Origin of the sequence: Lysinibacillus irui, from assembly GCF_028877475.1 — a bacterium.
GTDB lineage: Bacteria > Bacillota > Bacilli > Bacillales_A > Planococcaceae > Lysinibacillus > Lysinibacillus irui.
On sequence record NZ_CP113527.1, the window covers coordinates 2,308,019 to 2,365,689 of the forward strand.

Consider the following 57,671-nt stretch of genomic DNA (forward strand, 5'->3'; position numbering starts at 1 on the left):
TAATTTAGAAGAGGTGTAATCATGGTTTTTGATGTCGATGTACATATTATCATTCTATTAATATCATTTGGATTTCTGGCAGCTTTTGTCGACTCGGTAGTTGGAGGAGGCGGATTAATTTCATTGCCGGCTCTACTGTTTGTTGGTCTTAACCCAGCGGCTGCTGTTGCCACTAATAAACTAGCAGGGGCAATGGGCTCACTAACATCCTCTATTTCCTTCTACCGTTCTGGTCAGCTGGAAATTCGCTCTGTCCTTAAATATTTTCCTCTAGCATTTATCGGATCATTATGTGGTGCATGGACTGTCCATCTCATCAACCCAGCATTACTAAAGCCACTAATGTTAGTCATGCTGGCAGCAGTGGGAATTTATACAATCTTTAAAAAGGATTGGGGTGCTGTCTCTACTGTAAAAAATTTATCTAAAACTCATTTATTTTTATTTATGCTGCTGTTATTTGCTATTGGTTTTTATGATGGCTTTCTTGGTCCTGGAACAGGCTCCTTTTTAATCTTTAGCTTCCTGCTGATAGGCTTTGATTTTTTAAAGGCAGCAGGCAATGCGAAATTTTTAAATTTAGCGAGTAATGTAGCTGGTGTGTGTATGTTTGCTTACTTAGGGCAAATTCATTATGTATATGGTTTAGTCATGGGGATCGCTCAAATTGGTGGAGCAATGCTCGGCTCAAAAATGGCGATTCAAAAAGGAAGCGGCTTTGTTCGTACGCTTTTTATCGTGGTGACGATGACATTATTAGCGAAAAACGCCTATGATTTTATGATGCATTAAATTAAAACACGCCACAGAATTGTAATCTGTGGCGTGTTTACTTTAAATCATTAATTGTTCATTTTTAAATTTATGACTAGTGGCAAGACTCACCATAACAAAAATAATGAAGGATGCCACAATTGGCAGCGTGACTGTATGCATACCAAAGATGGAAGGATAGAAGCGATCAATGACAATGTACAGGGACATGCCTGTAATCATCGAAGCAATTGCACCATATTTGTTCGCCTTCTTCCAATACAATCCTAGGACCACGGTCCAAATAAAGACTGCCTCCAGCCCACCAAAGGCAAATAAATTCAACCATACTAATAAGTCTGGTGGATTTAGGGCAAAGATAATGACCGCTAATCCAATGACCGTTGTGACAATAAAGCTTGCACGCTTAATTTCTGCATCACTTGCTTTTGGCTTCATGTAATTTAAATAGATGTCTTTCACAACTGTGGAGCTAACAAGCATGAGCAGTGCATTAACAGTAGACATCGTAGCGGCCATCGGTGCAGCTAATACAATCCCTGCTAAAAATGGCGGTAATACCTTCAACGTTAGAAGTGGCATCACTTTATCCCCAATATCAATACCAGGTAGGACAGGTCGAGCTAATACACCAATTAAATGCATACCAAACATGATTGTCCCAATCGCAATCGTACCTATAATGATGGCTAAATGCATACTTTTTGAATCTTTATAGCTCATCGCACGAACTGCTATTTGTGGGAGTCCTACGACACCCACACCGATTAAAATCCAAAATGTCGAGACATAAAGTGGTGTTAAATCTCCCTGTGCGCCAAAGGGTGATACAAAATCCGGATTTTCAGCGACTAGTGAGGTCATAATATTATCGATACCACCACCTGCAATAATTGTGCCAATTAATAAAATAACTGTACCAATAACCATAATCGTGCCCTGGACTGTATCCGTTAAAGCTACTGCTCGGAAACCTCCAATAATAACATACACTAACACCGAAATAGCAAAAATAAACAGTGCCGTTGTGTAGCTTAAGCCTGTCAAAGATTCAATTAAACGTGCGCCCCCGACCCATTGTGCCATCATCGCAGAAAATAAAAAGACAATAATACTGATGGCGGATAAAATCACTATGACATGGCTTTTGTAGCGCTCTCGTAAAAAGTCAATTAATGTGATGGCCTGGTAACGACGAGCTATGATAGCGAATTTTTTACCTAAAATCATGAGGACAAAATAACCCGCCGGAAGCTGTGCCATCGCGAGTAATACCCAGCCAAGGCCTTTTGTATAGGCTACACCTGGCCCACCGATAAAACTACTTGCACTACCATATGTAGCAATCATCGTCATCGCTAGAATGAAGCCACCCATTTCACGACCACCAAGGAAATACTCCTGAAGGAACGAATTAGAGGAACGGATATGCTTATTAGCCCAAATACCAATCCCAAAAATAATAATTAGAAATAATAGCAAAGGAAATACAACTTGCCAATGCATTAATGATCCCCCTCCTCATCATCAAATGGTACCTCTTTGAAAAAGAGTTTCATGACAATCCAGATGAGCAGGATCATAAAGCCTGTCCCTGCGATACAGCTATAGAAAAACCAGGCAGGAAAACCGAATACATACGAATAATTAGCTGGATCTCCTCCGCCTAATCCATAGGCAAAGCCAAACCAAATCGCAAAGTTGACAATGACTAGTCCAATCCCAATAAGCGCCTCTCGATGCGCTATTTTAAAGCGTTGATCTTTCACATGACAATCCCCCTAACCTACTCTATTTTACTGATATGTTGGTCTGATGGGAAGTGTAAGAAACGTTTTTTATCCTATGTAGTCTCGAAGCTATCAATACTTTTGGATTTTTCAATAGGGTTCCAGCAAACACCCAATCGTCAATAACGAAATTCAACCGCTCTAAAAAATAAAAACCCTCGTCTATCGAATGAGACGAAGGTTTTTAGGAATGGTATTTGCTTATGACGGACGTTTTTCCCAAGGCTCCATCGTTCCCACAGTATGGAGTAACCGATCATGCTGAATGGAATCAATGACACCTTGTGATATTTCCTCATTTGTAAGCCACCTTGAATGACTATCTTCAATTTTAAAGCCAAGTTGAACTTGATGGTATTGTAGGGCATCAAGTTTATCGATTTGCCCTTTAGCTTCAATAAGATTTGCACGACTCCCCAAGACATGAAACAGTTTCCATGATCCGCCTTGCCATTGTGAAATTTCACTTGCTATGCGCTCTAATGTACTATCAGCATATGAATGAATCCAAGCAATTACTAATTCAATAGGTCCATTTTGCTTCATCGTTTCTCGTATTTTCTTTAATAACAAGGATTCATCCCGATAATCTACTAACAAAGGGGTTATCATGGATGAGTTAGTAGCCTTGTTTAGCAAACGTTCCATCCGATGGGCATTCCGTCCAATGACTGAAACATGATAACCATTATTCACTAACCATAGGGATGTGTTAGCTAACATCCCTGTTCCACCAATAACTAATGCATGTGTCATCCATTTATCCCTCACTTCATTAAGATTTAAAGAAATGTGAGAGTCGCTAAGCTACTTATTTACTTACAGTTCGGTGTATCGACAAGTAGTTGCAATGCCTTTTTATCAATTTTGCCAACACTTGTTTTAGGTAATTCATCTAGGAAAATGATTTGTTTTGGAATTTTATAGCGTCCTAATTGCTGGTGACATAGCTCATTGAGTTCATCTAAAACAGCAGTAGTTTGGTTTTGACAGACAATAAAAGCTGTTACAATCTCACCCCAATAGTCATCCTCTACTCCAATCACGGCAACCTCCTGTACATGCGGATGCTGTAATAGGCATTGCTCCACTTCCTGCGGATAAATATTTTCGCCGCCCGAAATGATCATTTCCTTTCTACGTCCCACGATATAGAAGTCACCATCTTCATCCATCATGGCTAAATCGCCTGTTTTTAACCAGCCATCTTGCAGGATATTGGCAGTTTCCTGCTTGTTATTCCAGTAAAATCGAAACATATGCTTTCCTTTTACGAAGAGCTCTCCGACTTCACGAGGTGCACAGCTTTGCCCTGCGGGGTTGATGATTTTAGCCTCGTTAAATTGCATGCTCTTTCCGACAGCCCCTTTTTTCGCGTAAGCATGCTCTCTAGCTATATAAAAATTATTAGGTCCTGCTTCGGTTAAACCGTAGCCTTCTTTAAAAAATAGCCCCTTCTTGTAAAAGGCATCATAAATAGGATGAGGACATGGTGCACCGCCTGATAAAAATACTTTCATCGAAGGAAATTGATTTTCCTGAAAGTACTTCGTAGCAATCATCGCTTGATACATCGTTGGCACAAAAAGGGAAATGGTCGTTTTGTATTGATTCGTTGCTTGCAGCGCTGTTTCTGCTTCAAATTTATCGCCAATGATGACCGTCCCACCAGCCATGAGTAATGGTATACATAATGCATTTAAACCACCTGTATGAAACATCGGCATATAATTTAATGTACGGTCTTGAGCATGTAAACCCCAGCTAATAATTGTATTCATGGCGTTCCAATTCACCGATTGAAAGGAAAGCACAACCCCTTTTGGTCGCCCTGTAGTACCTCCCGTATAAATCATTAACCATGGATCGTCCATGTCCACTGCTTGCCTTCTTGGTACCGTATCCTTCTCTTGCTCGATGCTCTGAAGAGGAAACATCTTTTCTAGTGTCAAGGGACAAGAACCTTCCTCATCATACAACAGAATAGAAGGGGTAGCATCCTGCAAAATTTGTGTTAATTCCTCTTTACTCAAACGCCAATTTAACGGCACATAGATAAGTCCACGTAGCCCACAAGCAAATAAAACAGCAAACAATTGTATGTGATTTTTTGCAAAAACAGCGACTCTACTTCCTTTTTGTAGCTGCTGACGCTCAAAAAAATGACTCCATTTACCAATTTCCTCAGATAATTGCTGATAGGTCCACTGCTCTTCTGTTGCTAAATTAATTAACGCGATGTGATGAGGCGTTAAGGCGGCACGTTTTAAAATCCAAGCTTGCTCGACAAACATCTTAACACCCCCGATCACATCATGATGGCTCCATCCACATGAAGCGTATGACCGTGGACGTAGGAAGCCTCATCAGATGCTAAAAACAAGTAGGCATTGGCAATATCCCGTGGTGTCCCTAATCGTTGTAAGGGAACGATTGAGCGCATTTGAGCCACAATATTTTCAGGCATCTTTTTGACCATATCCGTTTCTGTAAACCCAGGTGCCACTGCATTGACGTTGATTCCCTTACGCCCTAATTCCTTTGCCCACGTTTTCGTCATTCCTACAATGGCTGCTTTTGTAGCTGCGTAATTCGTTTGACCAACATTACCGTAAACCCCACTTACCGATGATGTATTAATTATTTTGCCACCACCAGCTGCCACCATATGGGGGATAACCTCCTGAGTACAATGAAAGACCCCAGTCAGATTAACATCGATAACCTGCTGAAATTGGTCCTCTGTCATCTTCGTCAGCATTGCATCTCTTGTAATCCCTGCATTATTCACTAGGATATCAACGCGACCTTTCTGTTCGATTACCGCTGCTACTAGTTGTTGAACGCTCTCTCTACTTGCTACATCTACTTGTATAAAGGCCACGTTGTCCCCTAGTTGTTCGGCAGCGTGAATCCCTGCCTGTTCATCATAATCGGCGATAAACACAAATGCTCCTTCTTCAATAAAACGTTCGGTAGCCGCATAACCAATCCCATTTGCGGCGCCAGTGATAATCGCAACCTTATTGTTTAATCGCATGATTTCTCCCCCCAATTTCTAAAAAAGCCTCGATTTCGGCTGTTAGCTGTGCTAAATCATCGATCAGTGGGGAATGCCCACAATTTTTTAAACTAACGAACTGTGTCTCCTTGCCTAAATCATGTAGCAATTCTGCATTCATTTCCTCTGTAATGACCAAATCCCGATCCCCTCGCAATACTAAAATCGGAATATGGAGTAGGAGGGCTTCTTGAGAGCCTTTTGCAATCTCATTGTCAATAGCACTCATATTAAACGTATTGAGTGCATGGTACACTTCTGCTAAATTCCGTTGTGTCAGCATATCCTCTATATATTCTTGATATTTTTCTGCGTTCGGCTGTCGATGGGTATAAATTAATGCATTCCATATAGACTGTAAGCCTTCACCATTTTTTGTATCATAGAAGCCTTGAACAAGCTTTGTTTTGGATGTATCAATCAACACTTCTTCATAGCTATAGGCTCTTTTAAAGGATGCTGGATTGCCTGTTCCTAAATCCGTGTAGAATGGATAACCACGTGTTGAAGCGGAAGCTAGTAAAATCAGTCGTTGACAATGCCCTGGATAATTAGCGGCAAACTGCATACAGACGGCTCCTCCTGTTGACCAGCCAATCATATCAAAGGTCTGCAATTGCATAGCATCGATAAATAGCTTGACATCATCGCTAAAATCTTTAATGGCAGAGATAGGCTTATGATACGATGATCCGCCAAAGCCGCGTAAATCGATTGCATAAATTGTATATTTGTCATCTAAAGCATCCATCAGAATATCCCAATGTTTAGAAGATGTCATATTACCATGAACTAATAGTAAAAGTTGAGCTCCCCCTGAGCGCTTACGATAAGCCATCGTTTCACCATTTGCGAGCTGAATTGTTTTTAACATTCCATTTCCCCCTTATCCCCAACGTATTGTGATAGCCCCCCACACATAGCCAATGCCTGCACTAACCAATGTAACAATATCACCGTCTTGAATACGCTTTTGCTCCAATGCTAGCTGTAACGACAATAGTTGATCAATCTGCCCGATATGCCCATATTCTTGCAAATAAATCGATTGCTCCTGCTGTAAACCAAGCTCCGCTAAAATATAATCATGAGCAGACCTCTTCATATGCAGCATCGCTAAATAGTCTAGCTGTGCTTCACTGTATCCACTTTTCGCTAAAGAGCTGCGAATGACCTTCAAAAAATTCCGTAAAGATTTCTGTTCTAAGCGCTCTTTCATACCAATAGGGTCTAAAACGTCAAGCTGATATAAATTTTCAGTTAAATGGGATGGGGTTAACGGTGTTTTCGTTCCCCCAACCGGAACGACGACATCCTCCGAGAAAGAACCATCTGTCATAATATCAGCCTCTAATAGCTGGTTTTTATCCTCATTTTTTCGTAATACTATGGCCCCTCCACCAGCCGCCAAATTGTACATAAAACGTGTTCTAGGGTTGCTATAATCGATAAAATCCACATTCCGATATCCGCCCGCTAGAAGAATAGTTTGAATACTTTCATCTGCGGCCATTAAGCTTTTTGCTACCTTCAATGCCATAATCGTTGTGCCACAGCGCAATTGCACATCAAAGGCCCATGCATTGACCGCACCAAGCTCCTCCTGCATTTTGATGGAAGCTGTCCAGAGAGGATATTCCTTATGCTCCTCCCCCATATAAATAACAACATCAATATCTTTAGGATCTATATTTGCCTTTTGAATTGCTTCCTGTGCCGCCCATATCCCCATTTGCACCGTATGATCATGTGCGCCAGGAATTGGCTTTTCATAAATGCCCATTTTTTGACGAATAATATCCTCAGGAATATTCGAAAGAGCAGCTATTTCTTGCGCTGTCATTTTATTTTGAGGTAGATAAATACCTGTACTAACAATACCGATTGTCATTCAAATCGCTCCTTTTCCTGTGGCAGGGCAACCGTCGCTTCCTTTTGTTTTAGCTTTCTTCGCCATTTCCAAAACAGTAGTTTTAGTGAGCCAATAATGCCCTTTGGGAAAAAGATGACAGCTAAAATATAAAGAATGCCAAAGAAGATAATCCAGCGTTCAAAAATTGGATAATCTCGTGCCAAGCCGGATAGAGCGTGCTGAGCATATTCAATGACAGCCGCTCCTAATAATGGTCCGACTAACGTGCCGACCCCACCAATTATCGTCATTAAGAGGGCATCGAGTGTAATATCCATTGCCATCACACTTGTATTGACGAAACGCAATGACACTGCATATAAGGAGCCTGCAAAGCTTGCCACTATGCCCGCAACAACGGAGGCTATAACTTTATAGTGCAACGTATTAAAGCCTAATGATTTCGTCCGTTGTTCATTTTCTCGTACAGCAATTAAAATGCGACCTGTCGGCGAGTTCACAAAACGATAAAGTGCTAAGAAGATGAGCACTAGGCTTGCTAGCACAAAGAAATAAAATGTCATCCGATCTCTAAACATATCGGGTGCTCGAAAAGTAAAGCCATCATTGCCATACGTGACAGAGCGCCACTTTTCAGCTAATACTAAAAATAATCCTGAAAAAGCAAGCGTAAGCATCGCAAAGAAATGACTTTTCAGACGCAAGGTCAATAACCCTACTAAAAAACTAATGAACCCTGCCAGAACCATGCCCGTCACTATGGACAGCACAAAGATTAACAGTGTATTATCGATTTGCTTGAGCATGACTGCGGTCGTATAGGCACCGATGCCAAAAAACATAGCGTGCCCAAATGAGACAATTCCTGTATAGCCTAGTAAAATATCATAGCTCATTGCTAATATCCCAAAAATAAAGATTTGCGTTAGTAAAATGAGCAAAGTTCTCGAATCATTGACAAAAGGAAGAACAATAAAAATTGCTAGTAAAAGGAAAAAGGCTATATAACGCAAGGATATTTTATTGTTCATGATGTTCGCTCCCTTCGCATCGCGAACAGCCCCTGTGGACGGAAAATTAACACGATGGCCATGAGAATCATATTGACTGCTAGTGACAAGACAGGCACATAATAAGCCATAAAGCTACCCGCAAGCCCTACTAAAATAGCTGCAAGCAAAGAGCCCGAAAAACTACCCATACCGCCAATGACCACTACAATAAAGCCTAAAATGGCATACTCCATGCCCATTTCTGCGTAAATAACTCCAGAATAGGGCGCCATCAACATCCCACTAAGTGCCGCCAACGCTGCGCCCACCATAAAAACATATAAAAATACACGCTTAATATGAATACCAAGGGCCTGTGCCATTTCCTTATCCTGTACACCTGCACGAACGATTAATCCAATCTTTGTACGCTTCAGCATGTATTGGAAAATACCAAAAATAACGAAACCTATCACAATGATAAATAAACGATATTTAATAATAATAACATCACCAATTTCCCAGCTACCCGCTAAATAACTAGGTGTTTTTACCGCAACACCATTTGGGCCAAAGACCACTTTAATGAGTTCCTGTAGCACAAGCATTAGCCCCAGGGTAATTAAAATTTGCTGAATATGATTGCCATAAACGGGCGTAATAATAATTTTCTCTGTGATTAATCCAAGTAACGCACCCGTCACAATCGCCCCAAGAATTCCAATAAGGAAACTTTCCGTAAACATATAAATAAAAATTCCCGCATAGGCGCCCCAAACAAATAACCCACCATGCGCAAAGTTCAACACATCCATTAAGCCAAAAATTAACGTCAAGCCTGCTGCTAGTAAAAAAATCAGCATCCCCGTTGCCAAGCCATTAATGATTAAATTGACGAAAAGCTCCAAAGATGGTCACCCCCTTCATCCAATTCCAAGATATTTCCGCTTTAGTTCTTCATTATGAATGAGATCCTTCATATGGCCCGAATGCACGGTCCTGCCATCATCTATTAAGGTGTAGGTATCACCAATCCGACTAGCCATGATAAAGTTTTGCTCCACGAGGACAATGGACGTTTTCTTTTTCATTTCCACAATGGCTTCCATTACCTTCTCCACTACAATGGGCGCAAGTCCCTTAGACGGCTCATCAATCAAAATTAATTGACTATCATTGATAAAGGCTCTTGCCATGGACAGCATTTGCTTTTGACCACCAGACAAATGCCCTCCTGCCTTTTTCCAAAACTTCTTTAAGTCCGGAAATAGCTCAAGCACATACTGCTGCCGCTCTAATGTCGCAGGATCCTCCTTACGCATTGCTACTTTCATATTTTCCTCAACTGTTAAATCCGCAAAGATCCCTTGATTTTCTGGCACATAGCCAATCCCTAATTTGGCTACTTTATAGGTTGGGCTTTTTTTAATTGAATGAGAGCGAAAAGCAATGTCTCCCTTTGTCGCCGGCGTTAACCCCATTATCGTTTTCAGCGTGGTCGTTTTACCTGCCCCATTGCGTCCCAGCAGTACGGTAACCTGCCCCTCCTTCGCTTCAAAATTAACGCCCTGCAAAATATGATATTGACCGATATGTGTATGAACCTCATTTAATGTCAGTAAGGTGGTCATTGTACAGCCCTCCTAAATATGCATGTTGCACGGTATCATTATTCATGATTTCCTCTGGTGAACCGTCTGCTAGTAGCTGGCCATTAAACAACACCATAATGGAATCGGATACATCTAAAATCATATCCATTTTGTGTTCAATGAGCAGAATCGTTTTATCCCCTTGTTGTTTTATTGTCCGAATGACTTCTAAAATCGTAGGTACTTCCTCTAATGACATACCTGCTGTAGGTTCATCTAGCAGTAAAATTTCCGTATCTAACGCCAATAGCATGGCAATTTCAAGCTTTCTTTTTTCCCCGTGCGATAACATCGTTGTGAGGGCATTACGTTTATTGTCGAGTAAAACGAGAGACAATAATTCCTCTGCTTTAGCAGTAATCGCCTTATAGCTTTTGTAATGTCGGAATAGCTGATAACGAATTTTCTCCTTGGATTGGACGGCTAAACGTACATTTTCGAGGACCGATAAGTTTGGAAATACATTCGTAATTTGAAAGGAACGACCCAACCCCATACGAGTTCTTTCAATGGCTGACTTATTGGCCAGCGATTGTCCTTTAAAATAAACATCGCCTGTTGTTGGCTTTAGCTCTCCGCTTATCAAATTAAAAAAGGTGGTTTTACCAGCTCCATTCGGCCCAATGATCGATTTCAAATGCTTTTCTGGCATTTGAAAATTGACGCGGTCTACAGCGGTGTGTCCGCCAAAACGAATCGTTAAATTTTCGGTGTAAAGTATCGGCTCCATCTTCTACTCCCTTCATCTCTAGTGATTATGTAGAGAGACAGCGTGACGCCGCCTCTCAAATGTCTAATTCATAACGGGAGGTGCTGTTTCCTCAGGACTTAATTCACGAATAAGTACTGGTACAGGATAATCCACACCATCTTGCTGCTCTAAGCGAATTGAATACATTGACTGAAGTGCCTGATGGTCCTCTTCGCGGAACGTCATCGTGCCTTTTGGTGTCTCAAATGACATCCCTTCCATAATGTCAATCAGCTTGTTAGCATCCGCATCCCCATCCGATTGTTTCAATGCCTCCACAATGGCAATCGCTGCAGACATACCACCAGGTGTAAATAAATCTGGTACTTCATTGAAGCGTTTTTGATGCTCATCAACTAACCATTTATTGACATCATTTTGTGGAAGCGTATGGTAATACACCGAGAAGCCTTCCATGCCAATCAACGGATTCATAAATTGCAGTGCAATAATATCAGGCGCCCCAGTTGAAATTTTTATGCCCTTTTCTTGAATTTTAAGATCTGCAATTTGATTCCAAGGTGAATTAGCCCCCGCCCAAACCACAAATAAATAATCAGGCTTCGCATCAATTACCTTTTGTAAATTGGACGTAAAATCAGTTGCTGCTGGATCGGCATATTCCTCTAAGACAATCTCAGCCCCCAATTTCTCCGCTGCTGTTTTAAAGGCATTTACACCATCCCAGCCAAACGAATAATCCGGTGCAAACGTAGCAATCTTCACACCCTCTCCAGCAATGGCCGCTGCTGCTGCATAGGCATCCTGTGAGGAATTCCGACCCGTACGGAAAATATACTCATTAAATTCTGAACCCGTAATACTATCAGCCACCGCAGGCTCTACCACCATAATTTTTTCATACTCCTCAGCAAGTGGTAGGACAGCCAGCGTATCACCAGAGCTGGAAGAACCTACTAAAAAATCAACCTGATCATCTTCTAATAGCTTTGTAGCCTTCTGCACAGCCACCTCAGGCTTCGTTTCGGTATCTTCATAAACAACCTCTATTTTCTTCCCATTGACCTCCATCGTACCGCCGGTTGCATATTCAATCCCTAAATCAAATCCCCGCTGTGTTTGCTTCCCATAAGACTCAAGCGCCCCAGTTAACGAAGCAAGCACCCCAATCTTGATCGTGCCCCCTTCTGCCGTCACCGCCTTCGTCTCACCATCAGAAGTATCCGCACCCGCTCCTTCATCCTTTGCCTCTTCCCCATTACATGCCACCAACAATACAGCTACTATCACAAAAAGAAACCAATGCCAATGCCTCTTCATCCCAAATCCCCCTTTAAGATAAGCTCAATAGAAAGCGCTTTCTTGCTATGACAACAATATATAAAAGTCCAGTTACAAATTAGTTACAAGCTAGATGGCTCATATTTGGGCCATCTAGCTCTGTCCCGAAAGTGCAGCGAAGCGCAACGGCAGGGACAAAATGTTCTCTTAAATCTTCCGAAATGGCAGATTTGTTTTCTGTCCCGAAAGTGCAGCGAAGCGCAGCGGCAGGGACAAGTCTAGCTCTGTCCCGAAAGTGGAGTGCAACATAACGGCAGGGACAAAAAGCTCTTTTATGATCTGCCGAAATGGCAGATTTGTTTTCTATCCCGAAAGTGCAGCGAAGCGCAACGGCAGGGACAAAATGTTCTCTTAAATCTGCCGAAATGGCAGATTTGTTTTCTGTCCCGAAAGTGCAGTGCAACGCTACGGCAGGAACAATGGCTCTTTTATTATGTGCCCACTAAGACAATCACTTGCCTGTGACAACCATTTTCAAATGGGTATTTATGGTAATATAGTTTTACGAATTAATAAAAGAAGAATGAATAGTGCAGGTTTTTTTATTTAGTAACACGAATTATCTATACTAAACACCATATAAAAAAGAGAGGGAAATTTAATGAGTAATTACTATTCCAGTCATTTTAATCTTGAAAAAGTAAGTGAAGGCATTTATGCTGCTATTGCGAAAGATGGTGGTGGCGCGTTTGGCAATGCTGGTTTCATTGATTTAGGCGATAAAACGATTATTTTTGATACATTTAACACTCAGCAAGCCGCTGAAGATCTAAGGAATCTAGCTGAAAGTATTACGAGCAAACCCGTCTCTTGGGTAATTAATAGTCATTTACATAGCGATCATACGAGAGGAAACCAAGTATTTAAAGATTGTCATATATTATCTAGTCAAACAACACTTCAACAAATGAAGGAAAACCATCCAGCAAAAATAGCCGAACAGAAAGCCGATTTGAAAGGGTTAAAAAAGTACATTGCCTCACTTGAACAAAATGCTCATCCAACTGATACACAGAAATTGAATGAAATAAGTTTTTTAAAGGAGATGGAAATCTCAATCCCTCGCCTGGAATTAGTTTTGCCGCAATATACTTTTACGCACGAGTTTACTATTTTTGGAACCAAACGTACTGCAAGAATAATGACACTGGGAGTTGGTCATTCTCCCTGTGATTCGTTTCTTTATATTCCTGAAGATGAAATCATTTTTATGGCTGATCTTCTATTTGTCGGTATGCATCCATCATTCTTCCCATATTCCAATCCAACACAATGGGAAAATATTTTAGAAAAAGTAAATAACTTAGCCATTCAAAAGGCCATCCCTGGTCACGGATCCATAGGGACTAAAAAAGATATCATCAAGCTAAAAAACTATATTAATGAAATGAAATTGTTATCGAAAAAGGTAAGTAACATGGAAGACGTTTCAATTCCCCCCGCATATCAAGATTGGACAACGATCAATATTGATGTGATGGAGTTGTTTATTAAAAATTTAAACATACTAAAAGAATTGTAAACAGCTAAAAAGAAAGACAAAAACGTTGAATGAGCAACATTTTTGTCTTTTATAGTATTAAACTATTCATTCGGTATTCCTGATTGCATTTTGTAATTTCTCATGAGCATTCCATTGGATCTGATCATCCCAAATTTTTCATATAGAGGAATTAAATCATCGTCACAACATAAATCAATCATATAAATATTACTCAGCTCATCCAGCATTCGCTTGATTAATTCCTTGCCAATGCCTCTATTTTTATATGCTGGAAGTACTTCAAGGAATGGAATATAAGCCGATAAAACTCCATCACTAATTGCTGTTATAAATCCTACTACCTGCTTAGACTGTTCATCAACCGCAATGACGACGTTACTGCTATTTTCCAATAGTTTTAAGTGTGTTTGCGGGCTAGGTGGATTGGGCCAATCTACAAAAAAGCCTCTCAACATATCCGATGAAATGTCATCTAGATTGTATTTATACTGCACTAACAATCAACTCCTTTCAATGAAATAGTAATCTACGTAATACCTCGCCAAACTGTTTCATTGGCAAGTATCATTTTATCCCATCTCTCCCTCTACTCGGTCCAACCACTCACTCATTAGATTTTTAAATAAATCAGCTTGTTCAATTTGTAAATTATGACCAGCAATATCTAAAATTGCAAAGGTTGCTCTTGGATACATCTCTAGAATCGAAAACGCGTCCTTATAGCCAACTACTGAATCTTGTTTTCCCAGTAAGAAGAGGCTAGGCATGCCAAAGGACTGTTGATCAACGGCAAAGGAAAAATGATAGTTTTGCTGAATTTTTTCTAAAAAATCTTGATCTGCTCTATTACATCCTGCTAGTACCTCTGTCGTGTAGCGTTGCCAGTTATAGGCATCCAGTACAACTTGATGCGCCTTAAAATCGTCTTTCTCCTGCTGGCTTAATGTTGATAAAAATATAGGATCTTCTCTCATCACAAGATGCTCTGGCACTGTTCGATGTTGTTTCTCAGGAATAATTAGAGGACAGATAAAGGCTGCCCCCAATAGTTGTTCCATAGAGTTTCTCATAATGCCACGCGCTAAATAGCCACCATACGATTCCCCCACCAACAAGTAGGGTTCATTAGGGATAATTTCGTCTATAAATTCAATGACCGCATCTAGCATTTCATCTGAATTCTCAATAGTTAAATAATCTGTCGTTCTGCCCATTCCAGGAAGATCTAAATAAATACGTTTCCACCCCTCACGCCCATCAAAAATAGGCTCCATGCATCCTTTCATCAATCGATGATCAGGAGAAAATCCATGTAGCATGATAATCGGTGTTCCTGTTCCAATTACTTCATAATAAATAGTCGCTTTCTTAATCTGACAAAATGGCATTGTTGTTCCCCCGGATACATTACTTTTTATATTATTTTAGAAATGGATTATGTTTGGCTCCCTTGTTTGAGCGGTTTGACTCACGTTACGAGCGGCTCACACTATTTACGAGCGGCTTTTGCCTTGTTATGAGCGCTTTCTCACTTTTTTGGAGCGGCTTCACACTATTTAAGAGCAACTTCTACCTACTTTGGAGCGCTTCCACCCTATTTATGAGCGACTTCTACCTACTTTGGAGCGGTTTCACCCTATTTACGAGCGACTTCTCCTTATTTTCGAGCGGTTCCACCCTATTTATGAGCGACTTCTCCTTACTTTCGAGCGGCTTCACACTATTTAGGAGCGACTTCTACCTACTTTCGAGCGGTTTCACCCTATTTATGAGCGACTTCTCCTTACTTTCGAGCGGTTCCACCCTATTTATGAGCGACTTCTCCTTACTTTGGAGCGGCTCACACTATTTACGAGCGACTTTTCCTTACTTTCGAGCGGTTTTGCTTATTTTTGGCTCTCTTTGCTCCTACCATTTAGAGATAGTGTAGGATTGCTCCCGTCTTCGACCATCTGGCTACCCCATAATCAAATCATAGACAGCCATGGTGGATTCCATCGGCGTTGTGTTTAATTCTTGCTGCAATTGATGGACACATTTTTCATACCATTTTAATGCAAGGGAACGATTTTGCAGTTGATAGTGACTGTACATGAGCAAGCGATACCCTTCCTCCCAAAGGGCATCCTCTCGTAGAATCTTCTCTGCGTAGTTGATAGCTTTTTTAAATTGCTGTTGTCGCGTTGCATTTTGTGCTAACCGTTCAAGCACTTCAATATATAAAAATTGTAGCTTTTCGCGATCCTGGGCAAGCCAGTCAATTTGCTTTTTTTCAGCGTACAAGGTATCCGTATAACTCGCTTCTGCTAATTGTAGCCATTCATTGGACAGCTCTGGATCAAATTCCTCCATACCTAACTGGTAATAATAGAGGAACCGCTCCACATCAATGTGGAGAAAAGAGATATGCTGTAGCTGATACATACTATTTTTTCGCTGAATAAAAAAACTATCCTGTCTTGCATTCCGCTGTGGTTCCAACACTTTTAATAATGTATTTAACACTACCTTAAAATCTCGGTCTAAGGACTCGATACTGCGTTCAGGCCATAATGCCTGGGCAATTTCCTCCTTTGGTGTAAAGCGATGACGGTGACAATACAGATAGACAAATAATTCCTTTGATTTATCGCGTTGCCATTCTTTATCTTCCAGCTTTCGTTGCCCTCTAATTAAACTTAAACTCCCAAAAAGTTTGATTTGAACTTCATCATGCGGATAACTGATGCTACCCTCCACTTGAAAATAATGTCGTAATGCTTGAATGGCTGGATGTTCCTCCTCACCATTTTGACTAAATTGCAATAGTTCGTAGAAAATCATGCGATTACTTGGACCAAGAATCATCTTCTTTTGCAAAAAATATTCATAGCTATTTGCCAAACATAATTGCGCAAATTGTTGAAAATATGGTTGAAATTGCTCGACATTCTGTTCTTGAAAAGCAATGACTGCTTGATAAAACAAAACATGCATCAAGCCATTACGATCACCGCATTCGTGAAATAAATACTGAGCTTTTTTTAATAATTGCTTTGCTCGTTCTGTTTCTTGCTCAGAAAGAATGATTTTCACTTCTGCTATAAGAATAAGGGCCGTCATCCATGCATCTTGTACCTGCTCTGTTTCCTGTAAACCAAGCGCTAAGTATTTTTTCGCTGCGACCATATCCCCTAACGTATGTTTGACAATGGCTAACCCCATATAAGGCTCAGCTTTAACTCGTGAGATATTGATCGTATTCATTAAAGATAAGGCTTTTTCATAGGCCTTACATGCACCTTGATGATCAGGATAATCCATTAACAGCAATGCATGCGCCTTTCTGATATAGCCAACAGCCTCAATGAATATGGACTTTTCTCTTAACCCCCGCCGAATGCCGTGCTGTGCAGCATACCAAGCATCCTTCCCTTGGCCTAACAATGCATAGACAAAAGATGCAAGTAGTTCACTTTCACGATGTGTCGCCACAAGCTGAGGTGGTAATTCAAGCCGTTGCGTTAATAATTCCTTCGCCTCTTGTAATTGTCCTGTACGTAATAAAACACGTACATCAACATTGGCTCGTTGAACGACATCCTCAGGCAATGCCACATCCTCGATAAAAAGTTGAGCACCTTTCGCCTTTCCTAAATTCACTAGATTTTCTGCGTATTGTCGTTGTAGTTCTAATAATTCCTCTTTTAATAATGGTGTATGTTGAGCTAGCTCTAATGCCCGTTCTAAATAGGGCTCCGCTAAGGCAGGTTGAATGGTGTCTAAATATATATGCGCTAAGCCTGCTTGGGACTTGGTCATAAATAAATGATCCTGCTGTTGCTCGGCAATTTCTGCGCATTTCTCATATGATTGCTTTGCTTTTTCATAAAAAGCACGATAGCGATGACATTCACCTTCAAAATAATATAGCTTATAAAAATTGTTTTTTTCCTGTGCTGTAAACCGATTGATTTTTTCCAACAACCATTCAAACTGACCAGCACGTACTAATGGTTCTGCATGTTGCTGTAATAGCTCCCCACAAAAATCATGGTCATTTGTTTTAAAGGCATGATAGAGGACAGCCTGAATATTATGATGCTCCACATAATACAAAGCAGCTTGTTTATGTAGCGCTTTATACTGGCTTGGAAATTGTCTCCACTTCATTTCTAAAAATCGGCTAAACAATGCATGGAACCGATATAAACCATCAGTTGTTACTGGTTGAATAAATAAATGGCGCTGTGTTAATGGATGTAGCATTTGTGCAGTGTCAAGGCCATAAAATTGCTTCAATAGCTCCACTGAAAAGGTAGGAAAAATCGCCAACTTCAAAATCATCTCCTGCTCAGTCGAAGTCATCGTACTATACACTTCCTCGGACAAATATGTGAAAAGGTCGTTTGTTGAAATTGTTAACCAATGTTCTAAAGACGCATGGTGCCATTGCTCAGCTAATAAAGAAATACTAATAGCCCAGCCTTCGGTAATCTCTAGCACCTTCTCCATTTCAGTAGCTGTTAAATGCACATCCACATATTCTTCAAAAAAAACGGCAATTTCCTCGGTTGAAAATGCAAGTTCTTCCTCTTTGATGATGAGCAATTTTTTTTGCAGCTTTAATTTCCTTGTAATATCCCAATTAGGTAATGTTCTAGAAGCAATAATAAAACGAACCGTGGGCGGCGCAAATTCAATCATTTTTTCCATTATATAATTAATGTGAAAAACATGATCTACATGATGAAAATCATCAATAACAATTAGTAGAGGCTCATCCATATCACATAAGCAGTTCACAAAAAGTTTGTACCAGCGATTAATTTCCTCCATTTTTGGAAAGCGAGATAATTGGTTCCACGCAGCAAATGAATGCCCAAAATTCGGTACTACTCGCTGTATACTAAAAAAAAGGTGCCTTAAGAAAGGTAATAGATTATCATCTTCATCGGAGACACTATACCAAGAAAATTTACTAGTTTCGTTATGAAGGAATTGAGTAAGGGTGGTCGTTTTACCATACCCTGCACCACTATGAAGAATTGTGCAAGTATGCTGATGACTTTGTTTTAGTGTTTTCATCAGTGCTGCTCTATTAATGCAATGATTAGACGGGCTTGGAGCTATACATTTGGATTGAATAATAATATCTGTTGTCACGTTAAATAACCTCCATACTTTGTAAGGTTACTAAAATCTTCTCGAAAATTCAGATTTTTAAATTATTGACAGTTTACCATATTTTTAGAGAAATAATGGCTTAAAATAAAAAATCCCGATTATCATATCAATGATAACCGGGAAACTGCCGTTATGATTATAGTAATTCTTTACGTAAATCTGCAGCTGATTTTGGTGAAAGTAGACCGAATGGGATATCAAATACTGTTTTCGCGCCTTTTTCACCTGCTTGGCTAAGACGATGTGCAGCACGCGCATAAGCTACTAATACACTTGACGTGAAGTTTGGATTACTTTCAAGCTTTAATGAGAATTCAAGAATTTGTTTGTCGTTTGCACCACTGTCACCACTGCGAATGACAAAACCACCATGTGGCATACCTGTATGGTTTGCTTTAAATTCTTCTTCAGAAATAAAGTTAACTGTTGTGTTATATTCATCGAAATAGTTAGGCATTGTGACAATTTCTTGTTCCACTTTTGCTGCATCTGCCCCCTCTTCTAACACAACCCAACATTCGCGTGCGTGCTTTTCACGAGTTGTGAGTTCAGGGTTTTCCCCATTACGTACACGTTCTACAGCTTCTTTAATTGGTAAAGTGTATTGAACCGCATTTTTAACACCTTCGATACGACGAACAGCATCTGAGTGACCTTGACTTAGACCATCTCCCCAGAATGTGTATGTTGTACCAACCGGTAAAACGGATTCCCCTAATAGGCGATTTAATGAGAATAAACCTGGGTCCCAGCCAACTGAGATAACCGATACTTTACCAGATTTTTGCGCAGCAGCGTCTACAGCATCAAAAAATTCAGGAATTTTCGCATGTGTATCAAAGCTATCGATTGTATTAAACCATTGTGCAAAGTGAGGACCTTGCTCTGGTAAATCCGTTGCAGAACCACCACATAAAATCATGACATCAATGTCGTTTTGGAATTTTTCAGCGTCATCTACCAAGTATACGCTAGCATTGCTTGCTACGTTTACCGTTGAAGGATCACGGCGTGTGAACACCGCTACTAATTCCATATCTGGATTTTGTGAAATGGCATACTCCACACCACGTCCTAAATTTCCATATCCTACAATACCTACTCGAATTGCACTCATCAAAATTCCTCCTAACGATTACGTGACTTTGTGAAAACTTTCACGTTAAATCTAACTTCAATAATACTTTGTGTTAGAAAAATTCACAATAGTTTGAGTATGAGTTTTTTTAAAAGAATTTATATCAGTTTTCTATGGTTTTTATCCCATAATGGTATGAATACGGTTACAAATTACTAATTATTCCATGAACCTTAAAGTTATTGTAAAAGCCTTGTAAATGACGGCTATTTTCCCAATGAGTCTTGTACAATAAATGTAACGACAAAAGGGGGCATGTTGAATGAAAAGTATTGGTTACTCATCAAGCACAACATTGGCACAAGGAGAACTACTTGCATTCCTTATGACACAACATTTAATGAACGATGAAGCATTGCAAACTGGTAGTAAGGATGAAAAGTTTGTACCTAATCAACATTTATGTATCGGCGTTTTACCTTTTGACGTTATGGTAGATACATTAAACATTTCCATCCAAAAAAACAAGGTGCATGAGGTTGACTTTTACCATAGTGGCAAGGAAATCGCACGCTGGCTCATTAAAAAAAGTGAATACAACAAGCCATGTCCAGACTTCTATGTGTGAAGTCTAAATAATCATTGTGTCGACTGTTTAGGTTGAGCACATTAATGAAAATTATGTGCGAGCGTTTTCTCTGGCTAAAGATTATCTTACTCCTCATTTTAAGCGTTTCCCTTCAATTATAGATCGCTTTACTCCTCTTTCTAAGCACGACTTTTTAAAGAATGATCAACAATTTTCATCATACTATTGAATTTCCTGTGCTAGCTGTGCAAGGCGCTCCTCATCAATTATATGGTAACCTGTCTTGCTCTTTTCTAGAATTTTCTCTTCGCAAAACTGTGCCAATACATATAATAAATGGCGATAGGAAACCCCTAAATACTCACAGATTTCCGTATGTTTCTCCTTATAGACACCTTGGTCGGCAGATAATTGGATAAAGGCTGCTAAACGATTTTCAAAGGGATATGCCTGATTTTGTGTATATTTAGACGTCATTTTTGTGGCTTTTTCCCCTAAAAACACACAAAGTCTGCGTAAAAATAAAGCATCCGCGAGTAACTTTTCCTTACACGACTGTGTAATCGAATAACAAATGGTTTTTGTTACGGTTTGGATCCCCTTCGTATACCTTGCCTCATTTAGTAATTCAATTTCCCCCATAAAACGTGGTGCTTCCAAATATTCAATAAGTGAAACCTTGCCGTTTTTATGCGTCATATAGAGCTTCGCCTTTCCTTCGATCATGTAATACAATGTATCTGGAAAGGAGCCCTCCTGAAAAATCCATTCTCCTTTGTCAAATTGACAGACTTCCAGATAGGGATCAATTTCAAATGAGAAAAAATCATTGATCGGATAGTTTTCAAGATAATGGTTCCGCGCTTCAGCTGTTAGTATATGCATTTTTTTACTCTCTCCTATAAAAAATATGAGATATCTCACATTATTGTAGCGGTGAACGTGCTATTATTCAACATAGTTAATGGAGGTACGGTAAATATATGAACAATCAACGATGGCTTTCTCAAAATTTCTTTACATTTTTCATTACTTGGGGCATTTTCTTACCCTATTGGACAGGATGGCTTGTTGATGCAAAACATCTGACAGTATCACAGGCGAGTGTTGTCATGGGCTGTGGTCTACTTGCTCGTGCAACATCCAATCTTTTCTTCTTCCCAACACTTGCAAAATATGTAAACAACAAACGACTCATTACGATATTAGCAGTAGGAGCTCTTCTGACGGCATTACTCTACATACCAAGTACAGGATTTATCGCATTATTAATCGTGACGATTTTATTTAGTATTTTTTATCCGGCACTGTTACCTGCTGTCGAAAGTAGTGCAGCAACACTTGTCCAGCACGGCAATATTCACTATGGCAAGAGCCGCTCCTACGGTTCCTTTGGTTTTGTCATTGCTGTATTGATCATTAGTATGCTGACTGGGGTTTTCGGTAAAAACGTGATCTTTTGGAGCATGATTATTGGTCTTATTGGCATGTTGCTCATGCAGCAATTAGCAACACCAAAGGAATTACTCGTTGTGCCAACAAAAGATCAACGCGCAAAATCTTTATCAATGAAAATGTTATGGAGTATCAAAGGCTTCCCTGTAGTATTATTCATCGTTATTTTGCTACAGGGCGCCCATGCCTCCTATTATAGCTATGGCTATATTTATTTAGAGGATTTACATGTAGACCCATTTTATATGGGGATGATTATTAACATTGCTGTTATTTGCGAAATCCTCTATTTTATGAAAGCTGATACGTTTTTGACAAAGTGGCGCTCTTCGTCTTTATTACTTTTAGCAGCAAGCGGTTCTTCCCTACGTTGGTTACTCATCTTTATGTTCCCAAATGTATGGGTATTTATTGCCTCACAAACCTTGCATGCATTATCTTTTGCTTTAGCGCATTATGCATTTATTCGTTATCTAACACAAACCTTACCAAAGGAACAAATTCCAAATGCACAGGGTCTATACTCTGCATTAGCCATGGGCTTAAGTACGGCCATCCTAACGTTTTTAGGAGGCTATTTATATGAACTATCGCCTGGACTATCCTTCGCAGCCATGCTCATATGTACAGTGCCCGCTATCGCCATTTTGCTGTTAACACGCACAAAATATCAATATTAATCAAAAAGCAGGTGAGAATTTTTTCACCTGCTTTGCTATTTCGGATAATAGGAAAAACCAGGATATTTCACCACCGGCCATTTTTCCTTTCTTAAGGCATGTAACAACTCAGGGCCGACCCGTAAATTACTTTGCACCAATTCAGTTGGCGTGAGAGCCATCCATTGATTTAAGGATACATCCTGGAACCGGTCACTTTTAAACATTTCTAAAAACCATAGTGGTTCTGTGCCTGTATTTTCAATATAATGACCCGTAGCAAATGGAACATACCCAACATCTCCCGCTCGATAATCGAATGTTCGAGCTGTACCATTCCCTGTAAAAACAGTCATCCGTCCTTTTCCTTGTAAGTAATATTGCCATTCATCGTTATTAGGATGCCAATGTAATTCCCTCATCGCACCAGGCTCAATTTCTACCAGTGCAGCCGCAATATTTTTTGAAATGGGAAAATTAGTCGAATCAACTATGCGCACACTGCCTCCCAGTGTTTTCAATGGAGGCTGAGCTAACAAACGATGTTTAAAAGATTGTGGAACCTTGCCATAGGGAGATTGTACTTTTTGTGAATCTATGGGTCCTGGAACCTTATCTTGATATATATACACTTGTTCGTTCGGAATATGTTGGAAGGCACTCAGAGGAACACCAAAATTAGCCGACAATACTTCTTTTGGCGTATGGGCAAACCAATCCGAAATCGAGAGTGTATTGAGATCGGAGAAATTCCCATCATCAAACACTAATAAAAATTCACAACCGCCCTCTAGTCCCTGAATAGAATGAGGGATTCCTGGCGGGAAATACCATAAATCACCTGGTCCCACATCAGCAATAAAGTTACAGCCATTTTGATCGACTGCGGTAATGCGTGCATAACCAAGGAGCATATAAGACCATTCTGCCTGCTGATGCCAATGCAGCTCACGCACGCCTCCAGGTGTCAAACTCATATTAACACCCGCTAATGTCGTAGCAATCGGCAATTCACGAACCGTAATTTCCCGAGACCATCCCCCCTGATTTAAGGTCATATGCTTATCCGAAAACGAAAAGCGCAAATTAGGAATCAACCCCGCATCAGTCGTTGGCGGTACCAGCATATCAGGATTTTCTAAATCCCGCATAATATCTCGTGGCCCCTTATCCACCCCTCCTGCTCCATCACTCCTAACAGGCTGTGGCACCTGAAAATAACCTGGTGGCAAATTCTCCAAACGTTCACCTCTTTCCGCTATGATTCTTCTAAAATGTATGGGTGCAATGCTTTGATTATTCACTTTTCTTTATGTTGGTGAAGTGACTCAGGTTGGAATTATTAAAAGGAATTGTAGATTTTTTCGTTAGTTACTTCGTGCTACTCAATTTGTAGTGGCTTCCCTACATTTTAGAGCGCTTTCCTCGCTTTTTGGATCACCTTTCACTCTATTTAGAGCGGTTTCCTCTCATTGTGGAGCGCTTTCCATCTATTTTGGTGCGGTTCTCCCGCGGTTTGGATCACCTTGCATCCTATTTGGAGCGGTTTCCCCGTTTTTTGGAGCGCTTTCTATCGATTTTGGAGCGCTTCTCTTCTATTTTGGAGCAGTTCTCTCGCTTTTTGGATCACCTTTCACTCTAGTTGGAGCGGTTTCCCCTCTTTGTGGAGCGGTTTCCCCTCTTTGTGGAGCGCTTTCCATCTATTTTGGAGCGGTTCTCCCGCGGTTTGGATCACCTTGCATCTTATTTGGAGCGGTTTCCCCGTTTTTTGGATCACCTTTCACTCTAGTTGGAGCGGTTTCCTCTCATTGTGGAGCGCTTTCCATCTATTTTGGAGCGGTTCTCCCGCTTTTTGGATCACCTTTTACTCTAGATGGAGCGGTTTCCTCGCTTTTTGGATCACCTTGCATCCTTGTTGGAGCGGTTCTCCCGCTTTTTGGATCACCTTTCACTCTAGTTGGAGCGCTTTCCCCTCTTTATGGAGCACTTTCTATCGAATTGGGAGCGGTTCTCTCGCTTTTTGGATCACCTTGCATCCTTGTTGGAGCGATTCTCCCGCTTTTTGGATCACCTTGCATCCTATTTGGAGCGGTTTCCTCGCTTTTTGGATCACCTTGCATCCTTGTTGGAGCGGTTCTCCTGCTTTTTAGATCACCTTGCACCCTAATTGGAGCAAATCCCCCTAAAATAATACCGATTTCACTCAATATCTCACTTTCCCATAGCGTCGACGACACAGTCATGCAAGTTTTGTAGGCCTTCCTGTAATTCCTCATAGGATGCATATGAGTAAGATAATCGAATATGGTGATGTTCTTGAGGATCATAAATATAGCCTGGGTTAATTAATACTTGTTGTTGCAATAGCTTTAGAAAAAACTCTTTATCTACAAGAGGCTCATGAAACTTGAGCCAAATATAGAAGCCTCCCTTTGGTTTATCCCAACTTGCGATATCCTTAAATTTTTCCTGCAAAATACGTTCTGTAAAATCGGCTCGATCTTGTAATTGTTGGCGTAAACCTACGATATGTTTGTCATATTTCCCTGATTGCAACCAATGTAATACTATTTCCTGTGAGATGGCACTTGAGCCATAGTCTGTTTGCATTTTAATATCTGCCAGTCGTTCGATGACGGTTGTTGGGCCGATAAGCCAGCCGATGCGGAGCCCAGGACTTAAGGTTTTAGAGACGCTCCCCATATAAAGGACTTGCCCGCTTCGATCCATTGCTTTAATCGGTGGAGATGTAGCTTCAAAAAGCAAATCTTGATAGACATCGTCCTCGATTATTGGAATTCGCGTTGCTTGACAGGCTTCATACAGTAGCTTTTTTTCCTGTGCTGTCCAAACATATCCAGTTGGATTATGTAAAGTAGGAATAGTGTAAAAGACTGCTTGTTTTTTTCGTTTCCGTTGAGCTAATGTTTGGGCAAGTTGATTATCACGGTGAACGCCAATCATCTGCATACCGACCGATTGAAATGGATGGACAGAGTTTAGATAGGAGGTTGGTTCCTGAAATACGATCGACCCTTGTTCTAATAAACCAACGGCAATTAACTGCAATGCCTGCAGCGCACCCGAAACAATACAGACATGTTGGGGCTCAGCATCGATTCCTCTTTTTTTAACATAGTGACAGATTGCTGCACGAAGTTGATCATTGCCCTGTGGTGAAGAATAACCTAAGCTTTTCGGCTGAAATGATAGTTCTCTAAGTGAAGACTCCATTTCCTCAGTTGGTAACAAGTCAGGAGCAAGCTCACCCGTTCCTAATCGAATGACATCATCACGCTGCTCGTATTCATTTATCAATTGGATGGTGTGGTAATTTGGCTTATGAATACTTGTTTCGATATAGGTTTGCCAATTCGGCTGTGTTTGCTGAAGTAATGCATGCCAGGAATTGTCAGTGACATAAACACCAGAGCCTATCTTTGCCTCAAGAATGCCTATTGCTTTTAATTCCTCCAAAGCCTGTTGAACTGTACTCCGATTTACTTCAAACTGCATAGCCAATTGTCGTTGGGTAGGAAGTTTTGTCCCTGCCACCCAGTCCCCTCGTTCCACTTGAGCGATTACCCAGTGAACAATTTGTTGCTGTAACGTGGAGTCACTTTGTCTATTTGGCTGCCAGCTCATGATTCATCCCCTTCCATTCTAGAAAATTGGGTGGCTAAAAAACCATCCAATTGGTCGTTTTCTTTTAGTTATACCATAACTAAAATGAAGAGTGAAAGGAGGGATTGTCGTTGGAAGCTTTTCTTCATGGTATCATTTTAGCATTTGGTCTTATATTGCCATTAGGCGTACAAAATGTTTTTGTTTTTTCGCAAGGTGCTACACAACCAAATGTATTCAAAGCATTGCCTGCAAGTGTGACAGCAGCTATCTGTGATACAATGTTGATTTTACTAGCGGTATTCGGTTTATCATTAATTGTCCTACAATTTGAGTGGTTACGAATTACGTTAATGGCGGTTGGTATCGTGTTCTTACTTTATATGGGCTATAGTATTTGGCGTTCAAATCCGTCATCTACCACTAATAGCGAAGCACTGCCTGTAAAAAAACAAATATTCTTTGCACTCTCTGTGTCGCTCCTCAATCCACATGCGATATTAGATACAATCGGTGTTATTGGGACGAGCGCATTAAAATATAGTGGTACAGAGCAAATCATTTTTACCCTCGCCTGTGTCTTAATTTCCTGGCTGTGGTTTTTCGGACTTACTTTGACGGGAGCCTCGTTCAAAAAACTGGATCGCTCTGGAAAACTAATGCGATTATTTAATAAATGCTCTGCCATCTTTATATGGGCAACAGCCTGTTATCTTGCAAGTGGCTTCCTGTAGCATACATAGAAAATGCTCAGGCGGTAACCTGAGCATTTTTCTTATAGCGCAACAAAAATTGTAAGCTTTTCATTAAACAGTGCTGTATCTATCGATGTTTCTTCGTGCCATTCCACACCATAATGCAGAGCTTTGACCAACACATTTGCTTGTAATAAAGTTTCGTGCTGCTGGATGATAGATAAGACTTCCGAACTCCCATTAAAGGCAATCGACACATATTGCTCCACTGGTAGCTGCCATTTTTTACGTGCATCTTGAATTGTACGGATCAATTCTCGCATTTGCCCCTCTTGTAATAAGCTCTCCGTTAGTTGTACATTGAGCAAGACACGACAAGTGCTATCCTCTGCTTTTATATAATGCTCCTTCACGACGGATTCTGCGACCACATGCGTTGACAGCAATGTAAGCTGTTGATCTTCAATTACGATATCTAATGCCCCTTGTTGCTGTAACTTATTTTTCTCTTCATTTGTTAATGTCGTTACATAGTCTTTTACCTGATTCACCTTTGAACCAAATGCCGCTCCTGCTGTTTTAAAGTTCAGCTTATAATAGACAAGTTCATAGGCTGAAAAGTCATGCGTCCATCTACAGAACTTGATATTTAACTCATCTTGAATGAGCTCATTATAGACTTGGTAATCTGCCAACTCACCATTTACTGCAACAATGAGTTCACTTAAAGGTTGCTTAACCTTCATCCCCTGGCTATTGCGTATACTACGTCCTAGTTCCACTACTGTTAACACCAATGTCATTTCTTGTTCCAGCCTCACATCCATTAGCTGCTCGTTACATATTGGATAGTTTTCAAGATGGACACTTTTCCCACATAATTGTCGGTAAATATCTTCTGCTATAAATGGAGTAAACGGAGCTAGTAATTGACAAATAGATGTTAGAAGCTCGTAAAGTGTACTAAATGCTCCTCGTTTATCTACAGTCAGCCCATTTGCCCAAAATCTGGCACGAGAACGGCGAATATACCAATTGCTTAACTCCTCCACCAATTGGGCAATTTCCCTAGTCGCCTGCGTAAATTGGTAATCATCCATGGCAGCTGTCACAACTCGGATAGTGTGATGTAAGCGAGACAAAATCCAATGATCTAAATGTGACCGTGTACCAGTATTTGAGGCATCATACGTAAACCCATCGATTGTGGCATACATTTCATAAAATTTAAACGTATGATCAAGTGTATCTACTAGCTTTGATTTCGCATCCAATACAATTTTCTTGGAAAAGCGCTTCGGATTCCAAGGGGAGCTATCTACTAGAAAGGCCCAGCGTAAAGCATCCGCTCCATACTGCTCGATTAATTCAACTGGTTCTAAAGCATTGCCTTTACTTTTAGACATCTTCTGCCCATGCTCATCTAACACATGCCCTAACGATAGGACATTTTTATAAGGTGGCTTCCCTGTAAACAAGGTCGATACGGCTAATAAACTATAGAAAAAACCTCGTGTTTGGTCAATCCCTTCAATAACGACATTTGCTGGAAATTGATTGTGAAAAGTCGCCACATCTTCAAAAGGATAGTGCTGCTGCGCAAATGGCATCGAGCCACTATCAAACCAAACATCAATTACTTCAGGTGTACGCTTCATGTCTCCCTGACACTGAGGACAAGTGCAGACAATGTCATCGATAAATGGTTTATGAAGCTCTATTTGCTCATCAACAGCCCCTTTGGCTAATTTTATTAATGCTGCGATACTGTTTGGAGCCTCCTCATGACCGCAACCCTGACAAACCCATACATTGAGCGGTGTCCCCCAGTAGCGGTTTCGGCTGATGTTCCAATCCACTAAATTTTCTAGGAAGTTGCCAAATCGACCATCCTTAATATGACCTGGATACCATGTCACTTGTTGATTATTTTGTAAAAGCTGCTCCTTTAAGGATGACATCTTGATAAACCAGCTATCTGTTGCGTAATACAACAATGGTGAATCACAGCGCCAGCAATGTGGATAGCTATGCTCATATTTTTCTTTTGCAAATAACAGCTCTTTTTTTGCAAGCATTTTTATAATATCGACATCACAATCTTTCACGAATCGCCCGACAAGCTCTGGTACTTCATCTGTATAGCACCCTTTCAAGTCCACTACATTAATAAAGGATAAACCATGGTGCTGAACTGTTTTATAATCGTCCTCACCATAGGCAGGTGCGATATGCACAATCCCTGTACCACTGTGCTCTGTCACATAATCTGCCATGACAACAACATGCCCTTTATCGACCTTTACATAAGAAAATGGTGGGTGATAGGAAACACCCGCAAACTCATGCCCATCATGCTCACTTACTATTTCTATAGGCTCTGAAAATACCTTTGCTACAAGTGATTTAGCCAGGATGTATACGTTATTTGCATGCTTTACACGTACATATTTAAGTGCAGGATTCATTGCCAAAGCAACATTGGCAGGTAAAGTCCACGGTGTCGTCGTCCAGCCTAAGAAATATTCGTCGTGATCCTGTCGCTTAAACATGGCTGTCACAGATAAATCTTTGATATCCTTGTAGCCCTGTGCCACTTCATGAGAGCTTAAGGACGTTTGACAGCTAGGGCAATATGGTGACACCCGATGCCCTTTATATAAACGATTTTCCTTATGAACATGACTTAAAATATGCCAGACGGACTCGATGTAATCATTACTTAGTGTAAGATAAGGATCATCCATATCGAGCCAGTAACCTAGCTGTTCTGTAAAGGATCGCCACTTCTGTTCGTAAGTAAAAACGCTATTTTTACATGCTTGGATAAAACGCTCTACCCCGTAATTTTCAATCTCTTGTTTTCCAGAGATACCTAATGTCTTTTCTACCCCTAACTCCACAGGCAATCCATGTGTATCCCAGCCTGCTTTTCGTTCAACGAAAAAACCTTGCATTGTTTTATAGCGAGCTACAACATCTTTAATTGTTCTGCCAAATGCATGGCCGACGTGTGGTAAACCATTTGCTGTCGGTGGTCCTTCGTAAAATACAAATGGCTGCTGTCCAGCGCGATTGGTTACGGATTGTGCAAAGGTATCCTCTTGTTCCCACAAAGCTCGAATCCGTGTTTCTCGTTCAACCGTTGTTTCTTTCTTTTGTTCTACCTGCATATTAGTTCCTCCTATACAATCAAATTTGTATAAAAGGCATACAAAAAACCCCGTCCCAAGAAAAGGGACGGGGTTAACCGCGAATACCACCCTAATTCTATTAACACAATGGTCAATAGCACTCAGCAACGTACAATCATACGTGTTCTTTTTAACGGTAGACACCCGGGTTAGCTTACTTTCTTCAGCTAACCTTCTCAGAGAGGATTTTCATGTAACATCTGCACACCGACTTCCACCAACTGCCGGCTCTCTGTAGAACAAAATGAAACACTACTCTTTCTCATCAACGAATTTGTATGCTTTTATTGCATGTCATCGTATCAAATTAGCCAATGTTTGTCAATCATGTTTCGCCTATGATAACTCGTTAAGACAAGTGGCGATTTGTTGATGAAGGGTCGCATATTTTGATTGATTATATGTTTGGATAAAAAAGCTTTTTAGCAATGTTTTGTAATTGAATACTGCGTTTCTGTAATGCTCTTCAGCTAATTGACTCTTTAATGTAACTACTGTTGATGGCATTTTCTGCACTAATTGAATTACCTCATCTTGCTCTAATCCTTGCTCCAGCATCGCAAAAAAATGTCATTAATTTATTCTTTAACTCATCTTCCTTCAAACGTATTGTAGCAACTGGTTGACTCCCCTTACTTAATCTTTTTGATTCTCCCAATTACTTTCTTGGTATAGCCCATCTAGCCTCCAACCATTATAAAAACGAACATATGTAAATTCCTTTTGCCAATTATCCTGATGCACAACAACCTTGCTTCGCCAAGGCAAAGTAGATGCATAAACCTGTCCCTTTCGAACCTCAGCTATATGATCAGCTACATCGAGCAGTGTGGAAGGTGCAATCGTATTGTTTATCAAATAAAGCTGACGATCCGGGCTGGCCTCGAGCTCTTGCATTACCTGCTGGTGAAAAGCAACTACCTGTTGATTTGCCAGAAAAAGTGAATACACGAGAGAGCTCGCAAATAGCGCCATTAATGCTGCCACAAAAACAACATGCTTTTTCTTCAAACCTATGTAAAACGACCAATTCTTTTCCTTTTTGTATAAATGAAGATATATTACTAGACTAATTGGCCATAAAAATAGTAGCTGCCAGCAAAGGACAACCCAAAATAGCTCTCCATCTGAAACGAAATATCGAATACTCAGGTAATTGAATAACCATAGAGGAAACGACCAACGCCAAGGAGTCTCTTGCTGCGACCTACTCTTAAAATAAATTAGTAGAAGAGGTAAGCTTAGGAAAAAGGCTGTTGTAAAATCTACTATAGCAAATAACAACCCAACACCTCCATTTAAGGAAAATATTACAACTATTGTAACGGAATTTAAATTAAAGGAAAAGGCTATGCATCCTATATTTTTGAATGGTAGCCTTTATTTTATTAATATTCTTCTACTATTCTCAAACCCACGATATCTTTAAAATCGATTATAGGTTGAGAACCATCATACCCAATTGCCTGACTATATTGTACTTCAACACGATCGCCAACTGATAATGTTTTCGGGACATCCACTAGAGGGAACCACGTACCATTGCTATGTTTTTTCACTAATTCCTCTACAGATAATTGACCAATCTCGCTATCCAAGACGCCAGAGACAACTAAAAATTCATGTTCCTTGATGGCTAAGACTGTTCCACTTCTTTTCCACATCATTTGACTTTCCTTCTCTGGGATTCTATATTTTTCTTGTAAAGAAGCAACGTCTTTATGATAGTGCTGCTTTAAATAGTTCATAGCTTTTTGTTCAACGAACCACATCCGGATTGGATCACTTGTATTTTGATATTCGACTCTGCTTACCTCCATTAATAAGTTAACTGTAGCCATTTTATAAGCGATTGGCTTTGCATATTTTGCAGAAAAATCTTCTTTTGTAATTTGCAGCATTTGTAATCGTTCCTTCATCGTTGGCTGAGTTTCATTGCTAAAACCCTCCATAATCAGTTCTAACTCTTTATCTACTTGCTCCCGTGAGGGGATTAACTTCATTGATTGCGCATAAGCAAAAGTCGATTCAAGATATAAAAAACTATCAAAGCTTGCCCTATAGAGTCGATTTTTTCCATTCATATAAGCATCCTTTTGTAAGTGAAGCTCTAAAATTCGTTCATCTAATACTGGTGGGATCATAGAAGTTTGTTTTTGATGATCATTGTATTGCAAATATACAAACAATCCTATACAGACGCTCAAAATCATGGCTAAAAGCCCATATTGCCAGCGTCTAGTAGATTTTTTAACAGGACGCTGTTCTAAATGCTGAATGACATTTGCCATCACACGCTTTTTGCTTTCTGATAAATCCCGTACGACACGAATATCCACTTTACTCATGCAGAAGCACCTCCCATTCAACATGCTGTAGTTGTAGCTTTAGTAACTCTCGCCCTCGACGTAGCCTTGTTTTTACTGTACTTTCAGGAATATTTATCAGCTGCGCAATGTCGACTACAGACAATTCTTCAAAATAAAAATGAATAATGACCTCACGCTGCTTGAATGGGAGAGCTAGGATTGCATTTTCAATCAAAGTTTGTTCATCTTGCCGGACAAGCATATCCCTTCTTGTGATTGTCTGCTTGGCAGCAATTTTTTGTTGTACTTGGATTCTCCGATAAGTCCAACTTCGTAAATAATCTTTACTTCGGTTACTAACTAATTTCGATAAATAAGCCTTAAGCTCACCACGTTCCTCATAGTTCTGCTGATTATCGTAGAACTTTATAAAGACATCCTGAACGATATCTTCTGCACTTTGTAAATCTCTTACATAGTAAAAGGCAAGACGGATAAGTCTCTCTGTATGCTGTTCCATTATTTTTTCCAGTTCATGAATTAGCAACATGTTTCCCCCTCTCTACCCTTTAAACGGTGCTCATGTCTTTAAGGTTTGCTTTTTTTGTCATTTATTCAAAATTATTGTCAGTAAATGGTGTAATCACCTTTTTTTCCATTGAAGATAATACGATATTGGTAGAGGGAGTACCATAAGGCATAGCCGCATCTATAAATTCCTCTAATGTTTCTACTGAATAGGTTGCTAGCTTGACGATATAGCTAATTTCTCCTGCCACTCGATAACATTCAAGAACATCGGGATGGGCATTACAAAATGCAGAGAGACTTTTACAATCAATAGATTTAAATAAAATAATCGCCTGAATAGTGCGCTCCATTTTTTTGATGTTTACTTTTGCATGATACCCTTCGATTACCCCTTGTTCCTCCAGCTTTTTGACACGTTCAATAACAGCTGGAGAAGATAAATGGACAGTGGTCGCTAACTCCTTCATCGAAATTTTTGCATTATGCTGTAACTGCTTTAAAATTTGTGTATCAATTTGATCCATCAGACTTCACCTTTCATAATCAACTTTTTTTCACATAATACCTTTTCAAATAAAGCCATATGGCTAAAATACATTATACAACTTCTGTTATCAGTCCGTCCTATTGATTACAATAGAAGCAATAAAAGGAGGATTAATAAATATGAAAAAAATATTATTACTATTAGCAAATGGCTTTGAAGCGGTAGAAGCAAGTGTTTTTACAGATGTTCTTGGCTGGAATAAATGGGAAGGTGATGGTACAACTGAGGTTGTGACTGTCGGTTTGCATGAACAGCTGCAATGCACATGGAATTTTAAAGTGACTCCTGAAAAATTGCTCCACGAAATTACATTAGAGGATTTTGATGCATTAGCGATCCCTGGTGGCTTTGAGGAAGCAGGCTTTTATGAGGATGCCTTTAGTGAGGAATTTCAAACGGTTGTACGGCATTTTGACGAACGTAAAAAACCGATTGCAACGATCTGTGTTGCGTCTCTTATATTAGGAAATTGTGGTATACTCCAACATCGTCAAGCAACGACCTATAATCACCCAACGAGTAAACGTTTAGCACAACTGGAAAACTTCGGTGCAACCATTGTTAATGAGCGCATTGTACAAACAGATCATTTAATCACCTCATCAAATCCAGGAACGGCCTTTGATGTTGCCTTCCGCTTACTAGAAACCCTAACGTCTAGCGAAAATACAATGAAAGTAAAAGACTTAATGGGCTTTCGCTAAACATAGAAAAAGTAGGCTTGCACTAAGCCTACTTTTTTAAGCGTTTTTATTATTTGCCTATAGGTGCTGTTTCTGTTGTGCTAAGATCTATTTCTTTTGCACTTTCTAGCACTTCTTTTGGAATGGTAATCGTTGTTACAGCATTGAAATCATGGTATTTGATCGTTGTTTGCTGTCTTGTTTTTATCGAATTACCTTCTACTTTCATACTTAACGTCATATCCATCGCAATTTCTTCTACATCAAATGTTTCTTTATTAATCAATAATTTGTATGTGAGATTGTCAAAAGACATATTGCCTAATTGTGCCTCTAAATCAGCGTCCATGCCTAAATCCATTACACCAAGCTGTTGCTTTACTAGCTCTGTGAATTTTTCACCTGAACCTTTTAGTGTTAATTCGTAGCGGCTTGCTGTTTCATTTAAAGTGAAGTCTTCAGCAAATGATTGCAGCATCTCTAATTGCTCCGCTGCATCTGGCTGCATGCCTGTTTGACTAAGTACATCATCAAATAGTTGTTTCGGGAATTTTACCCAAGCTTGTTGGTCTGCCTCATACATATACATACCATCTTTAGCTGTCATGTACATTTTAATTGGTAAATTAATTGCTTCACCACTTGTTGGATCTGTTAGGGACATTGTTCCATCCGCAAAGAACTGCATTGGCTCTGTAACAATTTCCATGTTCATATTGCCTTTAGAATCCATTTTCATGGTTTCCTTACCATCGTTAGCTTCTACTGACTGTGAAATGGTCATAGTAGCCTTCATGCTTTTTAGCTCTTTTTGCTTAGCTAATGTTTTGGTAAATAATTCCTCAAGTGCAGCACTATCCTTTGTTGTAGTAGGCTGTTCTTCAGTCACCTGTTCCTCTTGAGGCTGCTCATCTTTTTCATCTGGTATAGGCATTGTATCTACCGGTAAGTCTAATGCGTTCACAATAAATGTCGCTAACTGACCACGAGTCACATTTTTATCTACACCAAATTCCGTTGCAGTAACGCCTTTTGCAATACCTGCCTCATATAATGCCGTTACGGCTTCTGCAAATGGGCTATCTTGTGGTACATCTGTAAATGGACTTTCTCCTTTAGCTGTTAAGCCTGTTGCCTGTGCCACCATTACTGCCATTTGACCACGTGTAATCGTTTCATCTGGGCGGAATGTATCATCCTCATAACCTTGTACTACGCCAAGATTAACTAATGTGATAATTGCGTTGTAATATGGGCTAGTTGCGTCTACATCCTTAAAATTCGGATTTTCAGCACTCTCTAAATTTGTTGCAAGATCAAAAGCACCTGCAATCATCTTAGCCGCTTGTCCACGTGTTACGTCTAGTGATGGCTTAAATGTGCCATCTGGAAAACCATTAATAATGCCTGCTTCATGTAGTGTTAAAATACTGTTAAAATGTGCATAATCTTTGCTTACATCTGAAAATGCACTAGCAGCTGAAACTGGTACTACTGCTAAAGCTGTAATGGCTATTGCTGTTGTGGCCGCTGTGTAAAGTTTATGTTTTCTCTTTGTCATAATCATCATCCCCCATTTATGTAATTGTAAAAAGGCTTACATTCTAATTCTATATAAATAGTTAGGAAAATGCTAGGATACTTGGAAAATAATTTAGGAATATTTACATTTATCCAATTCATTATCATATAAAAAAACCGACCTCCTAAGAGATCGGTTTTTTAAGTTGATGATTACTCAGCAGCTTTTGCGCGAAGAACCATTTGTAGGATACCACCGTGACGGTAGTAGTCTACTTCTACTTCTGAATCGAAACGAGCTAAAGCTTGGAAAGTTTTAACTGTGCCGTCTTCAGATTTAGCAGTTACTGTTAAGATTTCACGTGGTTTTACGTTGTCAGTAATGTTAACAGAGATTTCTTCTTTACCAGTTAAGCCTAGTGTATCAGCAGATTCACCTGGCATGAATTGAAGTGGAAGAACACCCATCATTACTAAGTTAGAACGGTGGATACGCTCGTAAGATTGTGCGATAACAGTTTTCACGCCAAGTAGGAATGTACCTTTCGCAGCCCAGTCACGAGAAGAACCCATACCATAGTCGTTACCAGCAAGTACTACTAAGCCAGTACCTTGCTCTTGGTATTTCATACATGCGTCATAGATGTACTCTACTTCGCCTGTTGGCCAGTAAGTAGTGAATCCACCCTCTGTACCAGGAGCAACTTGGTTACGGATACGGATGTTTGCAAATGTACCACGCATCATTACTTCGTGGTTACCACGACGAGAACCGTAAGAGTTGAAGTCACGGATTGCAACACCGTTTTCAATTAAATATTTACCTGCAGGTGTATCTTTACCGATTGCACCAGCTGGAGAAATATGGTCAGTTGTGATTGAGTCACCGAACTTCGCCATAATGCGTAAGCCGTCTAAGCCTTTAATAGCTTCTGGCTCTTTTGCAAGACCTTGGAAGAATGGTGGGTTTTGGATGTAAGTTGATTTTTCATCAAATGTGTATAGAGACTCAGTTGATGTTTCAATTGCATTCCATTTTTCGTTCGCTGTGAATACAGTTTCGTATTCTTTTTGGAATAATTCACGGTTAACAACAGTACCTAATACTGCGTTAACTTCTTCAGTTGATGGCCAGATATCAGCGAAGAATACTTCGTTACCATCTTTGTCTTTACCGAATGAATCTTTTTGTAGATCGATATCCACTGTACCAGCAAGTGCATAAGCAACAACAAGTGGTGGAGAAGCTAAGTAGTTAGCTTTTACAAGTGGGTGTACACGACCTTCAAAGTTACGGTTACCAGAAAGAACTGAAGTTACGAATAAGTCATTTGCTTTAATTGCATCTTCGATTTCAGGTAATAATGGACCTGAGTTACCGATACATGTTGTACAACCGTAACCTACAGTGTTGAAACCGATTTGGTCAAGGTATGTTTGTAAACCTGAATCTTCAAGGTAACCAGTTACAACTTTAGAACCTGGTGCTAAAGAAGTTTTTACCCATTTAGGCACTGTTAGACCTTTTTCTACAGCTTTTTTCGCTACTAAGCCCGCAGCAATTAATACGTATGGGTTAGATGTATTTGTACAAGAAGTGATAGCAGCAATTGCAACAGCACCTGTTGGAATTTCTACATCGCCTTCAGCGAATTTCGCTACAGAAGTTTTTGCGAATTCATCTTCTGTTAAACCGAAACCTTGTGTACCTTGTGGTGCCACTACTGCTTCTTTGTAACGAGAACGCATTTGAGATAGTGGAATTAAGTCTTGTGGACGTTTTGGACCAGAAAGGTTTGGTTCGATTTCAGCTAAGTTTACTTCTAATACGTCAGTGTAAACTGGCTCTAATGTTGGATCGAAGAACATGTGGTTTGCTTTTAAGTAAGCTTCAACAACCGCGATGTGCTCTTCGTCACGACCAGTTAAACGCATGTAGTTTAATGATTCTTCGTCAATTGCGAAGTAACCACATGTAGCACCATATTCAGGAGCCATGTTAGAGATTGTCGCACGGTCAGCTAGTGGTAATTTAGATACGCCAGGTCCGAAGAACTCAACGAATTTACCAACTACGCCACGTTGACGTAATACTTGTGTTACTTTTAATGCTAAGTCAGTAGCAGTTGTTCCGTTTGGAAGATCGCCAACTAATTTAACACCGATAACTTCTGGAATTGGGAAGTATGAAGGTTGACCAAGCATACCTGCTTCAGCTTCAATACCACCTACACCCCATCCAAGAACGCCGATACCGTTGATCATTGTTGTATGAGAGTCAGTACCAACTACTGAATCTGGGAATGTTTCGAATGTGCCATCAGCATTTTCGTTAACGTGTACAACTGGAGCTAAGTACTCTAAGTTTACTTGGTGAACGATACCTGTTGCTGGTGGTACAGCACGGAAGTTATTGTAAGCAGTTTGAGCCCATTTTAAGAAGTTATAACGCTCAGCGTTACGTTCGAATTCAAGGTCCATGTTTGCTTGTAATGCAGATGCATTACCATATTTGTCAACTTGTACAGAGTGGTCAATTACAAGGTCAACTGGAATAGCAGGGTTGATTTTGCTTGGGTCTCCACCCATTTCTTTCATTGCAGAACGAAGAGATGCAAGGTCAACAACTACTGGTACACCAGTAAAGTCTTGTAATACAACGCGAGAAGGTTTGAATGGTACTTCAGCTTCTGGATCAGCACCATTGCCCCATTTTGCTAATTCGTTTACGTGCTCTTCTTTAATTACATACGCATCATATTGACGTAAAACAGATTCTAATAATACTTTGATTGAGTAAGGAAGGTTTGAAACTTTTGCAACGCCAGCTTTTTCAATCGCAGCTAAGTCATAGTAATTGTAAGTTTTACCATTCACTTCGAATGATGCACGGCTATTGTGTAAATTACCTTGTGCCATTTGCGGATCCCCCTAATTTATCTTTTTGAAAAGGCTTTAAAAATGTGTAGCATCTTTTCTCCAATACCCATGATAGCGCATTTATATTCATAAGTAAATTACATTAATATTATCTTTTTTGATAAGCATAACTTATGACCTTGGTTTCTATCCTGATGTTTTTAATTTTTTGATGTGCATAATATCAAGGTTTTGTATTAATGAGGGTTTCTATACCTGTCTAACGATGTGTATTTAACAGTACAGATTGAAAAACAAACTGCGATACGCGTTTTTTTTTGTAAAAGTGTACCTCATTAGAGAGGTATATAAATTATTATAGAAGAAACTACAAAAAATTAATGTTAAAATAATTTCCTTTCCACAGTTTAAAGACTTAGGTCTTGGCAAAGGAATATCAAATGACGCTTCAACTATATAATCCAATCTATATCATCAGTAAATTCTATAAAACCGATAAAATGATAATCTGCTTTAACATTTGTCTCTTCTGTTCCATCTGTTACACCTACTCTTATCCAACTAAATCGACCTTCACTGATAAAGCAATATCTGAAGGAGGATTTTCTTCTACAACTACATAAGATATTATGTAAGAGCCTTCTGGTAAATCATTTAATACATCTTCATAAGTCTCATTCGTATTTAATACTCCGGTCACTATTTTCTTTTTATCACTTACATTTCTAATACTAAATTGAAAGCTTTCCGTACCAGTATTTAGAATGTAAATTTTCACCTTTGAATCCCCTTTGTTATCAAAGTACGATTTAGGTTTCACCAATAGTGGATGCAATCTGTTCATCAATTATGCGAGCATGAATAATTCCAATTTGTTCTTGTCTACTTCATTATGTGATATCCGATACTACTGGTTTCTCTTTAAATACTTTCGAAACTTCATGGGAAGGTTGATTTTCTTGTATAGATGAACACACACTACTTCCTGTTAAAATAATACATATTGAACAAACTTAAACTAGTTTAAAAATCATTTTATTTAAGTTAATTATAGCAATATATATAACAACTTACTCATACTCTACCAAATCGACTTTCACTGATAAGGAAATTTCTATTGGAGGTTCTTCATCTTGAACAACAGTAGAAATGGTATAAAATCCTTTCGGTAATTGTTCAAATACCTGTTCATAGCTTTCATTTTGCATTAAAATTCCAGTAGCAATTTTTCTTCTATCTTCCATGTCACGTATACTATACACAAAACGCTCAGTACCGGTATTTACCAAATGTACTTTCACATTTATGTCGCCATAGCTTTCAAAATACGTTTTACTATCACCAATTGGAGATACTATTTGCTCGTCAATCATATAACCACGAATCACTTCGATTTTATTCTTGTTTTGGTTTAAATTTTCCCCTTTCATCTCTTCAGTACCAGATTCAGCTGGCTCACTTTTAATTACTTTCGACTCTTCTTGAGAAGAGGTTTCATCTGTTTGAGTTAAGGTCGTTGTGCATCCAGATAAAATTATGCAACAGGACCATATCAGTGCAAATTTATTAATTTTCATCATTTTCTCCCGCGGAACATTATTCTATTTATTGATAATTATACCAAATTTACAAAATAAAAAGAAGCAACCTTTTGGATACTCCACCATTAGAGCCAATGATATGTATTTTTCGAGGAAATTTATTGTTCAAATAAACCCTCCTATTCATTTTTTGTAGAATGATTATTTGTGGCTCACTACTAAAAATCAGGGATGACATTTTTTAAACATATGAAATGTATATAAGCTAAGCAATCCACAAAAATGTAGAAGAAAAAAGACTGAACAAAATTTAGTCCCACCGTCGTCGAATATAATAAACATCTGCACCCAATACCATGATCCCGATTAGGAAGAATCATTAAATCAAATTATATAGTGTTTACGAGTTAACAGCTTCAGGTGTTAATCATTACTAAACAAAGGTTTGTAAACTAAGAATTACACAGATTCTTTAATATTAGGAAAAATCATGATCTGATTTTCAATTAATGTATTGAAGTTAATTCAACGCTTCCCTTTATACCCACGCGAAATTTTTAAATATTATAGAAGAAAGTCACTCATTTTTTTCAAAAATGAGTGTCTTTTTATTGTTCTAGAATGATTTCTTTTCAACCTGCTTACTTATCTAAATATCCCCAATTGCTTAGATAATCTTGACGCTCAAGTCATTTCGTCTTTTTGTGAAAGTTCCACACTATATAATTTTTATTCATTTTGGCGTATACACGTTCCAAGTCATACCACTCCTTTCTATTAATACTATTTTGTAATTTTTTGGGTATTCAAAACATATAATATTAATTAATATATCCGGTATACATTCATCGAATAAAGAATATAATTCTGGAGGGTGTTAAATGAATACAATAAAATCTTTAATTTTCCCCCAAGACTTGAATAAATTGACCAAAACTCTACTTAAAGAGGTTTGTAGTGATATGACTTTAGAAGCGACAGGTAATGTAAATGAATTAGCAAGTAGAGTATGGGACGCTTTTGAACTTATTGAAGGAGATGTTCTTACAACGATTAGTAATAATATTTTTACTGGGCCCGTTTCTTTAGTTTGGTATCGAACTACAAATCCAACTGGTTTAACTGGACTTAAACAAAGTATTATTAATAAAATGCCATTCAACCCTTTCGAAACAGTAATTACACCAAATAGCGAAAATGTTCCCATTGAACCTACTATTATAGCTGCTTCTGAAATCGAAGGTTCACAAGCATATTATTTAAGGTTTATTCATAGAACAGGGGTTAATGTAGATTACTTTTTAACCAACCGTAGAGAATACATTAAACATGAAATTACTACAGTTTATATTGATGAAGTTAAGGGAATAATAGAAGTACGAGCAAGTTCAGCTGTTGCAAAGAAAATCATAGCTGGATTAGCTAAAATTGTAGATGAAGAATATGAATTCAAACAGTATGATTTCTTACAGAAGTATGGCGGAACTCTTGAGCCTTTAGCTGATGTTCTTCAAGGAAGGCTTATTGATGCTACAGGAAGACCAGCAGGAATAATAAATTCATTTGAAGAAACACAAGGTAAATCCATTGTGAGAATACTTTCTGCAATTGATGAATACTATACTAATGGTGAATTATCAGCTCTTGAGCAAAACTTAAATAGCGAAGATATTACCAGCATTTTAGAAACAACACCTTTTTCTTTGTTACTTTTAAGTGGTCTCGAAACAATTGGATTAGGTAGCATTAGAGAGTTAAGAGGCTTACCATTGTATAATTATTTAGAGCCTTATCTATCCAAACAAAAAGGATCAATACTATTTGAATATAGTGTTGGTGGAGTGGTACAAGAATATTCTATTCGAATTGGCGTAACTACAAAGACATTTAAGTTCAATGTATTTGCGTCTGAACATGTATTGGATTATATTAGAGAAAAATTGATTCTGCGAGGTAAAAGTTGTGAGCAATTTAAAACCATGGGAAATTTCTCAAAAAATAGATAATGCACTCGAGGCAATTGCTATAAGTAAAGTTGATAAATTTTACCATAGTTATATTGCAGAAATAACTGGCTTACCTCTTGGAGTAGTTATTGAGAAATTATCTGAATTAGAAAAACAAGAAGCGCTCGTTATAGAATTAGAATTCCACTGTGAGGAATGTAGTAGAAGTATTTTAACTGCCAATAAATATGAATTGGAAAATATGGATTCACTTACTTGTAAGTATTGTGGGGCCGAAAATTGTTTTGATCCTTTAAACGCTATTCCAATCATTAAATTAAGTGAAGATTTCAAACAAAGTTTTTCCAAAAAAAAAATAATAACAAAATGGCTAATGTGGGGTTAAGTAAACAAAATAAACCTGAGAGTTTAAGAGAAATTATAGATATTTTAGAAAAAGAAAATTCTGGTCAATTATTAGATACAGTATCGAAACTCGGGCAAGTAACTATTATTTTAGGAGATGGTTATATGGGTGAATCTAGTAAATATGGTGGTTTAACTTTTGGAGAAAATAAAGGTAATATCACGATTGAAAACAACGGTACACTGAATCAAGGGATCTCTAGCCGATCTGATGATATTAGCGGTGCGTTAAAACAACTTCACGAAGATATTCAACGCCTATCAGGTGAACAACGTGAAATTGCAGAAGCGCATTTTGAACTACTTCAAACGCACATAAACAATGGAGATAAAGAGAAAGCTAAAAAACCATTAGAGAAATTAACTGCAATACTTGGTGTTATTACCTCTCTTGTAACTATTGCTTCTGCCTTAGGACTTGGAATCCCTTTAAAATAATTCAGGTGTGTTGAATAACCGTTTTTATCCACCCCTCAATTAAAATGCTCTCATATCCTATAGAATTATAAACCTGGCGAACCAGCACTTCCCCAGTATTAAACTGGGGTTTTTTGATCATTTCCCACTTTAAAATTTACCTTCAATCGTTGTCATTGATATTAAATCCCTTTATCTATTAGTTTCGGGATAGCTTCTTTAGCATCGCCCCAAACTGAAATCGTATTTGGCTATCCCACCACTATTATTATTTCCCTCAGAGTCTTCGGTAAAGATTTTTAAAAAACAACTACCCTTAATCCATTACTGAGCTGTAACATCGCTGCTACAAATTTCGAATCACGCGATGCGGCGAAACCTTCAAAGAAAAAAGTACCTGCATCACCACAAAAACGTGAACGAAAATCAAAAGAAGAATGGGAGGATTGGCTTACGAAACAAGCAGAAATCAAAGCCAATCAGTCGACTTATGAAAAAGAAATCATGCATCAACTCGATACTCCACTGAAGACACTGTGGCAAGATGCGCCAATCGAACCAAATTGGGGCATCAAAAAGAACAGTGACGGCAAAAATACGTTTTGGTTTGGCTTTAAAGGGCATCTCGCAGTGACAACCAAGAGCCAATAAGTTTAAGGCTATTTCTCAGTCTTTTATTGTACTATCTGAAAAAGCTATCTACCCCTAAATTTTATGGCCTGAAACAGCTTCAATCCTTCATTAAGGATCCTCCAGTAGTAAATAGATGTTCATCATCAACGGTTTCCATATAGCCTCTTAATTTAATTTCAGGATGATCTATACCAAACAAAGTTTTATCACCCAAGCCTTCAAATGGCATAAAAACAGTCAATGTAATTTTTTCCCCTGGTTGAATATTTAATTTATTTCCAGTCGCTTCAACATGATATTCATTCCCTTTATAGCCACTTTCACCGTGTTTAATAGGAAAAGAAACATACACATTATTTTGCTTTATAGTATAATCACTGCCATTCACCAATTGGATAGTATAGGATATTCCTTCTTGAAGGGTTTCCTTTTCTAGTAATTCTAGCTTTACTTTTTTTACATCATCTACAGTAAACTTTTTTTCGCTTGTGCATCCTGCTAATACGATCAATATTAGCAAAAAAGAAAATAATAATTTGAATTTCAAGTACTTTCCCCTCACTTACCATTATTGTTTAATATTAACACACATTTATTGTAAGTGAAGAGGCATTGTATATCTACAGCCTCGAGGTTTTTTGGATATTATTATTTAAATCTACCATAATAGAATCTCCAAAACTGCGAACATCTGCCAAGTAATCATACCCCTCTGGAGAGCCAAAACTATTAAAAGCCCTAACTGCCACGATTTTTTCACTTGGAATGACAAGCAGTGTGACGGTAGTGTATCCCAAAATTTGAAATGCTCCATTTGGTACAAGTGCTCCTATTTCTGAACGCTTGGCCATCGACCCTTTTACATACCAGAAGAAGCCGTTTTCTGGAAGGTCAGGATTGGAGAATGCAGGACTATGTATCGTTGTGGCTAATTTTAAAATATCCGGAGGAATCATTTGTTTGCCATTCAAATTCCCTTCATTTAGGTGAAGTAACCCCCATTTTGCGAATTCTCTTGCGGAGGCATACATATTCATTTGACTGCCATCCAAATTTGAAGAAGCTGACCAAAAACGGTCATTCGGTTGCCGAATCACTTCAACAAAGGTGTCATCAAATGTATGATACCAATTCGTTTCGGAAAAATGTAAAGGTTTGAATACCTCTTCATTGACAATATCAGCAATCGTTCGCTTTGTGGAGAATTTTACAATGTCGGATAGTAACTCTATATTTCTACCCCGATAAGCCCAGCTCGTACCTGGAGCAAACGTCTGAACATCCTCCCCATCTATATATTCAAGACCATGTGAATGCGTTACTAAATGACGTATCGTAATACCATTGTATACATCCTTTTGGCGGTCGGGTAATAAATACAAAGATATCTCATCATCCAATGACTGAATATACCCATGATAGATGGCATAGGCAACCGCAAACGCAATATAGCTTTTACGGCATGAGGCAAGATGAAATTTGGTATCTGCTTGGATAGAACGTGCATTTTCTTGATTTGAATGCTTCCCCCAATATTGCTCGACTTGTAATTCATTATTATGGAATAAAACGAGAGCTGCTCCTGTACAATGAAGTGTTTGAAAAGTATTTTCTACTGATTTTTTCACATGATCAAATGATTGAGCTAACACTGAAAACTCCTCCTTTTGTAGTTCGCAAGATTTCTATATGCCTTTTATACATCTTTTGCAAGGGCTCGCTCATCTTGTTCAATTCTCTCGTCTACCCTCGTAGAAAGCCTCCTTCTGAATGGATGATTTGTCCTGTCATCCATTGAGCTTCCTCACTCGCAAGAAAACTAATTACTCTTGCGACATCTTCAGGTGATCCAATACGTCCCATCGGAAACTTTGGTAACAGGTACTTTCTAATTTCATCATTCATCCACGTCGAGTCGGTTGGCCCTGGATTCACTGCATTGACCGTAATTCCTATTGGAGCTAACTCTTGCGCTAATGTTCGTGTGAAAGCTGATATGGCTCCTTTTGTTGCTGCATAGGCTAGCTCTCCCACCATAGGACCTAACTCTTGTCCTGATGTCATATTTATAATTCGACCAGACGTGAAATGGGCTTTTTGAAAAAGACGAGCAAATTCAACACAAAGAAGAAATGTTGATCGCATATTTACAGCGTAATGTTGGTCAAGCGTCTGGGCATCTAACTGTACATAGCCATCCTGTGTGGAATGGGCTGCATTATTAATTAAAATGGAAGGGACGCCTAGTTTTTCTTCGACCGTCTGAAGAATCGTTTGTGCTGCTTGGGTCTCTGATAAATCAATTGTCATTTCTTCACACATGATCCCCATACTGAGAAGTTCATCTTTAAATTCACCAATCCAATTATGATCAGCATGCCAGTGCGTGAAAAAAATATGTACACCATCAGCAGCTAACCTTCTACAAATGGCTGTTCCAATATCTCGTGGATGGCTCGCACCTGTAATGACTGCAATTTTGTTTTTACTCATATTTCCCCTCCATTTTTTAAGAATTATTTAACCATCACGTTTAAGCAAAAAAAGGAGCAAAACCACAATGGTCTGCTCAGCCTTTGAAAATAAGTGCTCGACTAATTGCTAATGAATAGCAATCTTATTTTGTACTTCAATTTGAAATGCCTGTACATCAAATCGATGCTGTCGAATTATATCTTCCGCTAACTGTTGAGCTTTCTTTTGCATCCCTGCATTTTTATCTTCCGTTAAATTAATCATTACTTGAATAGATTCTGAGGTAATGCTGTGCTCGACACTAAAGTCACCATAGTTTTGATCAATCATCGTTTCAAATAGATTAGCCATAACGTCATTATAGCTAAGTCGAGTCGATTCTGTTGCTGCCGGTTCATAAAGGTCCTTCAATGTCAGCTGAAAAGAGATTGGATTTAAATCATTTTTCTGGATACAATTTAACATAATCTCCTCCATTTTCTTCTTCGCCACTATGTCCATCTCTTCCGGTAAGGACACTAGCAGTTCAATCTTTCCGCTGGGCAGAACACCATAGTCTAATTGAAAGCTAAAAGATTCTTTACAAAGGGCATTAAAAATATCACTAATTAAAAAATGATATTGTTGAATATAACTTAATAATTCATTATTACTAGTTCGTGACATAGTAATAGTTGATTTTTCAACATATTGAATAGGTGCATTTGCTAACAAAACAAATGCACTACAAACAATAAATGCAAGTAGAAACCATAAAGAAAATATTCTATTAATAAACATCTATAGCCCCCTTATTCGGGACTATATGCAAATTCTCTAAAGTTAATTACGGTAGGATCTTATAAAACAACACACGGTCTTGATTTTCACCGCCATAATTACTATGAATGGAGATAGCATCCACTGTCTTGTCACCTTTTTCCATTCTAAACCCCATATTAGTATGGAAGGCAATGGACACTTCATTAATAGGAGACGTTACACATTTGACAATATTTCGATGATATTGCTTTACCACATGAAAGAAAACATCATACAGTCTTTTGGCAATATTCTGTTTTCTGTAATCAGGATGGACTCCAACAAAGTGGATAAACGCTTCATTTGAGTTGGATTGCGATAAAAAGCCGACTAGAAAACCAATAATTTCGCCATCCTTTTCCATAATGAGGCTCGTATTCGTAAAATGATCGAAAAATAATTTAGGTAGTTTATCTGACATATTCCTTCCGCCCCACCAGTCATTAATTAACGGGGATAAAGTATAGTAATCTGAACTTTGTAAGCTACGAATATTCATAGAAAACCTCCTTATTTTCAATTCTTACATGATATTTTGGCTATGGTTCTGAAGGGGCGAACGTTTGCACCGCTACCACAATTAAATAAATGGTGACAATCACCATACCAAACACACTACCAATGCGTATTAATTTAATTTGCAATTCGGAAACCTCTGGCGTCTCTTTGTAGCGCCAGCGCTCAAAAAATAAAAAGCTTTCCACTGGATCATACAAACTCCATATACAGTAGCCATATACCGGTATGGATAAAACAATACTGATGAATAACAACTCTATACCCTCCATCTAGGATGTTTAATCCTATTATTATTTTACCCTACCATTTATTTCAATTTCAATAATTCGATCAAGCCTTAGCTATGACTAATGACTTTAACGTCTCACTTAACGTCTGAATGCGGTTTGTTGAATCTGTCATCTTCACTAATAGCTGATTTTCTTCTTCCACAGAATGCAATATGTCAACCGTAGACGTTGCATTTTGCTCGGTCATTTTATTTAGCTTTTCAATTTGCTTTTGAATTGACTCGAATTGTCTGATGGCATTGCTTAATTCATTCATTCCTCTAGTTAAATCTGTATTTGTTTGCGTAAATGAATCCTTTAAAACATTGAAGAAATGACTAACATCTCGTAACAGTTGTTCCCCGTACTGAAGCGCTTTTTCACCGTCTTCGGAACGCTGATGTGCCTCCGTTGATTTTTCAAACAAGGTTTTCGTTACATTGGTAATGCTTACAGTAATAGCGGCGCTTTCTTCTGCTAGCTTACGCACCTCATCTGCAACAATGGCAAATCCTTTCCCATGTTCCCCTGCTCTAGCCGCTTCAATGGCTGCATTAAGTGCCAATAAATTCGTCTGCTGAGCAATATGTGTGATGCCCTTTAACAAGCTATCCACTGTTTGCAAACTATGCTGAAGCTCGTTTACCGTTTCCGCCGTTGAGCTCATCGCGTGACTCATCACACTCATTTGTGTCATCGCATCCTGCATTTTGTCCCACCCAGCCAATACTTCTTGCTGAAGCTGAGTAGAGCTTGCCACTGTATCCTTCGAGATGGTCAATGTTTCATTAACAAAGTGAACCGAATCGCCCATGGTGCCATGAATCATTTGTAAACTAGATGACTCTTGCTGGATACTGGCAGAAATATCTTCTGTGGCGATTAATATTTGTTTACTTGAACCTGAAATCCTTTGCATTGTTTGTTGGAACTGTGTCACATGCTCGTCCAGAGCCTGACTACTTTTTTCAATTTCTTGAAAGGTCATTTGTAATTGATTGTAGGATGCTTGCATCTCATTTTGCTGAATTTCTGCATGTTCAATCAGCTCATTGCCCCATTTTGCAATTAAATAAAAGGCAATAATCACTCCATTCAAAATCGCCAAAAGTGTCACAAAAACAACGATATCATCAAATGGCCCCAGTAAAGATGGTGAGTTAACCATATATAATATGAAAAAACTGATGTTTGTTAAGATCCCAAAGAATACGATTAATTCCTTTTTAAAATACAGGGCAATAATAGCCACCGTACAAAGCAAAATATAATGTTTGTTTAATGAAAAGCTATCAAGCAAAAATAAGGTAAAGACAACACTAGACGGAATTAAGCCAAAAATAAAGCCTTTAATATAGGTTTTGATTGGCAATAAATAGTTACATACTGCCAACGTGATGACGGCTAGTCCAACAAATAAAAATAATATGCCTTTCGATAGGATTAGAGGTCCACAAATTAAAATAGCTAAGATTGAAATAATAGCTAAATTTACACGGTGGACCTTTCGCGTGTCGTAACGAATTTTATGCTCCATTGTAATCCCCCTAAAAAATGAATGGACATTCAGTTTAATTTTCTATTATTATATAGTATAACTACTGCTTTTTGTAGCTAAATATTGTATATTGAAGCATATTTTATACATCTTTGAAATTAAAGGAGGAAAATGAATTGAGTAGAGTTCAACAAATTGCATCAAATTTTTATTGTATTGATACACATGATTTAAATCGGGAACAACGAACGAGCTCCTATTTATTAATCGACGAAAAAATTACTCTAATTGAAACTTCTGCAAGCCCATCCGTTCCTTACATAATGGAAGGATTAAAGGAGTTAAATATTGCATTAGAGGATATTCACTATGTCATCGTGACACATATTCATTTAGACCATGCAGGAGGAGCAGGGTTATTTTTGCAAAGCTGTCCTAATGCAAAATTAGTTGTCCATCCACGAGGGGCAGCTCACATGATTGACCCAAGCAGACTTATTTTCAGTGCAAAAGGAGTCTATGGAGCTGAATTTGATCGCCTCTTTGATCCGATTGTGCCAATTGATGCTGCACGAATTATTGAAGTAAGTCACGAGCAACGTCTAGATTTAGGCCAACACCATTTAACGTTCTATCATACAGAAGGCCATGCGAAACATCATGTATCTATGCTCTATTCCGCTACCAATGGTCTTTTTGTAGGGGATACAACCGGGGTTCGTTATCCTGAAATGGATGGAGAAGCAATTGATTTAATTATTCCATCCACTTCGCCTAACCAATACAACCCAGAAACAATGGAGCAATCCATTCAGTTGTACGAAAAACTTCAAGCAGCTGAGTTATATTTTGGCCATTATGGTGCCTATAAAAATCCAGCTGAAGCTTATCGCCAAGTACGCTATTGGACACCCCTCTTTTTAGCAGAAGGTAAAAAAGCCCAAGCTGCATCAAGCGACTTCCAGGAGCAAGTCCACTATTTAGATGCTCGCTTAAAGGAGCTTTTATTCAGCTATTTACAGGAAAACGGCATTCCAACAGATCATCCAGTCTATCAAACGATTCCTTTCGATACCATTGTGTCGTCAATGGGAATTCTAGATTACTTAGAAAAAGTCAATGCACAAGTGCCTCTATAACAGTAAAAAGAGATGTCTCCATGATGAGGAGACACCTCTTTTTAAAAGGAACGTAAAGTTTCTCCTTTGAATTTTGATGCTTTTGACTTTGATGGATACGCTTCTATTTGGGACTGAGGTTGATCATCCTATTGATTGAAGCGCTCCTTCTTGAGTCAAAAGCGCTTGACATTGTGATTGGAGTATTCCCATTGCAGGCTTAAGTGATCATCACTTTGCTAGAAACGCTCGTAATTTAGACAAATGTGATCGTAACTCCGCTCGAAACGCTCATATCTCGGTCAAATGTGATCATAACTACGCTTGAAACGCTCATACCTCGGTCAAATGTGATCGTAACTCTGCTTGAAACGCTCATATCTCGGTCAAAATGATCATAACTACGCTTGAAACGCTCATACCTCGGTCAAATGTGATCGTAACTCCGCTCGAAACGCTCATATCTCGGTCAAATGTGATCATAACTACGCTTGAAACGCTCATACCTCGGTCAAATGTGATCGTAACTCTGCTTGAAACGCTCATATCTCGGTCAAAATGATCATAACTACGCTTGAAACGCTCATACCTCGGTCAATAGTGATCGTAACTCTGCTTGAAACGCTCATATCTCGGTCAAAATGATCATAACTACGCTTGAAACGCTCATACCTAGGTCAAATGTGATCGTAACTCTCCTCGAAACGCTCATATCTCGCTCAAAATGATCATAACTATGCTTGAAACGCTCATACCTCGGTCAATAGTGATCGTAACTCTGCTTGAAACGCTCATATCTCGGTCAAAATGATCATAACTACGCTTGAAACGCTCATACCTAGGTCAAATGTGATCGTAACTCTGCTTGAAACGCTCATATCTCGGTCAAATGTGATCATATCTCTCCTCAAACTGCTCGTATCTCGGTCAAATGTGATCGTAACTCCACTCGAAACCTCGTATCTTGGTCAAATGTGATCGTAACTCTGCTCGAAACGCTCATACCTCGGTCAAATGTGATCGTAACTCTGCTCGAAACGCTCATATCTCATCCCAAAGTGATCATCACCATTCTCAAACGACTCCTACTCTGCCTTTCTTTTCGCTCCTATAAATTGGTATTATAATTAACGAAAAAGGAGGTTACTTATTATGTGGCCAAAACTTGCTTAATTTTTCACTGTCATTGCTGTTTTACTGCTTAGTCCCGCCTATTTCCTTGCTCATGGGTTAGAGTGGCTAATGTTTGTTGGATTTGCTTGTTTATTATTGAGCTTTGTTATGAGTATTGGAGCCTTTTTAAAAAAGGAGCAAGGTTTTCTAAAGCTTATCCCGATCACTATGTTTTTTCCTTGTGAGTTTCATTCCTTCAGTAGCGGAGCCATTTCAAATTGTTCGTGTCCTAAGCTGGATAAAAAATTTATAAGGAAAATTATTGTTTTAATTGAGCCAATACAGCTCGAAAATCCTGCTTCTCCCCTACCTCTCGAAATGTTTGAAAGGGATTCCCTATTTTTTTCATGCGCTCTATGACAGCGGGAATCGTGAAGAACTCTGGTTTTAAGTTTTCATTAACTTCATCCCAATTTAGAGGTGTTGCGACTAAGCCCTTTGGATTGCCTCTCGTAGAATAGGGGGCAATGATGGTCTTCCCCTCTGCATGCTGCACGTAATCTAAATATAATTTTTCATGGCGATTCTTTTTTAATCGCTCAATTGTATACAAATTCGGCTTTTGCTCACATAAAAATCGACAAACAAATTCTGTAAACACCCGAACCTCCTCATAGGTAAAGGTGTTGGTTGGTAGCGGTATATAGAGCTGTAAGCCTTTTCCACCTGATGTTTTGACAAATGATTGTAGCTGAAAATAGTCAATGATATTTTTTAAATCCAGTGCACCAGCTACAGCTAATGAAAAATGTTCAGCTGAGGGTGGGTCTAAATCGAAAACTATTTCTGTCGGGTACATGGATTGGAAAGTTTGAAACGGAATATGCAGCTCCAATGCCAGTTGATTACCTAGCCACAGCAGAGTTTCTAAGTTGTTACATACAATATAATCAATCGTATCCATCACCGCCGTTGCCACAAAGTTAGGCATTTTATCTGGTTTACTTTTTTGATAAAAGCTTTCGCCTGGCACACCATGTGGAAAACGAATTAAAGTGAGAGGACGGTCTTTTAGAAAGGGTAATAAATATGGTGACATGCTTTGTAAATAGGACAAATAGTGATCCTTCGTTATGCCAATTTCTGGCCAAACAGGTTTGTCTGGGTGAGTAATAGGCACAGAATCGGGAATCGGAAAAAGCTGTCGTTGCATGTGCTGCCATTGACAATCCTCCGGTGTTTGTTCCAATCGAAAGACATGAAATCTAGGTTCCCGGAGCTTACTACCATCAAAATCAATACAAGCAACGTCGATACAAATAGATGGTTCTAGATGCCATAACTCTTTTTGGCGCTGTCCATTGGTCTGAAAAAATGTAACAAGTGTTTGGTGCTCTTCTTCTGTCATACCATGTTTAAACGTCACAACCTCGCGCAATTGACCATCCTTATAAATTGAGCCATGAAAAAAGCCATTGCTATGGTTATATTGTGTGACTACAACCGTCACATATCGCCAATTTTTAATTTTTAACCAATGATTTGAACGAGTGTTTTCCAGCCACTTACTTGTTTTCTTCTTTGCCACCATGCCCTCACCATTGTAAACCTTTATTGCCTGCCATAAATTCTCGCTCTCTTCCTCCCCCTCTACAATTTGAATCGAGCTTCTATCCTCAAAGTCGACGCTCGGTAATAGTACCTTTGAAGCAAACTTCGCCAATTGCTCCTTCCTTGTTTTTAAATAGCGATTGTGAAGGGACTCCCCCTTAAAAGTTAATACATCAAATACGAGATAACGAAAAGGAAAGGTCTTTGCATGTGCCTCTATGACGTCCTCATTTTGCATTCTCCCTCTTTTTTGAACAACTGCAAATTCACTTTTATAATGATTGCTTAAATAAACAATCTCTCCATCCAAGGTTAATGGCAAAAAAGCCTTTACAGATGCATATATTTGCTGACAGAAAGCTAAAATCTCAGGAAACAAGTAGTTTAAATTGCGACCATTTCGGCTCATGAGTATCGGCTGTTCATCCCATATTAACAGGCAACGAAAACCATCATATTTCGTTTCATATAACCACTCATCCCCATTTGGAATATCGTTTGATTCCGTTAAAAGCATTGGTTTCATTCAACACTACCTACTTTGTTTTTTATCTACAGTGTTTGACGATTTCAATTTACAATACATAAAAAGCTGCAAAATACATCATAGTAAGAAAAACGAGGTGACAAACATGCATACAGTGTGGAAAGGCAGTATTTCCTTTGGTTTAGTCAATATCCCAGTTAAACTACATGCCGCTACTGAAAATAAAGATATTAAATTGCGTCAGCTTCACAAAGAATGCCATACACCTATTAGCTACAAAAAGGTTTGTGAAGGCTGTAATCAGGAAGTAAAAGATGAGGATATTGTTAAGGCTTACGAATATACAAAAAATAAATTTGTAGTCTTGGATCAAGAGGATTTAGAAAACCTACGTAAGGAAAATGAAGAGAAGGCTGTAGAAATTATTGATTTTGTTCAATTAACCGAAATCGATCCGATATATTTTGAACGTACCTATTTCTTATCTCCTGATTCTACCGGTGCTAAAGCCTATTCCCTATTGCGTAAAACATTAGAGCAATCAGGAAAAATTGGTATCGCGAAAATTATTATTCGATCAAAAGAACAGCTTGCCGTTGTGCGAGTTTATCAAAATGCACTCGTCATGGAAACAATTCATTATCCAGATGAAGTGAGAAGTGTTGGCGACGTGCCCAATATACCTAGTGAGCAAGACGTGGTGCCTAAGGAGCTTGAAACAGCTCTCATGCTTGTAGATCAGCTAACCACTACCTTTAACCCTGAAAAATATACTGACGATTATCGCAACGCTTTACTAGAACTAATCGAAGAAAAGAAAGCTACGAATACAATCGCTGCAAGTGATAAACAACGACCAATTCCCGATAATGTCACAGATTTAATGACAGCACTGCAGGCTTCCTTAGATAAAACGAAGAAGCCCGCTCCAAGAAAACGCACCACCCGCACAAAGAAAAATGCTTAAAAAGAGAGCGTATCCTTTCTACAGGATACGCTCGAAATAGTTATCTACATCCTTTTTATGTTGTACCACTAACAGCTTATCCAATACATCCCCCTGTTGTTTGAAAAATTTAGGTTTACCCTTTAGCTCAAAACGTTTATTCCAACGAAACATTTTGAAGAAAATCGAAAAAGTTGGTTGGTAATGGGCTTTTTCAATACCGATTTTTTGTTTCACAAACCTTTTAATAATGCGAAAAATACGGATTTTATAGGGAGTATCAAGAAAGATGATGCAGTCTGCTTGCTGAAAGCTCTGGATTACCCACTCCTCTTGATGAATTCCTTCAATAATCCAAGAGTCTGTCTGGACAATACTTTGTAAATACGCCATTCTTTCTTGTTCCGTTCTCATACTATCCCCTGATTCTTTTCTAATCCAAACAACATTATCCAACTCATAATAGGGGATGTGATAGGTTTTAGCTAATTCCTTTGCTAATGTTGTTTTCCCACTGCCAACGGACCCAATGATATGTATTTTTTGCGGAATTGCCATTATCCCCGAACGCCCCTTTACCCTATGTATCTTTGTAGAAATATTCCCTTTATTATACAATGATTCTAGCAAAGGAAAATAGGAGGATAAAAATGTTCTACCATGAATTCGAGCACAATTTACAAAAATATAATGACCCAACCGAATATGATAATCTCTATGCTAATTATCAAGACGATCTTCATTATATTCAGGACTATATAGGTACGAAAAAAGAGCCCATTATCGAATTAGCATGCGGGACAGGACGTATAGCTATTCCATTAGCTGCACGGGGTATTCCTGTCTTTGGGGTAGATCTACATGAAGGAATGATCCAGCATGCGATCGAAAAAGCCAGTAAACGAGGTGTGCAAATCCAATTTAGCTTACAAGATTGTACACAACTACAATTACCTATAACGACTAATTTTATTTATATGACAGGCAATTCATTTCAGCACTTTTTAACAAATGAAAGTCAAAATGCTTTATTGCAATCTGTGAAGAAGCATTTACAACCAGGGGGTGAATTTCTTTTTGATACGAGAAATGCCATTTTAAATGAGTTATCCGCCATTGATGAATACAAAGAACAAACAATCACTAGCAACGGTGAAAATAGAAAGACGTTCCATCGTGAAGAATATAATCCTGTCACGCAAATATTAACGTGCCGTGCTGTTCATCAACAAGGGCAACAAACTTTCGAAGATGCCATATTACTGCGCTACACATATCCTATGGAAATGACTAGACTATTACAGCAAAACGGTTTTGAGTTGAAACATCTTTACGGTTCCTGGCAAAGAAGTGAATTTCATGCACTAAGTCCTTCCATGGTTGTCCATGCTCGTTTATTATAAAGTCTTTGATTTTTGCAAAAACCATGAAAAAAAGAGGCTACCTTAAGCCTCTTCCCTTACCTGATAATGCAATTGCACCATTTGACCATATCGTTTAGTTTCGAGTAGTTTTAACTCTTCAAAAGGACGTGGATATTTAAACAGTGGGATACCCGATCCCAGCAAATGTGGTGTAATCGTAACAATCCATTCATCAATTAACTGTTCCTGTAAAAAGGCATCTAGTATAGAGGCTCCACCAACCATCCAGATTTTTGCGCCTTGTTGTGCTTTTAACTGTTTAGTAAAAGTTACAACATCCTCATGGACAAATTCAACGTGCTCATTTTTCTCCGTTTGAGTTGTAGTAAACACATAGCATTTCTTGTCTGTATATGGAAAAGGCTCGATATGCTCTACGATGTAATCATATGTTCGTTTGCCCATAATGACGGTATCAATGGTTTGATACATATCCGAATAGCCGTTATCTCCTTCTCCCTCTGTTTCTTCTAGCCACTGTAAATCATCATTTTCCTTAGCTATAAAGCCATCTAAACTCGCTGCGATAAATACCACTATTTCTCGTGACATCATGTCAACTCCTCTTCTTTTTGATAATCACTTGTACAACGTCTATACTAACTATAAAACATGACAACTACTGGCATGATTAAATCAAAAGGTGAAAAAATATGTCCAAAGCTAAACGTTTAATTGATATTTTGCTATATATCAGTGCTAAAAAGAAATTTACGGCGCAGGAAATTGCAGATGATTTTAATATTTCTGTGCGAACCGTGCATCGTTATCTGTTAGATTTAAGTGATATGGGCCTGCCTATTTACGCGGAACAAGGGAGAAACGGTGGCTACACAGTACTTTCGAGCACGCTTCTTCCTCCTATTCTATTTACAGAGGAAGAAGCGGTAGCCATATTTTTCGCTTTTCAATCTCTTCATTATTACCGGGATCTACCTTTTAATACGGAAATGAAATCTGTATCTCAAAAGCTGTATGACTCCTTGCAGCAAGAAGCGAAAAAAAAGGTAGATACGCTTCAATCCTATATTGCCTTTTGGAACCCTAAGCGAACAATCGCAACACCACTATTAACAGACGTGTTAGAAGCAATAATCAACCAGGAACAATTACATATCCAATATGAATCAAAATCTGGAATCACGACAAAGCATGTCCAGCCTATTGGTGTGTATGCTCATGATGGCTTATGGTATATGCCTGCCCTTCATGCACCATTTGAAAAAATTCTCTTATTTCGAGTAGACCGTATTCATTCCATAGAAGTCAGCGATAAGAACCCTGATTCTACCATTAATTTGCAGCAATGGCTAGAGAGTGACTATGAGCCTCAACAGCCTATTCGTTTATATGTGGAATTAACTAGAGAGGGTGTGCGCCAATGTTTAAGTGAGCCGAACCTTGAAAAGGCAGTTGTTCGTTCAAGTGATGGGACGGGGTTTATTGAGATGATGATCGATAAAGGAGAGCTTCATTTTATTAGCTCCCTTTTCTTCCGTCTTGGCCAGCACGCCATTGTAAAAGAACCACAAGAACTAATCCAACTTATACGAAAACAGGCGCATGACCTATTAGCGATTTATCCAGAACAACGCGACATCTAAATTTCAAGTGACAATTTTGTCAGATTCACGTAACGTTCATCGTTATTACTTTTTAGTGACCTTCCTTATAATTGATCATGAAGGAGGAGATGACTGTTGCAACCAACCGACAACAACACACGTATTGATACGTTAGATTATTTAAGAGGGTTCGCCTTACTCGGTATTATTTTAGTGAATATCCCCTCATTAATGTGGATTGAACCACCTACA

Annotated in this window: 53 protein-coding genes, 1 pseudogene and 1 other annotated feature (1 of these 55 cut by a window edge); of the genes and pseudogenes, 15 read left to right on the plus strand and 39 right to left on the minus strand. The window is 38.8% G+C overall.

Annotation, left to right across the window (positions count from 1 at the left end):
• Window positions 1-21: 21 nt before the first annotated feature.
• Window positions 22-792: a TSUP family transporter gene (locus OU989_RS11620; protein WP_274793204.1), complete on the plus strand. Its 771-nt coding sequence runs from the start codon at window positions 22-24 to the stop codon at window positions 790-792.
• 42 nt (window positions 793-834) lie between these two features.
• Here OU989_RS11620 and panF read toward each other — a convergent pair whose 3' ends face one another.
• The 12 genes from panF to OU989_RS11680 all read right to left on the minus strand — a co-directional run bounded on the left by panF (window position 835) and on the right by OU989_RS11680 (window position 12,174).
• Complete coding sequence (panF, locus tag OU989_RS11625) at window positions 835-2,280, minus strand: sodium/pantothenate symporter (RefSeq protein WP_274793205.1); 1,446 nt, start codon at window positions 2,278-2,280, stop codon at window positions 835-837.
• Window positions 2,280-2,543, minus strand: coding sequence for a YhdT family protein (locus tag OU989_RS11630; RefSeq protein ID WP_274793206.1), 264 nt, complete (start codon window positions 2,541-2,543; stop codon window positions 2,280-2,282). Before OU989_RS11630 ends, panF begins: the two co-directional genes overlap by 1 nt.
• Before the next feature lie 222 nt (window positions 2,544-2,765).
• Window positions 2,766-3,320: a short-chain dehydrogenase gene (locus OU989_RS11635; RefSeq protein ID WP_274793207.1), complete on the minus strand. Its 555-nt coding sequence runs from the start codon at window positions 3,318-3,320 to the stop codon at window positions 2,766-2,768.
• Between the two features lie 59 nt (window positions 3,321-3,379).
• A complete protein-coding gene (locus tag OU989_RS11640) occupies window positions 3,380-4,858 on the minus strand; it encodes a class I adenylate-forming enzyme family protein (protein ID WP_274793208.1) in 1,479 nt (492 codons plus the stop codon).
• A gap of 14 nt (window positions 4,859-4,872) precedes the next feature.
• A complete protein-coding gene (gene fabG, locus OU989_RS11645) occupies window positions 4,873-5,604 on the minus strand; it encodes a 3-oxoacyl-ACP reductase FabG (RefSeq protein ID WP_274793209.1) in 732 nt (243 codons plus the stop codon).
• Window positions 5,588-6,499, minus strand: coding sequence for an intracellular short-chain-length polyhydroxyalkanoate depolymerase (gene phaZ / locus OU989_RS11650; protein ID WP_274793210.1), 912 nt, complete (start codon window positions 6,497-6,499; stop codon window positions 5,588-5,590). The genes fabG and phaZ overlap by 17 nt, the downstream gene beginning before the upstream one ends.
• Before the next feature lie 12 nt (window positions 6,500-6,511).
• Complete coding sequence (locus tag OU989_RS11655; RefSeq protein ID WP_274793211.1) at window positions 6,512-7,516, minus strand: 3-oxoacyl-ACP synthase; 1,005 nt, start codon at window positions 7,514-7,516, stop codon at window positions 6,512-6,514.
• Window positions 7,513-8,529: a branched-chain amino acid ABC transporter permease gene (locus OU989_RS11660; protein WP_274793212.1), complete on the minus strand. Its 1,017-nt coding sequence runs from the start codon at window positions 8,527-8,529 to the stop codon at window positions 7,513-7,515. Before OU989_RS11660 ends, OU989_RS11655 begins: the two co-directional genes overlap by 4 nt.
• Window positions 8,526-9,398, minus strand: a complete 873-nt coding sequence (locus OU989_RS11665) for a branched-chain amino acid ABC transporter permease (protein ID WP_274793213.1) — start codon at window positions 9,396-9,398, stop codon at window positions 8,526-8,528. Before OU989_RS11665 ends, OU989_RS11660 begins: the two co-directional genes overlap by 4 nt.
• Window positions 9,399-9,413: 15 nt before the next feature.
• A complete protein-coding gene (locus OU989_RS11670) occupies window positions 9,414-10,121 on the minus strand; it encodes an ABC transporter ATP-binding protein (RefSeq protein WP_274793214.1) in 708 nt (235 codons plus the stop codon).
• Complete coding sequence (locus tag OU989_RS11675; protein ID WP_274793215.1) at window positions 10,096-10,872, minus strand: ABC transporter ATP-binding protein; 777 nt, start codon at window positions 10,870-10,872, stop codon at window positions 10,096-10,098. The genes OU989_RS11670 and OU989_RS11675 overlap by 26 nt, the downstream gene beginning before the upstream one ends.
• A 63-nt stretch (window positions 10,873-10,935) precedes the next feature.
• Entirely contained in the window at window positions 10,936-12,174 is a 1,239-nt protein-coding gene (locus OU989_RS11680; RefSeq protein ID WP_274793216.1) for a substrate-binding domain-containing protein, read from the minus strand.
• A 622-nt stretch (window positions 12,175-12,796) separates the two neighbouring features.
• Here OU989_RS11680 and OU989_RS11685 point away from each other — a divergent pair.
• Window positions 12,797-13,717 (plus strand): MBL fold metallo-hydrolase, encoded by a 921-nt coding sequence (locus tag OU989_RS11685; protein ID WP_274793217.1) that lies wholly within the window; start codon window positions 12,797-12,799, stop codon window positions 13,715-13,717.
• 62 nt (window positions 13,718-13,779) lie between these two features.
• Here the strand turns inward: OU989_RS11685 and OU989_RS11690 are convergent, their stop codons facing one another.
• From OU989_RS11690 to OU989_RS11705, 4 genes are all read right to left on the minus strand, one after another.
• Complete coding sequence (locus OU989_RS11690) at window positions 13,780-14,193, minus strand: GNAT family N-acetyltransferase (protein WP_274793218.1); 414 nt, start codon at window positions 14,191-14,193, stop codon at window positions 13,780-13,782.
• 75 nt (window positions 14,194-14,268) lie between these two features.
• Window positions 14,269-15,087, minus strand: coding sequence for an alpha/beta fold hydrolase (locus OU989_RS11695; protein ID WP_274793219.1), 819 nt, complete (start codon window positions 15,085-15,087; stop codon window positions 14,269-14,271).
• Window positions 15,088-15,655: 568 nt separating this feature from the next.
• Window positions 15,656-18,844: a BTAD domain-containing putative transcriptional regulator gene (locus tag OU989_RS11700; RefSeq protein WP_274793220.1), complete on the minus strand. Its 3,189-nt coding sequence runs from the start codon at window positions 18,842-18,844 to the stop codon at window positions 15,656-15,658.
• Between the two features lie 157 nt (window positions 18,845-19,001).
• Window positions 19,002-19,982 (minus strand): diaminopimelate dehydrogenase, encoded by a 981-nt coding sequence (locus OU989_RS11705; RefSeq protein ID WP_274793221.1) that lies wholly within the window; start codon window positions 19,980-19,982, stop codon window positions 19,002-19,004.
• 283 nt (window positions 19,983-20,265) lie between these two features.
• On the opposite strand from OU989_RS11705, the gene OU989_RS11710 reads away from it, so the two are divergent.
• On the plus strand, window positions 20,266-20,571 hold the full coding sequence (locus tag OU989_RS11710) for a hypothetical protein (RefSeq protein ID WP_274793222.1): 306 nt from the start codon (window positions 20,266-20,268) through the stop codon (window positions 20,569-20,571).
• 183 nt (window positions 20,572-20,754) lie between these two features.
• Here the strand turns inward: OU989_RS11710 and yeiL are convergent, their stop codons facing one another.
• Window positions 20,755-21,417 (minus strand): transcriptional regulator YeiL, encoded by a 663-nt coding sequence (yeiL, locus tag OU989_RS11715; protein WP_274793223.1) that lies wholly within the window; start codon window positions 21,415-21,417, stop codon window positions 20,755-20,757.
• Between the two features lie 98 nt (window positions 21,418-21,515).
• Here yeiL and OU989_RS11720 point away from each other — a divergent pair, with 98 nt between their 5' ends.
• The gene (locus OU989_RS11720) at window positions 21,516-22,667 is read left to right on the plus strand and encodes an MFS transporter (protein WP_274793224.1); all 1,152 of its coding nucleotides are present in this window, start codon (window positions 21,516-21,518) and stop codon (window positions 22,665-22,667) included.
• A gap of 35 nt (window positions 22,668-22,702) precedes the next feature.
• On the opposite strand, the gene OU989_RS11725 is transcribed toward OU989_RS11720, so the two are convergent.
• Window positions 22,703-23,887 (minus strand): oxalate decarboxylase family bicupin, encoded by a 1,185-nt coding sequence (locus OU989_RS11725; protein WP_274793225.1) that lies wholly within the window; start codon window positions 23,885-23,887, stop codon window positions 22,703-22,705.
• A gap of 970 nt (window positions 23,888-24,857) precedes the next feature.
• Window positions 24,858-26,291: an aminotransferase-like domain-containing protein gene (locus OU989_RS11730; RefSeq protein WP_274793226.1), complete on the minus strand. Its 1,434-nt coding sequence runs from the start codon at window positions 26,289-26,291 to the stop codon at window positions 24,858-24,860.
• 110 nt (window positions 26,292-26,401) lie between these two features.
• On the opposite strand from OU989_RS11730, the gene OU989_RS11735 reads away from it, so the two are divergent.
• The gene (locus tag OU989_RS11735) at window positions 26,402-27,004 is read left to right on the plus strand and encodes a LysE/ArgO family amino acid transporter (protein ID WP_274793227.1); all 603 of its coding nucleotides are present in this window, start codon (window positions 26,402-26,404) and stop codon (window positions 27,002-27,004) included.
• Between the two features lie 41 nt (window positions 27,005-27,045).
• Here the strand turns inward: OU989_RS11735 and ileS are convergent, their stop codons facing one another.
• The 6 genes from ileS to OU989_RS11765 form a co-directional block, all read right to left on the minus strand.
• Window positions 27,046-30,138 (minus strand): isoleucine--tRNA ligase, encoded by a 3,093-nt coding sequence (gene ileS / locus OU989_RS11740; RefSeq protein WP_274793228.1) that lies wholly within the window; start codon window positions 30,136-30,138, stop codon window positions 27,046-27,048.
• Between the two features lie 60 nt (window positions 30,139-30,198).
• Window positions 30,199-30,437: a binding site (T-box leader), on the minus strand.
• Between the two features lie 58 nt (window positions 30,438-30,495).
• Window positions 30,496-30,717: a hypothetical protein gene (locus tag OU989_RS11745; RefSeq protein ID WP_274793229.1), complete on the minus strand. Its 222-nt coding sequence runs from the start codon at window positions 30,715-30,717 to the stop codon at window positions 30,496-30,498.
• A gap of 78 nt (window positions 30,718-30,795) precedes the next feature.
• Complete coding sequence (locus OU989_RS11750; protein ID WP_274793230.1) at window positions 30,796-31,443, minus strand: hypothetical protein; 648 nt, start codon at window positions 31,441-31,443, stop codon at window positions 30,796-30,798.
• A 104-nt stretch (window positions 31,444-31,547) separates the two neighbouring features.
• Window positions 31,548-32,507: a DUF3221 domain-containing protein gene (locus OU989_RS11755; protein ID WP_274793231.1), complete on the minus strand. Its 960-nt coding sequence runs from the start codon at window positions 32,505-32,507 to the stop codon at window positions 31,548-31,550.
• Window positions 32,500-33,018, minus strand: coding sequence for a sigma-70 family RNA polymerase sigma factor (locus tag OU989_RS11760; protein WP_274793232.1), 519 nt, complete (start codon window positions 33,016-33,018; stop codon window positions 32,500-32,502). Before OU989_RS11760 ends, OU989_RS11755 begins: the two co-directional genes overlap by 8 nt.
• Before the next feature lie 61 nt (window positions 33,019-33,079).
• Entirely contained in the window at window positions 33,080-33,523 is a 444-nt protein-coding gene (locus OU989_RS11765) for an Lrp/AsnC family transcriptional regulator (protein WP_274793233.1), read from the minus strand.
• Between the two features lie 142 nt (window positions 33,524-33,665).
• On the opposite strand from OU989_RS11765, the gene OU989_RS11770 reads away from it, so the two are divergent.
• Window positions 33,666-34,250: a DJ-1/PfpI family protein gene (locus OU989_RS11770; RefSeq protein WP_274793234.1), complete on the plus strand. Its 585-nt coding sequence runs from the start codon at window positions 33,666-33,668 to the stop codon at window positions 34,248-34,250.
• 49 nt (window positions 34,251-34,299) lie between these two features.
• On the opposite strand, the gene OU989_RS11775 is transcribed toward OU989_RS11770, so the two are convergent.
• The 4 genes from OU989_RS11775 to OU989_RS11790 form a co-directional block, all read right to left on the minus strand.
• Entirely contained in the window at window positions 34,300-35,790 is a 1,491-nt protein-coding gene (locus OU989_RS11775) for an S-layer homology domain-containing protein (RefSeq protein ID WP_274793235.1), read from the minus strand.
• A 173-nt stretch (window positions 35,791-35,963) separates the two neighbouring features.
• A complete protein-coding gene (acnA, locus tag OU989_RS11780; RefSeq protein ID WP_274793236.1) occupies window positions 35,964-38,669 on the minus strand; it encodes an aconitate hydratase AcnA in 2,706 nt (901 codons plus the stop codon).
• A 514-nt stretch (window positions 38,670-39,183) separates the two neighbouring features.
• Entirely contained in the window at window positions 39,184-39,408 is a 225-nt protein-coding gene (locus tag OU989_RS11785; RefSeq protein WP_274793237.1) for a hypothetical protein, read from the minus strand.
• 292 nt (window positions 39,409-39,700) lie between these two features.
• Window positions 39,701-40,210 carry a hypothetical protein gene (locus OU989_RS11790; protein ID WP_274793238.1) on the minus strand — a complete coding sequence of 170 codons (510 nt, stop codon included), beginning with the start codon at window positions 40,208-40,210 and terminating at the stop codon, window positions 39,701-39,703.
• An 842-nt stretch (window positions 40,211-41,052) separates the two neighbouring features.
• Between OU989_RS11790 and OU989_RS11795 the strand changes: the two genes are divergently transcribed.
• The 4 genes and pseudogenes from OU989_RS11795 to OU989_RS23715 all read left to right on the plus strand — a co-directional run.
• Window positions 41,053-42,177 (plus strand): hypothetical protein, encoded by a 1,125-nt coding sequence (locus OU989_RS11795; RefSeq protein WP_274793239.1) that lies wholly within the window; start codon window positions 41,053-41,055, stop codon window positions 42,175-42,177.
• On the plus strand, window positions 42,134-42,523 hold the full coding sequence (locus OU989_RS11800; RefSeq protein WP_274793240.1) for a hypothetical protein: 390 nt from the start codon (window positions 42,134-42,136) through the stop codon (window positions 42,521-42,523). Before OU989_RS11795 ends, OU989_RS11800 begins: the two co-directional genes overlap by 44 nt.
• Complete coding sequence (locus OU989_RS11805; protein WP_274793241.1) at window positions 42,514-42,981, plus strand: hypothetical protein; 468 nt, start codon at window positions 42,514-42,516, stop codon at window positions 42,979-42,981. The genes OU989_RS11800 and OU989_RS11805 overlap by 10 nt, the downstream gene beginning before the upstream one ends.
• A 318-nt stretch (window positions 42,982-43,299) precedes the next feature.
• A pseudogene (locus tag OU989_RS23715) lies at window positions 43,300-43,608 on the plus strand (IS5/IS1182 family transposase); the annotation flags it as partial.
• A gap of 82 nt (window positions 43,609-43,690) precedes the next feature.
• On the opposite strand, the gene OU989_RS11810 reads toward OU989_RS23715, so the two are convergent.
• From OU989_RS11810 to OU989_RS11840, 7 genes are all read right to left on the minus strand, one after another.
• Window positions 43,691-44,140 (minus strand): hypothetical protein, encoded by a 450-nt coding sequence (locus OU989_RS11810; RefSeq protein WP_274793242.1) that lies wholly within the window; start codon window positions 44,138-44,140, stop codon window positions 43,691-43,693.
• A gap of 73 nt (window positions 44,141-44,213) precedes the next feature.
• On the minus strand, window positions 44,214-45,245 hold the full coding sequence (locus OU989_RS11815) for a serine hydrolase domain-containing protein (protein ID WP_274793243.1): 1,032 nt from the start codon (window positions 45,243-45,245) through the stop codon (window positions 44,214-44,216).
• Window positions 45,246-45,336: 91 nt separating this feature from the next.
• Entirely contained in the window at window positions 45,337-46,086 is a 750-nt protein-coding gene (locus OU989_RS11820; protein ID WP_274793244.1) for an SDR family oxidoreductase, read from the minus strand.
• A gap of 108 nt (window positions 46,087-46,194) precedes the next feature.
• On the minus strand, window positions 46,195-46,848 hold the full coding sequence (locus OU989_RS11825; protein WP_274793245.1) for a hypothetical protein: 654 nt from the start codon (window positions 46,846-46,848) through the stop codon (window positions 46,195-46,197).
• A 46-nt stretch (window positions 46,849-46,894) separates the two neighbouring features.
• Window positions 46,895-47,368 carry a GNAT family N-acetyltransferase gene (locus OU989_RS11830; protein ID WP_274793247.1) on the minus strand — a complete coding sequence of 158 codons (474 nt, stop codon included), beginning with the start codon at window positions 47,366-47,368 and terminating at the stop codon, window positions 46,895-46,897.
• Between the two features lie 40 nt (window positions 47,369-47,408).
• Window positions 47,409-47,642 (minus strand): DUF6199 family natural product biosynthesis protein, encoded by a 234-nt coding sequence (locus OU989_RS11835; protein WP_274793248.1) that lies wholly within the window; start codon window positions 47,640-47,642, stop codon window positions 47,409-47,411.
• 76 nt (window positions 47,643-47,718) lie between these two features.
• Entirely contained in the window at window positions 47,719-49,194 is a 1,476-nt protein-coding gene (locus OU989_RS11840; protein WP_274793249.1) for a methyl-accepting chemotaxis protein, read from the minus strand.
• A gap of 137 nt (window positions 49,195-49,331) precedes the next feature.
• Here OU989_RS11840 and OU989_RS11845 point away from each other — a divergent pair, with 137 nt between their 5' ends.
• Entirely contained in the window at window positions 49,332-50,294 is a 963-nt protein-coding gene (locus OU989_RS11845; protein ID WP_274793250.1) for an MBL fold metallo-hydrolase, read from the plus strand.
• Between the two features lie 1,411 nt (window positions 50,295-51,705).
• Here the strand turns inward: OU989_RS11845 and OU989_RS11850 are convergent.
• Window positions 51,706-53,523 (minus strand): DNA ligase D, encoded by a 1,818-nt coding sequence (locus OU989_RS11850; RefSeq protein ID WP_274793251.1) that lies wholly within the window; start codon window positions 53,521-53,523, stop codon window positions 51,706-51,708.
• A 106-nt stretch (window positions 53,524-53,629) separates the two neighbouring features.
• Between OU989_RS11850 and ku the strand changes: the two genes are divergently transcribed.
• Window positions 53,630-54,451 (plus strand): non-homologous end joining protein Ku, encoded by an 822-nt coding sequence (gene ku / locus OU989_RS11855; RefSeq protein WP_274793252.1) that lies wholly within the window; start codon window positions 53,630-53,632, stop codon window positions 54,449-54,451.
• An 18-nt stretch (window positions 54,452-54,469) separates the two neighbouring features.
• Here ku and OU989_RS11860 read toward each other — a convergent pair whose 3' ends face one another.
• Complete coding sequence (locus OU989_RS11860) at window positions 54,470-54,988, minus strand: AAA family ATPase (RefSeq protein WP_274793253.1); 519 nt, start codon at window positions 54,986-54,988, stop codon at window positions 54,470-54,472.
• Between the two features lie 92 nt (window positions 54,989-55,080).
• Between OU989_RS11860 and OU989_RS11865 the strand changes: the two genes are divergently transcribed.
• Entirely contained in the window at window positions 55,081-55,833 is a 753-nt protein-coding gene (locus OU989_RS11865; protein ID WP_274793254.1) for a class I SAM-dependent methyltransferase, read from the plus strand.
• Between the two features lie 42 nt (window positions 55,834-55,875).
• Here the strand turns inward: OU989_RS11865 and OU989_RS11870 are convergent, their stop codons facing one another.
• Window positions 55,876-56,406 carry a dihydrofolate reductase family protein gene (locus OU989_RS11870; RefSeq protein WP_274797332.1) on the minus strand — a complete coding sequence of 177 codons (531 nt, stop codon included), beginning with the start codon at window positions 56,404-56,406 and terminating at the stop codon, window positions 55,876-55,878.
• A gap of 101 nt (window positions 56,407-56,507) precedes the next feature.
• Here OU989_RS11870 and OU989_RS11875 point away from each other — a divergent pair, with 101 nt between their 5' ends.
• Together OU989_RS11875 and OU989_RS11880 are read left to right on the plus strand one after the other, a co-directional pair.
• A complete protein-coding gene (locus OU989_RS11875; RefSeq protein WP_274793255.1) occupies window positions 56,508-57,458 on the plus strand; it encodes a helix-turn-helix transcriptional regulator in 951 nt (316 codons plus the stop codon).
• Between the two features lie 96 nt (window positions 57,459-57,554).
• Window positions 57,555-57,671: the 5' portion of a DUF418 domain-containing protein gene (locus OU989_RS11880; RefSeq protein WP_274793256.1), read on the plus strand. Its footprint extends 924 nt past the window's final position; the window shows 117 of its 1,041 coding nt (coding positions 1-117); the start codon lies at window positions 57,555-57,557; its stop codon lies beyond the right edge, outside the window.

What these genes read in the sequence shown, in the direction of transcription:
- OU989_RS11675 (WP_274793215.1), bottom strand. Translation starts at nt 10,872, where the DNA reads ATGGAGCCGATACTTTACACCGAAAATTTAACGATTCGTTTTGGCGGA.
- OU989_RS11695 (WP_274793219.1), bottom strand. Translation starts at nt 15,087, where the DNA reads ATGCCATTTTGTCAGATTAAGAAAGCGACTATTTATTATGAAGTAATT.
- OU989_RS11765 (WP_274793233.1), bottom strand. Translation starts at nt 33,523, where the DNA reads ATGGATCAAATTGATACACAAATTTTAAAGCAGTTACAGCATAATGCA.
- fabG (WP_274793209.1), bottom strand. Translation starts at nt 5,604, where the DNA reads ATGCGATTAAACAATAAGGTTGCGATTATCACTGGCGCCGCAAATGGG.
- OU989_RS11870 (WP_274797332.1), bottom strand. Translation starts at nt 56,406, where the DNA reads ATGTCACGAGAAATAGTGGTATTTATCGCAGCGAGTTTAGATGGCTTT.
- OU989_RS11635 (WP_274793207.1), bottom strand. Translation starts at nt 3,320, where the DNA reads ATGACACATGCATTAGTTATTGGTGGAACAGGGATGTTAGCTAACACA.
- OU989_RS11730 (WP_274793226.1), bottom strand. Translation starts at nt 26,291, where the DNA reads ATGAGCTGGCAGCCAAATAGACAAAGTGACTCCACGTTACAGCAACAA.
- OU989_RS11875 (WP_274793255.1), top strand. Translation starts at nt 56,508, where the DNA reads ATGTCCAAAGCTAAACGTTTAATTGATATTTTGCTATATATCAGTGCT.
- OU989_RS11775 (WP_274793235.1), bottom strand. Translation starts at nt 35,790, where the DNA reads ATGACAAAGAGAAAACATAAACTTTACACAGCGGCCACAACAGCAATA.
- OU989_RS11720 (WP_274793224.1), top strand. Translation starts at nt 21,516, where the DNA reads ATGAACAATCAACGATGGCTTTCTCAAAATTTCTTTACATTTTTCATT.
- OU989_RS11640 (WP_274793208.1), bottom strand. Translation starts at nt 4,858, where the DNA reads ATGTTTGTCGAGCAAGCTTGGATTTTAAAACGTGCCGCCTTAACGCCT.
- OU989_RS11850 (WP_274793251.1), bottom strand. Translation starts at nt 53,523, where the DNA reads ATGAAACCAATGCTTTTAACGGAATCAAACGATATTCCAAATGGGGAT.
- OU989_RS11790 (WP_274793238.1), bottom strand. Translation starts at nt 40,210, where the DNA reads ATGATGAAAATTAATAAATTTGCACTGATATGGTCCTGTTGCATAATT.
- OU989_RS11795 (WP_274793239.1), top strand. Translation starts at nt 41,053, where the DNA reads ATGAATACAATAAAATCTTTAATTTTCCCCCAAGACTTGAATAAATTG.
- OU989_RS11620 (WP_274793204.1), top strand. Translation starts at nt 22, where the DNA reads ATGGTTTTTGATGTCGATGTACATATTATCATTCTATTAATATCATTT.
- OU989_RS11685 (WP_274793217.1), top strand. Translation starts at nt 12,797, where the DNA reads ATGAGTAATTACTATTCCAGTCATTTTAATCTTGAAAAAGTAAGTGAA.
- OU989_RS11710 (WP_274793222.1), top strand. Translation starts at nt 20,266, where the DNA reads ATGAAAAGTATTGGTTACTCATCAAGCACAACATTGGCACAAGGAGAA.
- OU989_RS11865 (WP_274793254.1), top strand. Translation starts at nt 55,081, where the DNA reads ATGTTCTACCATGAATTCGAGCACAATTTACAAAAATATAATGACCCA.
- OU989_RS11860 (WP_274793253.1), bottom strand. Translation starts at nt 54,988, where the DNA reads ATGGCAATTCCGCAAAAAATACATATCATTGGGTCCGTTGGCAGTGGG.
- OU989_RS11760 (WP_274793232.1), bottom strand. Translation starts at nt 33,018, where the DNA reads ATGTTGCTAATTCATGAACTGGAAAAAATAATGGAACAGCATACAGAG.
- OU989_RS11655 (WP_274793211.1), bottom strand. Translation starts at nt 7,516, where the DNA reads ATGACAATCGGTATTGTTAGTACAGGTATTTATCTACCTCAAAATAAA.
- OU989_RS11745 (WP_274793229.1), bottom strand. Translation starts at nt 30,717, where the DNA reads ATGCTGGAGCAAGGATTAGAGCAAGATGAGGTAATTCAATTAGTGCAG.
- phaZ (WP_274793210.1), bottom strand. Translation starts at nt 6,499, where the DNA reads ATGTTAAAAACAATTCAGCTCGCAAATGGTGAAACGATGGCTTATCGT.
- OU989_RS11825 (WP_274793245.1), bottom strand. Translation starts at nt 46,848, where the DNA reads ATGTTTATTAATAGAATATTTTCTTTATGGTTTCTACTTGCATTTATT.
- OU989_RS11820 (WP_274793244.1), bottom strand. Translation starts at nt 46,086, where the DNA reads ATGAGTAAAAACAAAATTGCAGTCATTACAGGTGCGAGCCATCCACGA.
- ku (WP_274793252.1), top strand. Translation starts at nt 53,630, where the DNA reads ATGCATACAGTGTGGAAAGGCAGTATTTCCTTTGGTTTAGTCAATATC.
- OU989_RS11840 (WP_274793249.1), bottom strand. Translation starts at nt 49,194, where the DNA reads ATGGAGCATAAAATTCGTTACGACACGCGAAAGGTCCACCGTGTAAAT.
- OU989_RS11660 (WP_274793212.1), bottom strand. Translation starts at nt 8,529, where the DNA reads ATGAACAATAAAATATCCTTGCGTTATATAGCCTTTTTCCTTTTACTA.
- yeiL (WP_274793223.1), bottom strand. Translation starts at nt 21,417, where the DNA reads ATGCATATACTAACAGCTGAAGCGCGGAACCATTATCTTGAAAACTAT.
- OU989_RS11770 (WP_274793234.1), top strand. Translation starts at nt 33,666, where the DNA reads ATGAAAAAAATATTATTACTATTAGCAAATGGCTTTGAAGCGGTAGAA.
- OU989_RS11755 (WP_274793231.1), bottom strand. Translation starts at nt 32,507, where the DNA reads ATGAGTAAAGTGGATATTCGTGTCGTACGGGATTTATCAGAAAGCAAA.
- ileS (WP_274793228.1), bottom strand. Translation starts at nt 30,138, where the DNA reads ATGCAGGTAGAACAAAAGAAAGAAACAACGGTTGAACGAGAAACACGG.
- OU989_RS11830 (WP_274793247.1), bottom strand. Translation starts at nt 47,368, where the DNA reads ATGAATATTCGTAGCTTACAAAGTTCAGATTACTATACTTTATCCCCG.
- panF (WP_274793205.1), bottom strand. Translation starts at nt 2,280, where the DNA reads ATGCATTGGCAAGTTGTATTTCCTTTGCTATTATTTCTAATTATTATT.
- OU989_RS11670 (WP_274793214.1), bottom strand. Translation starts at nt 10,121, where the DNA reads ATGACCACCTTACTGACATTAAATGAGGTTCATACACATATCGGTCAA.
- OU989_RS11680 (WP_274793216.1), bottom strand. Translation starts at nt 12,174, where the DNA reads ATGAAGAGGCATTGGCATTGGTTTCTTTTTGTGATAGTAGCTGTATTG.
- OU989_RS11705 (WP_274793221.1), bottom strand. Translation starts at nt 19,982, where the DNA reads ATGAGTGCAATTCGAGTAGGTATTGTAGGATATGGAAATTTAGGACGT.
- acnA (WP_274793236.1), bottom strand. Translation starts at nt 38,669, where the DNA reads ATGGCACAAGGTAATTTACACAATAGCCGTGCATCATTCGAAGTGAAT.